This window comes from Streptosporangium sp. NPDC000396 (assembly GCF_042898655.1).
In the GTDB taxonomy this organism is placed as follows: domain Bacteria; phylum Actinomycetota; class Actinomycetes; order Streptosporangiales; family Streptosporangiaceae; genus Streptosporangium.
This window is the reverse complement of the sequence record NZ_JBIAZA010000023.1, coordinates 1-57,671: the sequence shown is the minus strand read 5'-3', so window position 1 is coordinate 57,671 and position 57,671 is coordinate 1. Positions and strand designations below refer to the sequence as shown.

Sequence of the window (57,671 nt, the reverse complement as noted above, 5' to 3'; positions counted from 1 at the left end):
CCTCCTCGGCTCCGGGGAGATTCAGACCGAAGCGGAGGCTGGTGACACCGTCGCGCAGGGCGGTGAGCGCCCTGGTCAGGGCTTCGGAGACGACGTCCGGCAGCGGCTCCTCCCGCACCCGGTCGCCATGCGGTTCCCCGGCTCCGTGAGTGTCGCCGTCCGCCTCGTCTTCGTCTCCGGCCGCGTGGCCGTCCGGGTCGATGAGTCCGGTCTCGTCCAGGGCGGCGGCCGCGTCCGTGCCGGGGACGGGCTCCGGCTCCAGCATGCCTGTTCCGGGCTCTTCGCGCCTCTCAGCGCGAAGAGAAAAAGCGTCGTCACCGGTGTGTGAGGGGATCGCCGCGTCGTCCGGAGACGAAGTGGTGAGGCTCGCGCCGGATTCATGGGTTTCCGCGCCGGATGCCCCTTCGCCTTCGCCGCTTTCCGGTTGAGGAGACGTGACGTCTCCGGGGAAACCGCCGAAGGCCCCGCCCGTGGACGAGGCCGCGCCGCCACTCCCGCGAGAACCCCCGCCCGTCAGAGACGAGATGGTCGCCTCAGCAGCCGCGGCAGCCGCACGAAAAGCAGCCAAAGGATCATCGACGGGCGGAACAGACGCACCCCCGCGGGAAACACCCTCCACACCAGGAGACGAGACAACACCCACGGGAGGAACGGGAGCACCACTGCGGGAGGCGCCCCCGGCATCATCGGAAGGCGGAACGGCAGCGCCCCCGGAAACCCCGTGAGCACCGCCCGTGGACGAGGCCGCGCCGCCACCCCCGCGAGAACCCCCGCCCGTCAGAGACGAGATGGTCGCCTCAGCAGCCGCGGCAGCCGCACGAAAAGCAGCCAAAGGATCATCGACGGGCGGAACAGACGCACCCCCGCCACCCCCGCGAGAACCCCCGCCCGTCAAAGACGAGATGGTCGCCTCAGCAGCCGCGGCAGCCGCACGAAAAGCAGCCAAAGGATCATCCGCGGGCGAGGCGGCGGTGCCACCCGGCTTTTCCCCGCCGGTGCCCGGAGAGCGGAAGCCGCGGGCGCGGATCGACGCTTCGTCATCGTCGGGGCGGATGGCGCCGAAGGCGACCGTCTGCTCGCCCGGGGACTCGGCGTCGTCCGGCGAGGCGTCGTCGGGCGGGTCCTGGGAGGTGCCGGCGAGACGTCGGTCGCGCTCGCTCTGATGGGTGGGCTTGTTCGCAGCCGGCTTCACGGTACTCGCTCCGCTCGAACCATCTCGACCTCCTGCCCGACCTTCACGACATCGCCCACGATCACGATCGCGGGTGGCCGAATCCCAGCCGTGGTCACGCGCTCCGCCACGGTGGCCAACGTGGCGTAAAGAGTTCGCTGGGTGGGAAGAGTACCGTCCTGTACCACCATTACGGGAGTTTCTGGCGAACGTCCGTCTCGTATCAATGTTTCAGCGATCGTGCTGATCCGTTCGACGGCCATCATGAGCACCAGGGTTCCACCGGATTTCGCCAGATTCGGCCAGTCGACGGTGGACTTGGGGTCTCCGGGCGGGACGTGTACGGAGATCACGTGGAACTCCTGGCTGACACCGCGGTGCGTCACCGGCACGTTGGCCGCGGCGGGAACCGCGACCGGGCTGGTGATCCCGGGAACGACGGTGACCGGTATGCCCTCGCGGGCGCAGGCGAGCATCTCCTCTCCGCCCCGGCCGAAGACGAACGGGTCGCCGCCCTTGAGCCGGACCACGAACTTGCCCTGCTTCGCATGTGTGATCAGCAGCTCGTTGATCTTCTCCTGGGCCATGTATCGGCCGTAAGGGATCTTCGCCGCGTCGATCAGCTCGACGTCCGGGGAGAGCTCGTCGAGCAGGGGCTGCGGGGCGAGGCGGTCGGCGATGACCACGTCGGCCTGAGCGAGCAGCTGCCGCCCGCGGACCGTGATCAGGCCCGGATCACCGGGACCGCCACCGACCAGGGCGACGCCGACCGGCTTGGTGCGGTTGCGGCGGGCGTCGACCGTGCCGTCGCGGAGCGCCCCCACGACGGCGTCCCTGATCCCGGCCGCCCGCCGCGGGTCACCGCCCGCGGTGACGGCCACGCTGATCTCATCCACCCGCCCGCTGGCGGGCGTCCAGGCGGCCGAGGCGTCCTTGTCGTCCGCGCGCACGCACCAGATCCGCTTGGCCTCGGCCTCGGCGGCCACCGCGGTGTTCACCGCGCGGTCGTCGGTGCAGGCGTGAACCAGCCAGGCTCCGTCCACATCACCAACCTGGTACGGCCTTGCCTCCCAGGTCACGCGGCCGGTCGCGATGAGATCGTCGAGGGCGTGCGTGACACTCGTCGAAACGATGGTGACCAGGGCACCCGCGTCAAGCAGCGCCGGAACCCGCCGCTGGGCGACGCGTCCCCCACCCACGACGAGCACCCGCCGCCCGGAAAGTTGCAGGCCGAGCAGGTAGGGCGACATGGTGAAAGATCTCCCGTTCACGATTAATTGTGAAGCATGGCGTGTTAAGAGGTAAACCTACCGGCTAGGGACCCGCCGTTTGCTGCACCCGTGTTAACAGCGTAAAGAACGGGCTGACCCCGGTTCCCCACGAGCCCCTCAGCCTTTCGCAGGTCAGGCCTCCTTGTCGGTGACCCCGGCCGAATCGAAGGTCGCCACCTCGTGCATCACCCTGACGGCCGCGCAGACGAGCGGATGAGCGAGCAGGCCGCCGGTGCCCTCTCCGAGACGAAGCTCCAGGTCGACCAGGGGGCGCAGACCGAGGTGGTCGAGTGCGGCCGCGTGGCCGGGTTCGGCCGAACGGTGCCCGGCCACGCAGTGGTCCACCGCGTGGGGGGCCAGCGCGGCCGCCACCAGCGCGGCCGATCCCGCGATGACGCCGTCGAGGATGACCGGCACCTTCAGAGCCGCCCCGCCCAGGATGAATCCGGCGATCGCCGCGTGTTCCAGCCCGCCGACCGCGGCCAGCGTCTCCAGCGCCGATGCCCCGGGGTCGCCTTCACGAACGCCGTCCGGTCCCGGCGTCCCGGTTCTCCCTCCCGACACGCCACCCGAACCCGGCGTCCCGGAGCCGCTCCCCGGCGCCGACGCCAGGCCGTTCACCCGCAGAGCCCGCCGGACGATCTCGACCTTGCGGGCCAAGGTCTCGTCGTCGACCCCGGTCCCCCTGCCGGTCACGCCGGCCGCGTCCTTTCCGGTGAAGGCGCAGATCAGGGCGGCCGAGGCGGTGGTGTTGGCGATGCCCATGTCGCCGGTGATCAGGCAGCGGGCGCCCCGGTCCACGAGTTCGCGGGCCACCGCGATCCCGGTTTCCAGGGCCGCGACCGCCTGTTCGGCGGTCATCGCCGGGCCGATGGACAGGTCGGCCGTGCCGTACGCGATCTTGCTGATCGTCAGGCCCGGCGCGGGGGCGAGGTCGGCGGCCACGCCGACGTCCACGACCGTCACCGACGCGCCGACCTGGGCCGCGAAGGCGTTGGCCACCGCGCCGCCCGCGAGGAAGTTGCCGACCATCTGCAAGGTGACCTCTTGTGGCCACGGGGTCACGCCCTGGGCGTGCACGCCGTGATCGGCCGCGAAAATCGCCAGGGCCGCCGGGGCCGGCAGCGGCGGCGGGCTGACGGCCGCGGCTCCCGCCAGCCGTACCGCCACCTCCTCCAGCGCTCCGAGCGCGCCCCGGGGCTTGGTCAGGCGGTCTTGGTGGGCCCGCGCTTCGGCGAGGGCCACCGGATCGGCGGGCCGGATCGCGGCCACGGTCTGCTCAAGGATGGTCATGCCACCCAGTGTCCCCGGAAACGGCTTCTTTTTGGAAAGGTCACCAGGTGACGCCGCTGAGCGCCTCTTCGTAGCGTTCGACCACCACATCGGCCAGCCCCTCGCAGTCGCCGATGACATCGGCGCAGCGGACGTCCAGGTCGGGGTGGCCCGCGGCGTAGGCCATGGCCTGGGCCCAGACGCGGTCCAGCACGCCGCCGGCGAACAGCAGATAGGGCACGACGATCACGCGCTTGGCGCCGAGACGGCGGCAGCGCTCGATGCCGCCCGGGACACCGGGCGGGGTCAGGGAGACGAAGGCGGTCTCCACGGTCATGTATTCGTGGGCGTGGGTCTCCCAGAACAGGCGGGAGACCCGGTGCACGTCCGCGTTGGCGGCGGGGTCGGTGGAGCCGTCGCCCACCAGGACCACGGCGGTCTCGCCGGTCTCGATGCGCTCGGGCTCGTCGTCCAGCGGCCCGGCGGCCACGGAGACCAGGCGAAGGCTGGCGACCTCTGCGGCGGCGTCCGCCAGGCGCTCGGCGAGCAGCGCCAGGACACGGGGATCCGATCCCAGGGGGCGGCCGTAGTCGCAGGTGAGCATGGGGTGCCGCTCCTGCTCGCGGGCCATCGCGGCGGGGATGTCGGCGCCGAGCCGCATGTCCCCGGTGAGGCTCAGCGGCAGCGCCACCATGCGATGGTGTCCGCGCGCGACCAGCGAGGCGATCGAGTCGCTGAGGCGTGGCCTGGCCTTGGAGATGTATCCGCCGGACACGTCGGCCGCCGTCTGATCCAGACGGCAGCGGAGCCGATGGACGAACCTGCCGAATTCAACGGACCCGTTGTCATCGTGTGAGCCCTGCCCGATGAGCAGCAGCGGCGGCTTCATAGAAACAGGACTCCAATGACCTTGACCTGGGATTACGCAGACGCGACTCGCGAGGATATCCGATAACACCGCAACGTGGACAGGTAACGGATCCGCAAAGTGTGCCAGGTCACGCACGAACGGGGGACGTTGAGGACAGTACCTGAGACGCCGGGGCGATGTGCCCTTCCAGCGTTTTCTCGCCACTGGATTAATTCCCAATATCCCAATGCATCCCTTACGTCACTGGTGTCTCTGATTTTCCCAATCTCCTAGCGCCGTCGGCCTCCCCGATGTCCCCGGCCCCGGACCTCCGATGTCCCTGACATCCCTGCCTCCCGGGTGCCCCGGTCAGCGGACCACCACGACCTCCAGCGTGCGCGGACCGTGCACACCCTCGACGCGGTTCAGCTCGATGTCGCTGGTCGCCGAGGGACCACTGATCCAGGTCAGCGGCTGGGCGGGGTCGAGCCGTCCGAGAGCCTCGGGAACGCTCGCCACGATCTGCCCGGCCCGCACCACGCACAGGTGGTAGTCCGGAACCAGGGTCAGCGCCCGCCGGCCCTGCCCAGGTCCGGCGTCCAGCACGATCGTGCCGGTCTCCGCGATCCCCACCGCGCATCCGGTGATCACCCCGTCTGTCATGTCGAGCTCCACCGCGGTCAGCATCGGGTCGTCGGCGACCGACCCCCGCGGCACCCACTCCGGTGGCAGCCCTTCCGGGACGACCGGCCGGGTGACACCCCGCCGCGCCAGCGCCGCCGCGATCACCTCGGCCACCTCGTCCTCGCTCACCACGTGCACGACGGCCCGGTAGTCGGCCACCCTCTCGGCGAACAGTTCCACCGCGCCGGAGGAGGCCGTCGACGTGCGGTAGGCGCGGGTGATCCCGGTATCCGGCGCCCCCGCCACGGCGCGCCGGATCCTCGACAGGATCAGCTCCCGGCTCCCCGCGGCCGCGTCTGCCCCGGGCCCCTGCGGGGCAGGCCTCGCCGCTCTCGCGCGCGCTCCCGGGTCCGCCCCCGCTCCGTCGCTCATCGGGTTCCTCCGTCGGTACGGTTCCACCAGTCGCGGAAGGACTCGGCGGGGATGTCGGGGATGTCGCGCGTGTCGGTCCAGGCCGACAGCGGGCCGGGCAGGCGTCCGGGGACGAGCCCGCGCAGGCGGCTGCCGAGGCGCTGGGCGCGGGCCAGCCGTACCGGGTGGTCGAGCACCCACCCGGCGACGCGCATCCCCAGGCGCTCGGCGCGCGAGTGACGGGCCTTGGCACGCAGGTGGACCAGGACCTCGGGGATGTCGATCGCCACCGGGCAGGCCTCGAAGCAGGCACCGCAGAGCGTGGAGGCGTAAGGCAGGGAGGCGTCCAGCTCCGAGCTCATGCCACGCAGTTGCGGGGTGAGGATCGCGCCGATCGGCCCGGGGTAGACCGAGCCGTAGGCGTGACCGCCCGCACGCTCGTAGACCGGGCAGACGTTCAGGCAGGCCGAGCAGCGGATGCAGCGCAGCGCCTGGCGGCCGACCTCGTCGGCGAGGACCCGGGTGCGGCCGTTGTCGAGCAGGACCAGGTGGAATTCCTGGCCCTCCACCGAGCCGGTCCAGGTGGAGGTGTAGGGGTTCATCCGCTCCCCCGTGGAGCTCCTGGGCAGCAGCTGGAGGAAGACCTCCAGGTCCCGCCAGGCCGGCAGCAGCTTCTCGATGCCGACCACGCTGATCAGCGTCTCCGGCAGGGTGAGGCACATCCGGCCGTTGCCCTCGGACTCCAGCACGACGAGCGTCCCGGTCTCAGCGATCATGAAGTTGGCACCGGAGATCGCGACCTTGCTGGAAAGGAAGCGTTCTCGCAGGTGAAGCCGGGCGGCCTCGGCCAGGGCGCGAGGCTCGTCGGTCAGCTCTACGGGTGCCGGGCGCCCCCAGTCGGCCATCTTCTCCCGGAAGATCTCCCGGATCTCCGAACGGTTGCGGTGGATCGCGGGGACCAGGATGTGCGAGGGCCAGTCGTCGCCGAGCTGCACGATCAGCTCGGCGAGGTCGGTCTCGTAGGCGGTGATCCCCTGCCGCCGGAGGGCCTCGTTGAGACCGATCTCCTGGGTGGCCATCGACTTGACCTTGACCACGCTGGTCTCGCCGGTCGCCCTGACCAGGTCCGTGACGATCCGGTTGGCCTCTTCGGCGTCGGCCGCCCAGTGGACGTGGCCTCCGGCCGCCGTGACCGCCTCCTCCAGCTGGATCAGGTAGCGGTCCAGGTGGCGCAGGGTGTGGTCCTTGATCTCCCTGCCCGCCGCCCTGAGCTCCGTCCAGTCGGGCAGTTCGGCGACCGCGGCGGCCCGCTTGCCGCGGATCGTGTGCGTGGCCTTGCGGAGGTTGAACCTGAGCTGAGAGTCCTGTACGGCGGCCGCGGCGTTCCGGGGGAACGCGGGCATGCCGAGAAAGGCGCTGTTCCCGCTCAATGCCTGTCTCCTCCCTCGAATGCCGGTGTCTCGCGGTCGCGAGGCACCCGGTGTCCGCGAAACACCGGCGTTCGCGTGGCGCCGGTCATCGGGTGGTCTCCGTGGCGGCGAGGATCTCGGCGAGATGCATGATCCGGACTCCGGTGCGCTGGCGCCTGAGGGCGCCTCCGATGTGCGTCAGGCAGGAGTTGTCGGCGGCGCAGAGCACCTCGGCGCCGGTGGTCATGACGTTGCGCGTCTTGTCGGCGCACATGGCCGCGGAGATCGCCGGATTCTTCACCGCGAAGGTGCCGCCGAACCCGCAGCACTCCTCGGCGGCGGGCAGCGGGACCAGATCCAGGCCCCTGACCTGCCCCAGCAGGCGGACGGGACGCTCGCCCAGGTGGAGAGCGCGCAGGGAGTGGCAGGTCGGGTGGTAGGTCACCCGGTGGGGGAAGTAGGCGCCGACGTCGGTGACGCCGAGGACGTCGACCAGGAACTCGGACAGCTCATGGACCTTCGGGACCGTCTCGGCGACCGCGTCGGCGAAGGAGGCCGCCCCGCCCGCCGGGGCGGCGGCGCGGGCCAGTCTCGGGTACTGCTCGCGAACCGTCGCGGCGCACGACCCCGACGGCGCGACGACCGCGTCGTATCCGGCGAAGACGTTCACGAAGTGCCGCGCCAGCCGCTCGCCCTCCTCGGGATATCCGGTGTTGACGTGCATCTGGCCGCAGCAGGTCTGGGCCCGGGGGAACTCGACGTCGCATCCGAGGCGGCGCAGCAGCGTCACGACCGCCCGCCCGGTGCCGGGGAACAGCGTGTCGTTCACACACGTGACGAACAGGGCGACGCGCACGGCGCTCCTCTCACGATATGGTCAGACCACAGTATGGTCTGACCATATCGCGCCACAAGAGGAGGACCCTTGAGCGGATGGCAGCCGGTCCGGCGCACCCGGGCGTTCGAGGATGTGATCGCCCGGATCGAGGAGCGCATCACGAGTGACGGGCTCACGGTGGGCGACCGCCTGCCCGGCGAACGCCAGCTCGCCGAGCAGCTGCGGGTCAGCCGGTCGTCGGTGCGCGAGGCGATGCGCGTGCTGGAGACGTTGGGCGTGGTCTCGTCCCAGGTCGGGCGGGGTCCCGACGCGGGAGCCGTGCTCACCTCCAGGCCCGCCGGCGCCCTGACCGACCTGCTCCGGCTCCACCTGGGGCTGTCGAGCCTGTCGCTTGAGGAGGTCATCGACGCCCGGCTGATGATCGAGCAGTGGTCCGCCGCGCGCGCCGCCGCCCGCGGGGCCGACCTGTCGGCCCTGACGGACGCCCTGGAGGGGATGGACCGCGCGGCGACGGCCGAGGAGTTCGTCGAGCACGACACCGCCTTTCACGTCGCCATCGCCGAGGCCTCGGGAAATCGCCTGATCGCCGCCATGATGCGTTCCCTGCGCGACTCGGTCCGCCGCTACGCCGTCGAGGCGGTCGAGCGTCTCGGCGAGACGGCCGGGCTGATGGCCGACCACCACCGGATCCACCGGGCCATCACCTCCGGGGATCCGGCGGAGGCGACGGCCGCCGTCGAGACCCACCTCCGGCGCGCCTATCCGGACGCCTCACGAACCCCCCGCGCCGGAAGACCCGGCCGGGTTGGCGAACGAGGGCGGCGGGACGGAGTCGGCTGACCGGCAGGTCGCGCCGGAACAGGCCACCAGGGCGTCGAGCTGCCGGTTGAACTCGGAGATCACCTCGGGCGAAACCCTGGCGGCGAGGTTGTGAAGCTGGTAGGGGTCGGCGGCGTTGTCGTAGAGCTGGTACTCGCCGGTCGCGTAGCGGACGAAGGTGTGCTGGGCGGTTCGCATGCCCTGGTAGGCGGGAACCGGGGTCTGGCGGGCCGAACTCTGGTCGAGCGGTCGGTTGAACTCCATCAGGACGTTCTGGCGCCAGGGGGAGGGAGTCTGGCCGCGCAGGAGCGGGAGCAGGGAGCGGCCCTCGGCGAAGCTCGGCAACTGGGCCCCGCCGAGCTGGGCGAAGGTCGGGGCGAGGTCCACGTTGGCACCCATGGCGCTGATGACGCCCCCGGCCTGGATGCCTGGCCCGCGGGCCACGAGAGGCACTTTGATCGACTCGTCGAACGGGGTCGTCTTGCCCTGGGCGAGCCGGTGCTGCCCCAAGTGGAACCCGTTATCGGAACCAAAGAATATGTAGGTGTTGTCCAGCTTCCCCGAGGCCCTGAGGGTCTCGATCAGAGCACCCACCATGTCGTCCACGCCGAGCATCGCCCGGAGCCGGCGGCGGTAGCGCTCGTCGATGGCCGCGATCTTCTTCTCGCTGAACCTCTCGCGCGAGCTCAGCCAGCGGGGCTCGGCGCTCACGTCCTCCTGGTCGAACGACGGGGGCCGCGGGGCCGTGGCGTCGAGGAACGCCTCGCGATGCCGGGGCGCGCAGTTGGCCGGATTGTGCGGGGCGATCGGGGCGAGGTAGAGGAAGAACGGATCGGTGCCCTGGGAGACGAACGCGTTGGCCTTCTGGCTGAGCACGTCGGCCAGGTAGTCCTCGGGCGCCGAGCCGTAGTCCTTCAGCACGCCGTTCTCGTTGAGCGTGTAGTCGAACTCCTTGTAGAGGTTGCGCACCGGCACGTCCCACTCGTTCCAGCCCGGCGGCACGTAGGTGGGCTCGGCGGCGCCGCCGGGATAGTGGTTGAGGTATTTGCCCATCAGGCCGGTGCGGTAGCCGGCCGCCTGCATCCACGTGCCGACCGTGGAACGTTCCAGGTCGGAGTTGTGGAACTTGGTGAAGCCGCCTTCGGGCGCCGTGTTGGTCAGCACACCGTGACTGTGGACGTATTGGGACCTCAGGATCGACGAGCGCGAGGGACAGCACCAGGAGTTCGTCACGAAGAAGTGGTCGAAACTGGAGCCACCACGGACAAGCTGGTTCCAAATATTCGGAAATTTCTGCAGATCGCCCGATTCTAAATCGTCCGCGAGAATGAATACAATGTTCGGCTGACCGGCCGCTTGTGCAGCAGAAGACACAGCCACCCCCGAGGCACCGAGGCCGAACAGCAGCAGCAGACACAGAAGCTTGCGGACACCGTTTAGCACAAACACACGTTTCCCAGAAGATTGAATATCGACACCTGGCCCTCGACCGACCAAGCTAGAACGTGTTCTAATCACGAGGCGCATATTCGCAGGAGGCCTCCATGAGCACTGATCTCAAGCTTGGTCTGAATCTCGGTTACTGGCAGCGTAACCCCGATGACGCCACCGAACTCGTCCAGATTGCGGAACATCTGGGCTATGAGTCCGTCTGGACCGCGGAAGCCTACGGCAGCGACGCCTTCACCCCGCTGGCCTGGTACGGCGCGCAAACGTCCCGGATCAAGCTGGGCACCTCCGTGGTGCAGATCTCGGCCAGGACCCCGGCGGCGACCGCGATGACCGCGATGACGCTGGACCACCTGACCGGCGGGCGGCTGCTGCTGGGCATCGGCGCGTCCGGGCCCCAGGTGGTCGAGGGCTGGTACGGCAGGCCGTTCCCCAAGCCGCTCGCCCGCACCCGCGAGTATGTCGAGATCATGCGCAAGATCTGGCGCCGCGAGGAGCCGGTGACCAGTGACGGCGAGCACTACCCGCTCCCCTACCCGGGCGGGGCGAACCTCGGCAAACCGCTGAAGCTGATCACCCGTCCGCTGCGCGCGGACATCCCGCTCTATCTGGGCGCCGAGGGTCCCAGAAACGTCGCGCTGGCCGGCGAGATCGCCGACGGCTGGCTGCCGCTGTTCGTGTTCCCGGAGAAGGTGGAGCAGATGTACGGCCCGTCGCTGGCCGGGGCCAAGCCGGGCTTCGACATCGCCGCCATGGTCATGACGCTGATCACCGACGACGTCAGGGCGGCGCTGGACGGCGTGAAGATGATGCTGACCCTCTACATCGGCGGCATGGGAGCCAAAAGCCGCAACTTCCACGCCGACATCATCGGCAGGATGGGCTACGCCGAGGCCGCGGAGAGGATCCAGGCGCTCTATCTGGCCGGGCGCAAGGACGAGGCGTTCAACGCGATCCCCGACGAGCTGGCCGACGGCATCTCCCTGGTCGGCCCGGTGGGCCGGATCCGCGAGCGCCTGGAGCTGTGGCGCAAGAGCCCGGTCACCAGCCTGCTGGTGATGGGCCCCCGCGACGAGGCCTCGCTGCGGACGATCCGCGACCTCGTCCTGGGCTGACCCCGCCTGCGGGAAACACCCGGCCGGGAGGACTGCCCACCGTGGCTCCGGCCCCACGCCGCCTCCGGCGGCCGGGGTTCCCGTCTCCGAAGGTAACGACCCGTCGCCATATTTGCAATATTTCCTACTTGTTTAATATGTATACTCAGTCCGGGCGGGGCGCGAGGTCGGCGGTGACGGAGCGCAGGAGCGGGGCGCTCGCCGCTCCGGCACCGATCACCCCGGCGAAACCAAACGCCACGCAGCCCAGGAGGATGCTCACGCCGGTGACGTTCATCGAGGTGATCACGAACGGGAGCGCGCAGAACATGCCGACCGCGATGGCGCCACCGCCCATGACCGTCAGCGGGATGAGCGTCTCGGCGCGGCGGGCCTTGTTCAGCACCTCCAGCGGGGTGCCCGCCAGGCGGAGCAGGGCGTAGGTCTGCCTGCGGTCCAGGATCGAGGAGGCCGCGGTGATCCCGGCGCTGGCGATCGCGACCAGGAACGAGACCGTGAGCACGGTGACCGTGCCGGTGCGGATGTCGCCGAGGACCTGGATGCCGGAGTACTCCTCGTCGGCGGCCGAGGTGGCGGCTCGCCCCGGGACCAGACCGTCGAGCGCGGTGCGGGCCCGGTCGACGGCCTCGACTCCGCCCTCGTCGACGGAGGCGCTGAGCAGCTTGGTTCCGCCGTCGCCGCTGACTTTGACCTTCACGGGCAGACCCGCCGCGGACAGGCGCTCGCGGGCCTCGGCGGTGACCTCGGCCACCTTCGCCGAGGGGACGGAAAGACGCAGGTCGGTGGCGTTCTCACCGGCGAACAGGCCACTGTCCGGGCTGAGCAGGCCGATGAACCCGGCCACGAACCCCGTCAGGGCGACGCCGCTCACGGTCCGCCAGGCGGCTTTGGGATCGTCCACCAGGCGGCGCCCGGCCAGCAGGCGGGCCGGGCGCCTGGCCGTGCTCGCGACGACCCGGCCGATCATGCCGACCACCCACGGGCCGGCCAGGTTGATGGCCAGGAAGGCCAGGCCCAGGACGACGGCGACCACCCCGGCACTGGCTCCGAGCCCGAGCGCGGGCACCATGGCAAGGGTCGCCAGCAGCGCGGCGACCCGGACGAAGCGCATCGCCGGGGGTGTCTCCCGCTTGGCGACGCCGAGCGGGCTGACCACGACCCGGCGCAGGCCGGCCACCGCCGACAGGCCCACGAGCAGCGGCACGGCCACCAGGACGGCCAGCACGACGAGCACGCCGGGCCACACGTCGGAGGCGAACCAGGGACCACCCGCGATCTCGACCCCGGCGAGCATCGGCGCGGACAGGCCGTAGAGCGCCAGACCCAGCATCGCCCCGCCGAATGCGGTGATCACCGCCTCCGCGACGGTCATCGTGACCACCTGGCCTGGGGTCGCGCCCACCAGCCGGAGCGCGGCCAGACGCTGGTCGCGGCGGGCCACGGTGAGCCTGGCCGCCGCACCGCCGAACACCAGCAGAGGCACGACCATGAGTACGCTGGCGATCAGCCCGAGCGCCTGGTAACCCACCGCGTCGTCCGTCGGATGCCCGGCGAAACCGGAGATCTTCGTGGGCGCGGCACCGGCGCGCGGACCGTTCGACGGCTTGGCGCTCATCGTCGGCGAGTCCGGCGCCTGGCCGCGGACCGCGACGAGCTCCCCGGGGTAGACGAGTGCCTCGTCACCGACCGTTCCGCCGATCTTCTTGGGGAACCGGCCGGCGAGCTGGTCGGCCGGGAGCTTCCGGGCGAGTTCGGCCAGCGCGGGAGACAGCCAGACCTCGCCCGGCGCGGGGAAGCGGTCCAGGCCGGGCGGCGGGGTCGCCCCCGGCTTCAGCGCCGCCACGTCCACGACGGTGATCTCCCGGTCGCGCACGTAGTCCTTGCGGACGGCCTCGACCGCCACGGCCGCCCCCTTGGCCGCGACCGGGTTACGCCACGCCCCCCGGTCGGCCCGGCCCTGGAAGGCGAAGTTGACCGCCACGGCGAAGAGCAGCAGCGCGGTGGAGATCGCCACCGCGCCCGCGGTCAGCCCCGCGCCCAGCAGGCCACGACGGCCGCCGCCGCGCAGCAGCCGCCAGGTCAGGCCCATCAGCCCGCTCATCCGTTCACCCCGGGAAGGATCTGGGTCATCGGCTCCCGGAAGTCGTGACCGGGAGAGGACCCGGGAGAGAACTCGGGAGAGGACTGCGCGCCGTACCGGCCGGGAACGGCCCGCGGGTCGTCTTCGTGAGAGGCGGGAGAAGGCTGCGCGCCGTACCCGCCGGGAATGATCTGGCCGTCGCGGACCTCGACCACGCGGTCGCACCAGCGGGCCACCTGCGGGTCGTGGGTGACGACCACCAGCGAGGCCCCGTTGTGCTTGGTCGCCTCCACCAGCAGCCGCATCGTGTCCTGACCGGTGCTCTGGTCGAGCGCGCCGGTCGGCTCGTCGGCGAAGATCACCGCGGGCCGGATCACCAGCGCGCGGGCGATCGCCACCCGCTGCGCCTGGCCTCCGGAGAGCTCGCCGGGACGGCGGCCCTCCATGCCGCCGAGGCCGAGCGGGCCGAACCACTCGCGGGCCTGCCGTACGGCCTCCGCCCGGGACACGTTGCCGAGCATGAGCGGCAGGGCGACGTTCTCCTCGGCCGGAAGCTCGGGCAGGAGCTGGCCGAACTGGAACACGAACCCGAACCGGGTGCGGCGCAGGGCGCTGCGCCCGCGCTCGCCCATCGCGTCGATGCGCTGGCCGAGCAGGTGCACCTCCCCCGCGTCCGGCTTCATGATCCCGGCGAGGCAGTGCAGCAGGGTCGACTTGCCCGACCCACTCGGTCCCATGATCGCCACGGCCTCGCCGCCCTGCACGGCCAGCCCGACGCCCCCCAGTGCCACGGTCGGACCGAACCGCTTGACCAGGTTGATTCCTTCAAGAACAACGCTCATGACACAGACCCTCCCCCGCGGAGGGGTCACAGGGGATCAGCCGACCGTTCGATTCCCCTGTCATGGCATCGTCCGAAAGTCCGATGGCGCGTGTCGAGCTGGCAGAATCCATCAGGTGACGATTCGGGTGCTCATCGCTGACGATCAGGAACTGGTCCGTACCGGATTCCAGATGATTCTGGACTCCCAGGAGGACATCGAGGTCGTGGCGACCGCCGCGAACGGCGCCGACGCCGTCGAGCACGCGCGGAGACTCCGGCCCGACGTGTGCCTGCTCGACATCCGGATGCCCAAGCTGGACGGACTGGAGGCCACCCGGATCCTGGCCGGGCCGGGGGTGCCCGATCCGATGCGGGTGGTCATCGTCACGACCTTCGACCTCGACGAATACGTCTACGGGGCGCTGCGCGCGGGGGCGACGGGGTTCCTGCTCAAGGACAGTGGGCCGACGCTGCTGATCGAGGCGATCCGGGCGGCGGCGGCCGGAGACGCGCTCGTGTCGCCGTCGGTGACCGTGCGCCTGCTGGAGCATCTGGCCCACCCTCGCAACGACGGCGCCCGGCCGCCCGCCGAGCCGCTCACCGAGCGCGAGCTGGACGTCGTCCGCCTGGTGGCCAGGGGACGGACCAACCAGGAGGTCGCCGCCGAGCTGTTCGTCTCGCTGTCCACGATCAAGACGCATCTGGGAAGCATCCAGTCGAAGCTCGGGGCCAGGAACCGGGTGGAGATCGCGGCCTGGGCCTGGGAGTCCCGGGTGGTCAGCTGATTAGCAAAGGGGCGGACGGGATAGAAGAAGGGCAAGTCATTCAGCGCATGCCGGGGGGAGATATACATGCGCTTTGCCCCACTTCTACAGAAAAAATCATCTTCAGCCGTCTATCTAGCCCTCGCCATTCAGGTGATCGCGACCACCGCCCTGGTGATCTTCGAGCAGGTTCGCGGCCGGCGGCTGGCCCGGGAGATCTCGGCGCTCGGCGGTGATCCCCACTCCCCCGGCGCACAGGCGGTCGTCGGCGCGGTCACCGTCTTCGCCGTCCTGATCATGTTCGTCGCCGCGGCCACGATCGCGGCCGCCGCCGCCTACCTGACCTGGCTGATCCGGGCCTGGCGGAACGTCTCCCCCTTCGCTTCGCCGACGTCCGCGGTCCTGGCCGGATGGTTCGTCCCGGTGGTCAATCTGGTCGTCCCGCCGGTGTTGACGCACCGTCTCTGGCAGGCCTCGCACCCACCGGCGGACCGCCATGGCCGCTGGCCGGCGCTGCTCGGCGCCTGGTGGCTGAGCTGGCTGGCCGTGCTCGCCCTGATCCCGGTGCGGCTGCCGCTCGACACCGCCCCGGGGAACGCGGACCTGACCGGCCTCGGCCCGGTCGAACTGGCCGCCATCGCGATCTCCGCCCTGCTGTGCGCGGCGACCGTCCGGGAGATCACCGAGATCCAGGCCGCGGGTTCCCGCCGCCTCGCCCGGTTCCCGGCGGGCCAGACCACGCCGGAGATCGTCTCGCAGGTCCTCGCGGGGCCGATCCCGTCGCAACAGGCTCGTTCCGCCGAGCGGTGACCGTGTGAATCCACGGCCGCGGATTCCCCGCCGCGGATTCCCCGCCGTGGATTTCCGGCTCCCGGACAGGCGTGCCGCGGCCTCCCCGGAGCGCGCACGCCGGGGACGGCGACCCGGACGGGACGAGACGGGCGGTCACTCCCACGCTCTGACCAGCAGCCAGCCCTCACTTGCGGTGTCGAAGCGAAGCTCGTAGGTGCCGATCCGGCTGCCGGGGTCGGCCTCGACCCGCCAGAAGCGGCGTTCACCCGGATCGCTGTCGGAGGTCTTCCACCACTCTCGCGAGATCACCCAGTGGTCGAGCACTCGGCGGACGGCGTGGAGCCGGTCCCGCCAGACGAACTGGACCGGCCGCCCGTCGCGGGTCCACACATCGATCGGATCACCGTAAAGTCTGCTCACGACGCTTCTCCCCGTGGCCTTCAGATGGTCACCCGGGGGAAGACGGGCCTTGCTTGTCGAACTTACGTTCTCATGGGGTGGAACGCAAGTCCCCCACCTGCCGCACCAGTGGATTGGCGTCCACGGAGTTACGGATGCTGAACGTCACGCTGCCCGCGCGGTAGCGGTCGTCGGACCACTCCACCGGGCGGCCCTCGTGGGTGGTGGTGATCCGGCGCTGGCGCAGCAGCGGGCTGCCTCGCCGTACGGCCAGCAACCGGGCGTCCTCCATCCCGGCCGGGACCGCGTCGATGAGGTGCTCACCGTAGGCGAAGACAAGGCCGACGCTGTCGTAAAGGGCCTGGGTGATCGACTCGCAGTCGGGGGCGATCCGCTCGACGGCGGGGGCGATCCACCCGGCGTAAACGGTCCGTTCCAGCATCACCGGCTCGCCTTCGAGCGAGCGGAGCCGCACGACCGACAGCACGGGCTCTCCCGGCTGGAGCGCCAGCCGTACCGCATCCGTGGCGCTGGCGCCCCGGCGGCGCTGCTCCAGCACCTGCCCGCTGACCCGGTAACCCATCGCCCGCGCCCACTGGGCGAAGCTGTGCAGCTCGGCGAAGCTCTGACTGCGCTCGCGGCCGAGCACGATGCGCCGGGCCCCCTGCCGGGACCCGACCAGACCCTCGGTGGCGAGCACGGCCACCGCCTGGCGGATCGTGCCGCGCGATGCCGCGAAGCGGGCGGCGAGCTCGGCCTCGGAGGGCAGCTGGGCGCCCACGGCGTACTCACCGCGCATGATCTCGTCGCGCAACTCGCCGGCGATCCGCACGTAGCGCGCCGTCATGGACGCCCCCACCCTGACGCTCGCCGGTCGCGCGATCTCGCCTCGCGGCCCGGCCTTGTCCTGCCCCACAAGCATGCCGACATGATCGCACTCATCCGAGCCCGCCGGACGCGCGATCTCGCCCCAGGATCCAAGCCCGCCTCGCTTCTCAAGCTCGCCCTTCGCCCCGGACCGGCCTCCGCCATGTGCGCACTGCGCGCACCGGCGGCCGATCCGTCTACACCCTAAACAAGGATGAACCACTCATGAAGCCCCAGCTCTCGCATTCCGCTGACGTACTCCTGGGGTTAACCGAACGGAAACCAATTACCGATGCACTGGGTCTAGCTTGTTTGTACAAGTTCCTCTACCTTCAGTGCTTATTGCGCACCCCCCTTGGGAGACATCGTGTTCTCATCCCGAGTTCGCTTCGCAGGCATGACCGCGTTCCTCCTGGTGGGAGCCGCTGCGTGTGGAGCGGCCCCGACCACCGCGACCACCTCGGGCGGCGGCTCCTCGGCCGGCGTGGACGCCCGGACCGCCGCCTCCGCGGCCGACTTCGGCGGGCTGGACAAGCTCGTCGAGGCCGCGAAGAAGGAGGGCAAGCTCCACGTCATCGCCCTGCCGCCCGACTGGGCCAACTACGGAAAGATCATCGAAGCGTTCAAGGCGAAGTACGGCATCGAGATCGAGAGCGAGACCCCCGACGCCGCCAGCGCCGACGAGATCAACGCGCTGAAGACCCGCAAGGGCCAGGACCGCGCCCCCGACGTGGTCGACGTCAGCCAGAGCTTCGCCATCAGCGGCGCCGGCGAAGGCCTGTTCGCGCCCTACAAGGTCCAGACGTGGGACAAGATCCCCGCCAATCAGAAGGAGCCCAGCGGCCTCTGGTTCAACGACTACGGCGGCTACGTGTCGATCGGCTGCGACGCCAAGAAGATCGCCAAGTGCCCGGAGAGCTTCGCCGACCTGCTCAAGCCCGAGTACAAGGGCAAGGTCGCGCTGAACGGCAACCCCACCAAGTCCGGTTCGGCGTTCGCGGGCGTGTACGCGGCGTCCCTCGCCAACGGCGGCTCCTTCGACGACGTCCAGCCCGGCCTGGAGTTCTTCAAGAAGCTCAAGGCCGCGGGCAACTTCAACCCGGTGGAGACCACCCCCGCCACCATCGAGAAGGGCGAGACCCAGATCAGCATCGACTGGGACTACAACAACGCCGCCTACGCCCCCAAGATGGCCGAGAAGGGCCTGGACTGGAAGACGGTCATCCCGTCGGACGGCAAATACTTCCAGCTCTACGCGCAGGCCATCAACAAGGACGCCCCGCACCCGGCCGCCGCCCGGCTGTGGCAGGAGTTCCTCTACAGCCCCGAGGGCCAGAACCTCTACCTCGGCGGCTTCGCCCGCCCGGTGCTGCTGCCCGCCATGAAGGCCGACGGCTCGATCGACAAGGCCGCCGAGTCCAACCTGCCCCCGGTCGACGGTGAGCCCACCTTCCCGACCGAGGCACAGGTGAACAAGGCCAAGGAAGCCCTGGCCGCCGGCTGGGACGCAGCCGTCGCGGGCTGATCCATGACGACGATCGACAAGAGTGCGGCCACCCGAGGCGGCGGCCGCACCCGGTCCAAGGGGTGGGCCGCCACCCTGCCCCTGTTCGGTTTCATGGCGCTGACCTTCGGAATCCCGGCGGTCACGCTGCTGATCGGCGCGTTCACGGTCAAGGACCCGCAGACCAAGGTCTCCGCCTTCAGCACCGCCAACGTGACCGCCAGCCTCCAGGGCAACTACCTGGCCACCATCCTGAGCAGCGTGCAACTGTCGGCCGTGGTCGCGGTGCTCGGCGCGGTGCTGGGCGCCTTCCTGGCCCAGGCGGTGGTCACCTCCCGGTTCCGGGTGCTGCGCGAGGCGGTGCTGACCGCCTCGGGCGTGCTGGCGAACTTCGGCGGCGTCCCGCTGGCGTTCATCTGGATCGCCACGCTGGGCAACTCGGGCGTGCTCACCAAGACCCTGGGGCTGGGCGAGGCCGGCTGGAACCTGTACAGCTTCTGGGGCCTGGCCATGGTCTACCTGTACTTCTCGATTCCGCTGATGGTCCTGGTCATGACCCCCGCGCTGGACGGCCTGCGCCCGCAGTGGCGGGAGGCGGCGCAGAACAGCGGCGCCACCTCCTGGCAGTTCTGGCGGCACGTCGGCATCCCGGTGCTGGCCCCCGCGCTGCTCGGCGGGGTGGTGCTGCTGTTCGGCGGCGCGTTCGCCGCCTACGCCACCGCCCGGGCGATGGTCGGCAGCACGGTCCCGCTGGTCACCCTGCAGATCGAGAACGCGCTCACCGGCGACGTGCTGATCGGCCACGAGAACATCGCGCTCGCGCTCAGCCTCGACATGATCGTCATCGCGATCCTGGTGATGGCGGTCTACCTGCCGCTGCAGAAGAGGAGCTCCCGATGGCTGCGGTAGCCGCCGTGCCCGAGATCGCCCCCGCCCCGTCCGCCCGCCCCCGGCGGGTGCGGGCCTGGCGAGGTGCCGTGCTGGGCGTCGCGGCGCTCTACTTCCTCGTTCCGATGGCCGTCTCGTTCTGGTTCACCGTCCACACCGAGACGAAGGGTTTCTCGCTCGACGCCTACGCGCGGATCGTCTCCGCGCCGGGGTTCGTCTCAAGCCTGCTGCTCTCCTTCGGTCTGGCCGCCGCGACGATCGTGACGGTGCTGCTGCTGACGCTGCCGGCGATGCTGGCCGTACGGCTCGGCGCGCCGCGGCTGCGGCCCGCGCTGGAGCTGCTCACCACGCTCCCCCTGGTCGTGCCGCCGATCACCTACGTGGTCGGCATCGGCACGGCGCTGCGCGGCGGCACCGACGCGCTGGCCGCCACGCCGTTCTGGGCGACGCTGATCGCGATCCAGGACGAGAGTTTCCCGATCGTGCTCGTCCTGGCCTACGTGGTGCTCACCCTGCCGTTCGTCTACCGGTCGCTGGACGCCGGGCTGCGGGTGATCGACGTGCGGACCCTGGTGGAGGCGGCCCGCAACCTGGGCGCCTCATGGCCGCACGTGCTGTTCCGGGTGATCATCCCCAACATCCGCTCCGCGATCGCCAGCGCCTCGTTCCTCACCCTCGCGCTGGTGCTCGGCGAGTACACCATCTCCGCCCTGCTCGGCTACCAGACGTTCCCGGTCTGGATCGTGACGATCTCCGGCAACGACGGACAGCTGTCGGTGGCCCTGTCAATCATCAGCCTGCTGCTCATCTGGCTGCTGTTGCTCACCCTCTCGGGAGCAGGAAGGAAGCGCTCATGACAGTCGAGCTCCGGGGGCTGCGTCGCACGTTCGGCCACACGGTCGCCCTGGACGGCCTGGACCTCACCGTCAGGCAGGGCGAGCTGATGGCCCTGCTCGGCCCGTCGGGGTGCGGCAAGACCACGGCCCTGCGCTGCGTGGCCGGTTTCGAGTTCCCCGACTCCGGCGCGGTGCTGGTGGACGGAAAGGACATCACCCGGGTGCCCGCCAACCGGCGGGACGCGGGCATGGTCTTCCAGTCCTACTCGCTGTTCCCCAACCTGAACGCCCGCGACAACGTGGCCTTCGGGCTCCGGGTCCGCAAGGTGGCCGCCGCCAAGCGCCACGCCAGGGCCGCCGAGCTGCTGGAGCTGGTCGGCCTTCCCGCACACGCCGAGCGCTATCCGCACGAGCTCTCCGGTGGCCAGCAGCAGCGTGTCGCGCTGGCCAGGGCGCTGGCCCTGGAGCCCCGGGTGCTGTTGCTGGACGAGCCGCTGTCGGCGCTGGACGCCAAGGTCCGGGTGACGCTGCGGGAGGAGATCCGGCGCCTCCAGCTCGACCTGGGCATCACCACCATCTTCGTGACCCATGATCAGGAGGAGGCGCTGTCCGTCGCCGACCACGTCGCGGTGCTCCGCGACGGGCGGCTGGAGCAGTGCGGCTCCCCCGCCGAGGTCTACGACCGGCCGGCCACGCCGTTCGTGGCGGAGTTCGTCGGCACGATGAACCACGTCCCCGGCCGCCTTTCGGGGAACGAGGTCACGGTCCTGGGCCAGCGGCTGCCCGTCGACGGTGCGCTGCCCGCATCCTCCGACGTGGACGTGCTGATCCGGCCCGAGACCGTGCTCGTCACGCCCGACCCGGAGGGCAAGGCGACGATCGTGGCGTCGTCCTTCCGCGGCGCCTCCGCGCGCCTGCGGGTGCGGCTGGGCGAGCTGGAAGTCCTCAGCGACGTGCCCGGCCACGACGCCGTGCGGCTGGCCCCCGGCACGCAGGTGGCCCTCAGCCTCGTCCAGCGGCCGGTCCTCGTCTCCGAGCGCACCGCCGCCACCACCCTTCCCGCCGAGATGGAGGATCCCGCCGGTGTCAACTGAACCGCGCGCCGTCCTGTTCGACATGGACGGCACGCTCGTGGACACCGAGGGACTGTGGTGGGAGGCGTGCGCGGCGGTGGCCGCGGAGCTCGGCCTGGAACTGACCGAGGCGGACACCGGACACGTGCTCGGCCGCCCGGTCGAGCACACCGCCGCCCATCTCGTACGGCAAGGCCGGATCTCCCCCGTCGAGGCGTCCGTCGAGAGCATCGGCAGGCGGCTCACCGACGCCTTCGCGGAACGGATCGAGGGCGGGGTGACCCCGCTGCCCGGTGCGATCCGGCTGCTGGACGACCTGCGCGCGGCGGGCGTGCCGACGGCTCTGGTCAGCGCCTCCCCCCGGCAGATCGTGGACATGGTGCTCCGCACGGTCGGGGCGGAGCGGTTCCGCCTGGTCGTGGCCGCCGAGGACACCGCGCGCGGCAAGCCGCTGCCGGACCCGTACCTCAAGGCCGCCGCCGAGCTGGGCGTGGATCCCGCCGAGTGCGTGGCCGTGGAGGACAGCCCCACCGGCATCGCGGCGGCACGGGCCGCGGGATGCCGGGTGGTGGCGGTGCCGGGCGGCACCATGGAGGGCACTGCGGGCGGCACTGCGGGCGGCGCTGCGGGCGGCGCTGTGGGCGACGCCGCGGTGCCGTACGGCGTGCTGGTGGTGGACAGCCTGGAGGATGTGAACCTGATGCTGCTGCGGCTGCTGGCCGCCGGGGAGATCTCGGTAAGCTAGGCCGCTCATATGACGGCACATGCGGTTAGGTATGACGGTGAACAACCTCAGTCCGGGTGATCCTCTCCAGATCGGGCGATACCGCGTGCTCGGCCAGCTGGGCCGGGGCGGAATGGGCACGGTCCACCTCGGTGAATCCCCCGAGGGGCAGCGCGTCGCCATCAAGGTGATCAATCCGGAATACAGCCAGCACGAGCAGTTCCGGATGCGCTTCCGCCGGGAGGCGGAGGCGGCCCAGCGGGTCCGCCGGTTCTGCACCGCCGCGGTGCTCGAGGCCGCGCTCGACGGCGACCAGCTCTACGTGGTCACCGAATACGTGCCCGGTCCGAACCTGGAGGAGGCCGTGCGGTCGCAGGGGCCGCTCCGCGGCTCCAGCCTCGACGCGCTGGCGGTCGGCGTGGCGACCGCGCTCACCGCGATCCACGGTGCCGGGGTCGTGCACCGCGACCTCAAGCCGTCCAACGTGCTGCTCTCCCCGGTCGGCCCCCGGGTGATCGACTTCGGCATCGCCCGCGCCCTGGACACGCTCAGCGGGATCACCGGGACCGGCGAGATCATCGGCACGCCCCGCTACATGGCGCCCGAGGTGCTGCGCGGCGAGCCGGTCTCCCCGGCCTGCGACGTGTTCTCCTGGGGCTGCCTGGTGGCCTTCGCGGCGAGCGGCCACGCGCCGTTCGGCGGGGAGGCGCTGCCCGCGGTGCTCTATCAGGTGCTCAACACCGAGCCGTCGCTGGAGGGCATGGAGCCGTCGCTGCGCGAGCTGGTGGCGTACGCCATCGCCAAGGACCCGAGAAACCGGCCCACCTCCCAGCAGGTCCTCGACCACCTGGTCGGCCGGGCGGCCGCGCCCGAGCAGGCCGCGTCCTCGGTCCAGACGGCCTGGCAGCAGAGCCCGCCCGCGACGACCGCGACCGCCCAGTGGCAGGCCGGGCCGACGGAGCGGCACACCGGTCCGGGCACGATCACGGCTCCGGCCGCCGGGCAGCCGGCCAGGCGCAAGAAGCTGATCGCCGGAGCGGCGGTGGCGGCCGTGGTCGCGACGGCCGGCGGGGTCGGCCTGTATCTCGCGCTCTCCGCCGGTGGGCCGCCCAGCGACCTCCGCCTGGTCTACCAGGACGACTTCACCCAGAGCGGGAACGGCTGGAGCGGCGGCACCTACGAGGGCGACAGCAGGTACGGCTACGCCCCCGAGGGCTACTACGCCATGGACGTGGACGGCTCCAACTCCGTCCTGCGGGAGGAGGCGCCGGTCCCCTTCGTGACCGCCCCGCCCGCCACCCCCGACCCCTCGGCCAGTCCCACGCCGGTCATTCCCGGCCGGTTGCTGCTCGGCGTCGACATCAAGATCCGCAGCAGTACCGGCGGCACGGGCGAGTACGGCCTGTTCTGCCGGGGTGACGACGGCACCCGGGCGACCCGGTACGAGTTCCTGCTCGACACCGCGGGCAACGCCCGCATCCGTAAAAGCGTCAACAGCGCCGGTGGCGACCTCGCCAAGGCCACCCCGGTCACCCTGGAGAAGGGCGAGTCCGTCCACCTGCAGGCCGAGTGCTCGGGCAGCTCCCAGGGCGTGCAGCTCGCCATGTGGGTCAACGGTGACCGGGTCCAGTCGATCCTGGACTCCAGTCCGCTGCCCCCCGGGAATGTCGGCATGGTCGCCCGGGTCGGCGAGAACAGCAAATCCTCGCTCAAAACCTCCTTCGACAACTTCACCATGCACGGCGCCGTACAGGGCTCCTCTTCCTCCAAAAGCCAATAATCGGGAACAACGTGTGATCGGCACGGAGTTGAGGATGGTCAAGGCACACAACTGAGCGAAGGAAGCTGCATATGCGCGCCATAGTCGTCTCCGCCACCGGCGGGCCCGAGGTTCTCACCTACACCGACCACCCGGATCCCGTGCCGAACCCCGGCGAGGTGGCGGTCGACGTCGCCGCCAGCGGCGTGAACTTCATCGACGTCTACCACCGGATGGGCCGCTACCCGCTCCCCCTGCCGTTCGTCCCCGGCAACGAGGGCGCGGGCACCGTCACGGCGGTCGGCGAGGACGTCACGGGGGTCTCCGTCGGCGACACCGTGGCCTGGAGCGGCGTGATGGGCAGCTACGCGGAGAAGGCCGTGGTGCCCGCCTCCCAGCTGCTCGCCGTGCCCGAGGGGGTCACGGCGGAGGTCGCGGCCGCCGTCACGCTCCAGGGACTGACCGCGCACTATCTGACCCACTCCACCTACGAGGTGAAACCCGGCGACGACGTGCTGGTGCACGCCGCAGCCGGGGGGATGGGCCTGCTGCTCACCCAGATCGCCAAGCTGCGCGGCGCCCGGGTGATCGGCACGGTCTCCACCGAGGAGAAGGAGAAGCTGGCCCGCCAGGCGGGCGCCGACGAGGTCCTCCGCTACAGCGGCTTCGCCGACGCGGTCCGCGACCTCACCGGTTCCGGCGTGCACGTCGTCTACGACGGAGTGGGCGCGACCACTTTCGACGAGAGTCTCTCCTCGCTGCGCCCGCGCGGCATGATGGCCCTGTACGGCCAGGCCAGCGGCCCGGTCCCGCCCGTCGACCCGCAGCTTCTCAACCAGCGCGGCTCCCTGTTCCTGACCCGGCCCACGCTCACCCACTACATCGCCACCCGTGAGGAGCTGGCCTGGCGGGCCTCCGACATCTTCGGCTGGGTGGCCTCGGGGCGGCTCAAGGTGCACATCTCCCACCGCTACCCCATGGCCGAGGCCGCCAGGGCCCACGAGGACCTTGAGGCCCGCCGTACGACCGGTAAGGTCCTGCTCCTCCCCTGACCCGGAGAGCCCTCCGGGGCCCTCCGGGAACCCTGGGATCCTCCGGGGCCCTCCGGGAACCCTGGGATCCTCCGGGGACTCCGGGATCCTCCGGGAGGGAGCGGGGTCAGCCCCGCAGGGCCCGCCACAGCACGGCCGGGCGCATGAGCGCCGCGGGCGGATCGAGCAGGCCGCTCACCCGGGTGAAGGCGACCGCGACCCGCGGGTCACGCGCGGCGACCCGCTGCAGCCTGCCGATGTAGGCGTTGAGCATGCGGGCCATCGGGGTTCGTGCCGCCTCGGCCTGGCGGAGGGCCAGGTCGGCGCCGCTGGAGAGCTGCCAGGCGGGGTCGAGGGCCTTGGCGGCGGCGGCGAAGTAGCGGCGGGCGAGGTCGCCGGTGCCGTCGCGCAGGCAGTCGCGCATGGCGATCGCGTACAGCCCGCCGACCGCCATCCCCTGACCGTAGACCGGGTTGAAGCTGCAGATCGCGTCGCCGGTGACGAGCAGCCCCTCGGGAAAACGGCTCAGCCGTTCGTATCTGCGCCGCGTGCTGGTCGGGATCCTGGCCGTGCCGATCTCGCCGAGGGGTTCGGCCGCGCGCACCGCGGCCGACACGTCGGCCGGGGCCGCCTCGTCGAGCCAGGCGAAGAACCCCTCGGGGTCGGTGGGCGGGCGCATCCCGTCGTGGCCGCCCAGCGTCACCAGCCAGCGATCGCCCTCCACCGCGCAGAGCGCGGCGCCCTTGGGCTGACCGGGGTAGGTCCCCAGGATGATCATGCGATCCTTGTCCAGGGCTCCCTTGGGGAGCCTGAGGTACCACGTCGCGTAGGCGATCTCGACCTTGATGGTCTCCTCCTCCGGCCGGTCGAATCCCATCGACTCCAGCCAGGCGAGCGTCCGCCCTCCCCGGCCCATCGCGTCGACGACGAGATCGGCGGGCAGTTCCCTCTCTCCGTCGTCATCGGCGATCCGCGCGCCCACGACCCTGCCGTCCCGCGTCATGAGCCCGCTGACCTGGCTGCGGTCCGCCGTCACCACGTTCCGCAGCTCCCGCACCCGCCGCAGGATGTGGCTTTCCAGGAACGGCCGGGTCGAGGACACCCCCACCTCGCCCGTCGGCATCCTCGCGAACTCGTGCCCGCCGAAGATCATCCGAAGGTGCACGATCATCTCGTACGGCACGGCCCCCTCGGCCACCATCTCCTCGGTGAGCCCGGGGAACAACTCCTCCAGGATCTGCAGGCCACGCGGCAGCAGCGAGTGCGCGTGAAACCCCTGGGGCACGCCCTTGCGTGGGCCTCCCGCTCCCAGCGCGTCGCGTTCGACGAGGGTCACCCGGTCATAGAAGTCCGCCAGCACCCGCGCGGCGAGCAGCCCGCTGACCCCCGCCCCCAGAACGATCGCGTGTTCTCCGACTCTGCGGGTCATCGACACCTCCACATGGTCGCGGCGGCGTTTTACGGTCCTTACGGTCCGCCGCGAAGAAATCGTGATATCGGTACGTATTGATCAACAATGATCATCCACCACGCGGGGCCGTTGCAGAACGAGCGGTCTATCGTGAGGCCATGAGCGTGCCTATGGTGAGGTCATGAGCGTGCATACGGCCTTCGTGCTCGGCGGCGGAGGCGTGCTCGGCGCCCACGAGGTGGGCATGCTGCGGGCACTGGACGAGGCGGGCATCAAACCGGATGTGATCGTCGGCACGTCGGTGGGCGCGCTGAACGGCGTCATGCTCGCGGCCGACCCCGGCGACGCGGTCGCCGGCCTGACCGCGCTGTGGCGCTCCGACGTGGTCCGGACGGCTTTCGCCGGATCATGGATGACCCGGTTGTCCACCCTCGCGAAAACCGGCACCCACCTGCACTCCCCCGGCCCGCTGCGCGGCCTGCTGGCCAGGACGCTGCCGGTCTCCCGCATCGAGGACCTGCCGGTGCCGTTCCAGTGCGTGGCGGCCTCCGTCGAGCGCGCCGCCGCCCACTGGTTCACCGAAGGCCCCCTGGTCGAGGCGGTCCTCGCCTCCTGCGCCGTCCCCGGGCTGCTCCCGCCCATCCGCATCGGCGACGAGCACTTCCTCGACGGCGGCCTGGTCCACAGCATCCCCGTCGGCCGTGCCGTCGCCCTCGGCGCCCGCCGCGTGTACGTCCTGCATGTCGGCCGGATCGAACGGCCCCTGGTCGTCCCGCGCCGGCCGTGGGAGGTCGGCCTGACCGCCTTCGAGATCGCCCGCCGCCACCGCTTCGCCGAGGAGATGGCGGCCCTTCCCGCCGACATCGAGGTCCATGTCATGCCCGCTGGCAGCGACACCCGCCCCGGGGTGGATTTTTCCCAGCTGCGCTACCGGGATTCATCGCATATATCTGGATATATCGAGCGTGCTTACCGCGCCTCGTCCCGCTACCTGGCTCAGCAGTCGGCCACCTGAGCCCGCCGTACAGGCAGGAGGCCACCGTGCTCCCTCCTCGCATCCTGCGCCGCCTGATCCTCGCCCCTCTCGTCATCGTGCTCACCGTGATCGCGGTGGTCACGCTTCCGATCTGGCTGCCGGTGATGGCCGTGGCCTCGCTCCGTCTGCCGCCACCGCAGCGGCGCGGCATCCGGCTGGTCTGGTTCGCGGTAGCGTGGCTGACCCTGGAGTCGATGGCGCTGATCGCCTGCCTGGGCCTCTGGGTGGCCGGCGGGTTCGGCGGGCGGCTCCACCGGGACGAGTATCAGGAGCGGCACTACACCCTGATCCGGTGGTTCCTGGCCAAGGTGTACGGGATGGCCGTACGGATCTTCCGCCTGAGCGTCGAGATCGACGAGCCGCCGCCCACCTCTGACGAGCTCTCCCGCCGCCTCACCCGTCCGATCATCGTCCTGTCCCGCCACGCGGGCCCCGGCGACTCCTTCCTGCTGGTCCACCACCTTCTCACCCTGTACGGCAGGCGCCCCAGGATCGTGATGAAGGCGGCCCTGCAGTTCGACCCGTCCCTGGACGTGGTGATCAACCGCCTCCCCAACGCCTTCGTCCCCCGCAAGGTCACCTCGGAGGCCATCCTCGCCGAGATCCGCCGCCTGGCCTCCGGCATGGACGCCGACGACGCCCTCGTGATCTTCCCTGAGGGGGGCAACTTCACCCCCAGGCGCCGCTGGCGCGCCATCCTCCGGCTGGAGGAGAAGGGCCTGGCCGAAGAGGCCGTCCGGGCCCGTGGGCTCGAGCACCTCCTGGCCCCTCGCCCGAACGGCGCCATCACCGCCATCGAGGCCTGCCCCACCGCGGACGTGATCTTCGTCGCCCACACCGGCCTCGACGACCTCATCACCCTCGGCGACGTCTGGCGCAAGCTGCCCATGCGCGCCGAGATCAAGGCCAAGTGGTGGCGCGTCCAGTCGGCCGACGTCCCCCGTGACCGCGAGACCCAGATCCGCTGGCTCTTCGACCAGTGGGAGCAGATCGACGCCTGGATCACCGAGAATCGGCCCGCCCCCGCCGCCAGGGCCTGATCGTGGGCACATGACTACAGACGCATGATCACAGGCGCCTGATCCTCGCCGTCGGGTGGAGCAGGTCCGTGTTCCGCAGCTTCTGATTGCGGTCGACGGTGATGACCAGGTGAGACTTTCCTTCGAGGGGCGCCACGTCGATCGTGTGGGCCAGTCCCCGCAGATCGACCCGCTGGAGCTTCTCCAGCGGCTCCAGAGGCGAGAGATCATGGATCTTCACGCAGCCTCTGATGTCGATCTCCCGTAACTCCCGGCATCCGGAGAGCGGTGCGAGATCGACGAGGTCGCGGCAGAACGGCAGGCTGACCGCTTCGAGGGCGAGCGACGCCAGGGGAGCGAGGTCTTCGAGCCGGGGTGCTCGCTGAATTCGGATCCGCCTGACGTTCGCGCAGTTGTCGACAAGCCGGGCGAGCTCTCCGTCGTCGAAACGGATGCTCTCCAGCTCGATCTCCGTCAGGCGGGGAAGCGAGTCGAATATCCCGGGGTCGGGAAGCCTCAGGCAGTCCCACAGGTGCAGCGCCCTCAACCCCGGCAGCGAGGCCAGCACAGTGAAGTCCGTCACCTTGCGGAGCTGGTCCAGAGTGAGGTCTTCGACGGACCGGAAACGATCGAGAAACCCGAGATCGGACACCAGATCGTTCCGCAGGATGGCCGCTGTCCTGAGGGAGGGCGGCATGGCCGGCCACGGCGAGTCGACCGGATTCTCCCTGAACCGGACCCACAGCCGGTCCAGGCCGGGATGCTGGTCCAGCACGTCGAGCGAGCCCGGCGTGACGAGTTGGAAGACGCTCAGCGAGCGCAGGGGACGGACGTCCCTGAGGAATCCCAGATCCTCACCGGGGAAGGCGACGCGCAGTTCCTCCAGATTGCGCAGGTGTTTGAGATGCGGGAAAATCTTTGGATTCTCCACATCCGCATATCCGCGCATCACACGGCGAACCGTGCCGTGAGGGGAGAACGAACCAGCGATCATGCTGACGTGGAGGGGCGAGTCGGCCATCACCCGCCGGGCGTACTCTCCGGGGTCGAAGTAGTTCCATCCCGTGATCAGCTCGTTCTGCACTTCGAGACGGGAGTCGGCGGAGTAGCGGGAGAGCTTCTCCAGCGCGTCCTGGCCGTTGATCAGCCAGCAGGTCCGCACCGTCGCCGCCGCCCGCGCCGGGGAGAGCCCCGACACGTCGTCCGGCAGCCTCCGGAGCACCTCCTCCCCCGCCGCCGCCAGCGCTCCGGCCTCGTTCATGTTCCTGGGCGGGATCACTTCGGCGAGACACTTCTCGACGTCGTCGGCGAGATCACGCGGCAGTTCCTGGATCGTCTCCAGGCAACCGGCCATCAGAAGGCGCAGCCGCCGTGCATGCCTGCCTCCCTGACCCGCGCGGTCGAGCAGCCCCCTCAGCAGTTCCCGGCGCAGGGGCGCGTTGGCATGACCCGCGGCCATCACCACGGTCTCGCGCCACTGGTCGAGGTGAGCCCGGTCGACCAGTGGCTCGACGTCCGCGTCGTCGGCCGCCTGCTTGGCCGCCAGATACTCCTGCACGGTCCGGTGCACGAAGTCGATCCGGCCGGGAACCGGTTCCCGGATGACACCGCTGCGCTGGAGCAGGTGGTCCAGTACGGCCTCGGCCGTGAAGTCCACTCGCGGCATGGTCCGGATCTTCTCCTCCACCCGCCTCAGCGCCGTGGTCCTCGACAGCTCCGACCGCCCCCACACCGCGAGCTGCCACGCCAGGTCCTGCAGGACCCGCACCTTCTGCTCGGCCTCCAGCGTGACCTCCGAGGCGATTCCCCTCTCGAGGTCGCGGCGCTGGAGGAGGAGTTCCAGCGCCGCCGCGTACAGCCCCATCCGGTCACGTGGCAGTTGCTTGCCCCGGTCCAGGTTGAGCGCGCACAACATCGCCGCGAGCAGCGGGGTCGAGGCGAGCATCTGCAGGTGCGGGCCGCTCTCGAACCTGGCCAGCAGCGCGCCTTCGTATTCGTCCAGCTTTTCGGGCGCGCACGGCAGGCTCTTGGAACCGCGCATCGCCACATGCCACTGCCTCACCAGCTCGCGCAGGTCGGCCGGGGTCATCGGCTCCAGCGTCACCGACGAGAAGCCCTCTTCTCCGAGCCAGCGCGCGTCGGCCGCCGCCGGGCGGGAGGTGACGACGGTCCGGGTTCCGGGATAGGCGGCCAGCAGGCCGCCCAGCCACTGCCGCACCGCCGGGCGATGCCGTACGGCCAGCTCGTCCACCCCGTCGACCAGCAGCAGCGCCCGTCCCGAGTCGAGCACCCGGTGCGCCCAGCCGTCCGGCATCCGCCCCGCCACCGGCCCCGCGACGTCCGCGAGGAAGTCTTCCGGACCGGGAAGGTCCCCGGAAGGATGGCTGCGGAGTTTGACGATGAACGGGACGGAGCCGTTCCACTCGGCGAGATCGCCGGAGAAGCCGCCACGGGCGGCCGTCACCGACAGCCACCGCAGCAGCGTGCTCTTGCCCGTCCCGGCCTCGCCCCTGAGCAGAACGCGCGGGGACCGGCCGAGCGCGCTCTCGACCCGCAGCGTACCGGCCTCCTCATGGGCCGTGGCCTCGGTCAGCTCGGCGAAACACGCCCGCGTGGAAGGCTGGTACCGGTCCAGCGTCTCGGCGGAGACGCTGAGGCTGATGTAGGCGACGCTCAGCGTGGCGCGGGGACGGTAGTTCTCCACGCGGACGCCGAACAGCTCGACCTCGTCGAGGGTGAGGCTGAGGTGTTCGAGGTAGCGGCGTTCGAACTCGTCGTCGTCCTGGGTGCCGGAGGGCGCGTCGAGCGAGCGGGCGGGGAGGCGGGCGAGTGCCGAGGAGATCTGCTGTCCGAGAGCGGCCACCTGTTCCTCGACGGACGACATGCGGCCGAGGACCTCGGTGGCGGCCCGGGGCAGATACTGCGGGAGCTGCTGGAGAATCCGGACGAAGCAGTCGAGACACTCGTCCAGCAGCACGTCGTACAGCCGCGCCCCCGCCTCGCCGAGCTGCCTGGCGGGATCGGGCAGTCCGGCCCGGAGGCCCTTCGCGATCTTGATCGCGTCCATGTCGGCGGCCAGGACGGCCCTGTCGGAGAGGTCGGCTGCCTTGAGGGCCGCCACGACCTCGTGGAGAACCGCCGCCCGGTCGTTCTCGGCGAGCCCGCCGTACTCCTTCTCCACGAGCACCGTGAGCCGCCGCTCCACCCCGTCGGCGATGGCGTCCAGCTGCCGTTCGAGGCTGCGCCGTACGAAGCGGTCGGGAAAGCCGCTCTGGATCAGCGTCGCGAGCTCCGCGCCCCGCTCGGCCCTGGCCGCCCGGGTGGCGAGTCCCTCCCGCATGGCACGTTCCGCGACGGCCTTTCCGGCGGCGGCGACGATGGCTTCCAGTCCGGACATCCTGCTCCTCGCGCGCGGTGAAGTTCACCCTCAAGGATCACCCAAAAAGCGGCGAGGTGCCGAAAAATCCGATCATCGGCGGGCGGCCCGCCTCGCCCCGGACCCGCGAGGCCGGGACCGAGGCGACGGCGTGTCTCCTACCAGTCTTGGGAAAGGCCGGACATGCGGCGGAAGTATTCGTCCTCGTCGATCTCACCGGCCGCGTAGCGGCGCTTGAGGATCTCACGGGGGTTTTCGAGGACGGGATTGCGCGCCTTGGACGCGCGGCGCATCAGGGCCAGGCCGAGAACGACCGCGGCGATCAGGGCCAGGATGAAGAGGATCAACAAGATCCGGATCATCGTTCACCTCCCACGCCTCTATTGTGCGAGAAATCCGGTGCCTCGTGGAGAACCTCGCCCGGTGGCAGAACGGGCAGGCTCCGCGGCGCGCCCCCCTCCAGGAGCCGGGACAGGGCCTCGGTGTCCACATGCCGTTCCACCAGATCCCCCAGGACGTCCAGCCGCTCCTGCCGCAGGGCGGCGAAGGAGACGTCCGGGGCGGGGACGAAGTCGCGGCCGGAGACCGCCGCCACGTCGGCGAGGAAAGCGCGGCGGAAATCGTCGTTCTCCAGGGCCCCGTGCCAGGTGGTGCCCCAGACCGGCCCGACCCGGCAGCCGTCGAGGAAGGGGTCGCCGCCTTCGGCCGTCACGACGCCGTGGTGGATCTCGTAGGCCGCGACGCGGCAGCCGTACGCGGTGCCGACCGGGCGGCCCAGCGTCTTACCGGCCGCGAACTCCACGGTCGCGGGCAGCAGCCCGAGCCCCTCGACCCGGCCCGCCCCGGACTCGACGTCGTCATGGATGGTCCGGGCCAGCATCTGGTAGCCGCCGCAGATGCCCAGCACGGCCCGGCCCTCGCCCAGCACCCGGTCGCGCAGGGCCTCGGCCAGGCCTCCGGCGCGCAGCCAGGCCAGGTCGGAGATCGTGGCGCGGGAACCCGGCAGCACCACCAGGTCGGCGTCGTCCAGCTCGGCCGGGGAGGTCACGAAACGGACCACCACACCGGGCTCGGAGGCCAGGGCGTCCACGTCGGTGAAGTTGGAGATGCGCGGCAGCCTGACCACCGCGACCCGCAGGGTCTGCCTGCCGTACGGCGTGCGTGCCCCGATCGCGGGCCGGTTGTCCAGGGCGAGGGAGTCCTCGACGTCCAGCCACAGGCCGTCCGCCCAGGGCAGCACGCCGTACACCTCCCGGCCGGTCAGCTTCCTGATCATGTCGAGGCCGGGTTCGAGGAGCTCACGCGCCCCCCGGAACTTGTTGATCACGAAACCGGCGACGAGCGCCTGGTCGGCGGGTTCCAGCAGGGCCACCGTCCCGTACAGCGAGGCGAAGACCCCGCCCCGGTCGATGTCGCCCACCACGATGACCGGCAGGTCTGCGGCCCGGGCCAGGCCCATGTTGGCGATGTCGCCCCTGCGCAGGTTGATCTCCGCCGGGCTGCCCGCCCCCTCGCAGATCACCACGTCGTAGGAGCCCCGCAGCCGCTCCAGCGCGTCCACGGCGACCTGGCGGAGCCGGTCCTTGACGTCCCAGTACTCCATCGCGTCGACATCGGCCAGCGGCCTGCCCATGACCACGACCTGGCTGCGCCGGTCGCTTCCCGGCTTGAGCAGGATCGGGTTCATGTCCGCGGTCGGCTCCAGGCCACACGCGGCGGCCTGCATCGCCTGCGCCCTGCCGATCTCCGCGCCGTCGGCGGTGACGAAGGAGTTCAGCGACATGTTCTGCGCCTTGTACGGCGCGACCTTCACGCCCTGCCGGGCCAGCCAGCGGCAGATCCCGGCGGTGACGACACTCTTACCCGCGTCGGAGGTGGTCCCGGCGACCAGCAGGGAGCCTCTCATGCGTCCATCCGAGGGACCTGGTGCGTGACGCCGGTAGCGGCACCGGTGACAACTTGACCAGTTTTGCCCGTTTGGTCCATGACACGGGGACCGGCCGGGATCACGAGCGGCTCCTCAAGTGGATCGAAAATCATGGTGACCAGCATGACGCGCGGCCTGCCGCGCCGCTCACCCAGGTCGCCCGCATCCACAGCCCCGCCGGAGCGGCTCCCCTCCGCTCGGAGCGGGCCACGGCCGGTCGGCGGGACTACCTTCGCGAACCCCGGAAGGCCGCGAGGACGGCCAGGCCCGCGGCGGTGAGACCCACCGCCCGTGCCAGCCGTACGGACCTGCGGATGTCCTTGACCGACGGCTTGGGCCCGTCACCCATCTCGGGCCGGTGCTCCACCCGGTCGCCGTAGACGTTGGCGCCGCCGAGCGTGACGTCCAGCGCCCCGGCGAAGGCCGCCTCGCACCGGCCCGCGTTGGGACTAGGATGACGGTGGCCGTCTCTTCCCAGCATGGCCGCCGACCGGCGGACCGAGCCGCCGACCACGGGGGCGTTGAGAGCCGTGAGCAACCCGGTGATCCGCGCCGGGACGAAGTTGGCCACGTCGTCGAGCCGCGCCGCGGCCCACCCGAAACGCTCATAACGGGCGTTGCGGTGACCGACCATCGCGTCCAGCGTGTTGATCGCCCGGTAGGCCAGCAGCCCCGGAACCCCCGCCACCGCACCCCAGAACAGCGGCGCCACGACGGCGTCGGACGTGTTCTCCGCGATCGACTCGACGGTCGCCCTGGCCAGCTCGGGCTCCTCAAGCAGCGAGGGGTCACGCCCGCACAGGTGCGACAACCTCGCGCGCGCCGAGGCGAGGTCACCGGCCTCCAGAAGCTCCGCCATGGCCACGCCCTCGCGCCCCAGAGTCGTGCCGCCCAGCACCGACCAGGTCGCCACGGCGCTCAACGCGCCCCGCATCACCGGGTTCCCCACCCGGGTCGTGACAAACCCCAGCAAGGCCGCCGGGGCGACGCACAACCCCACGTAGAGGACCCCGTTGGGCCGGGCGTCGCCGTACACCCGCTTCTCCAGCGCGGCGGCGGCCCGTCCGAACAGCGCCACCGGATGCCCGCGCTGCGGGTCGGCGAGCACGGCGTCGAGCGCGACCCCCGCGAGCATCCCCAGCGCCTCAGCCCGCCTGGAGGAGACTCGGTCAGCCTTGACCCGCCCGGAGAAGGATCGGTCAGCCTTGGCCCGCCTGGGCGAGGATCGGTCAGATGAGATGGGCATGAAGCTCGTCCTGGTTGTTTTCGAGCCACGCGCAGGCCCGCCGGATGCGCTCCCCCGCGCCTCCCGCCCACATGCGGGCCCAGCCGCCGCCGACGGTGACTGCCTTGGCGCGCATGGCGTGATAGGAGCGGTCGAAGCGGAGCCTGGCGAGGTCGAGGAGGCGGCGGCGATCCCGTGGCGCCAGGCCGTACGCGTCGCAGAACAGGCGCAGCCGAGGGCCGATCTCCAGGGAACGCTGGAGCGGCTCCAGATCGACGGGATCGGCGATCGGGCCCCAGTGCCGCAGGGTGGTCACCACGTCGAACAGCCGGGTCGTCGGCCGGGCCATGTCGAAGTCGATCAGCGCCGAGGGGGTCCCATCGCGGAAGATCACGTTGTCGAGGGTGATGTCGCAGTGGCCGATCAGCTCCGGCGCCGCGTCGTCATTGGACCCGGCCTCCCAGACAGCGTGCGGCGGCGGGACGAAACTCGCCGAGGCGTCATGGAAACGCCGTAACAGAGTCGCCAGGGCGGCCAGCGACTCGCCGGTGACCGCATAGGCCGGCAGCGGCCTGGCCGCGGAGTCACCGTCGACATAGGTCAGGATCTCCCTGCCCAGGTCGTCCAGGCCCACCACCCGAGGCGCCCCGTCGAACCCGACCGCCTCAAGATGCCGCAGCAACGCGTGCACCGAACGCGTGGAAGACCGGGTGGGCCTGCGGACGGTGTCACCGACCCGAACCACCCCGTCGGTCACATCACCGCCCAGCAGGGGAATCTCCTCTTGGAGCGTGGCGGCGAACATGCCACCCGAGCCTAGACCGGTCCGACCAGTGGGGGAAACGCGTTTGATGAACCGGCTGCGCCTGGAGGGACGGCTGATGCAACCGAACATCTCTCCACATGCTCGAATTTCTCATGATTTCCACGACTTCATGCACCTTGCGTGACTCACACAACTCGCATGACCGGACGTGCTGGAGGCGCGGCTAACCGTCCGCGGGGTGCACTCGCGGTTCGAGTACGACGGATCCAGCGCGGTCGAGGCCCAGCTGTACGAAGAACTACCGAGGCTCTCACCGAGGACGGGTTCCCGCCGTACTACCGCATCGACACCGGGGAGGCTCCACCGCAAGTCGCCGCTACGGCCATCATCGACCGCATCCGTCGACTATCGTCACGCGGGCAACGCTCGCACCACCAGGAGGCCCACTATGGCAGAGCGGTATCAGGTCACCGTCGATGTCCACGTGATCCTGCAGCGCGGCGATCAGATCCTGCTGTGCCTGCGTGAGGGCACCGGGTATCGCGACGGCTGGTATTGCCTGCCGTCCGGCCATCTGGAGGAGGGCGAGACCGTGGTGGAGTGCGCCATCCGCGAGGCTCACGAAGAGGTCGGCGTCGTCATCAACCCGGCCGATCTGCAGCCAGCGACTGTCGTCCACCATCTGCCACCCGAAGGCAAGCCCCGGGTGGGGATGTTCTTCGCTGCGTCAAGATGGGACGGCGAGGTGGTGAACGCCGAACCGCACAAGTGCGGCAGGGTCGACTGGGTGCCGGCGGATCGGCTGCCGGACAACACGGTGCCGTACACCGCGGCGGGCATCGCAGCCTACCTCGGCGGCGTCGGGATCGACGTGCACGGCTGGCCGGAGCTCGCCACCAGGTAGATGAACAGCACGGCGCCCCTGCCCCGTCCAGGTGGGGGCGTCTCCGTGTCCGCCTGCGGACGATCACACGGCTCGGCGGGCATGAGCGGCATGGACGATCTGATGGCGTTCCTTCGCGCTCGCTGAGACGAGGAGGAAGCTGACGCCCGACTCGCGGCCACCACCCTGTACGGACGTCGCTGGTGTAGCGCAGTCCGGCCAGGCCGGAGACACGGATATCGATCCACCCGCTCGGGCATGGAATGATGCTCTAGGTACGCGCAGGACAGGTACCCCGTCTGCGTGCAGGAGATGATCGTGCTGTTGGGCCGATTAGCAGATTCCCGGACGAGAGCCTAGGAAGCAAGTAGGACCAGCAGCCACGGTGATCTATCCTGTTTCCGGGTGGCGGCGTGAGCGGATCCTATGCTCTACCCTTAGCGTGCGTCTGCCGTTCGCTAGCTCTCAGTCGGCGAAACCGCATGTCAAACAACTAAATCAGGCGCCCTTAGCTCAGCTGGATAGAGCACCGGACTTCTAATCCGACGGTCGCAGGTTCGAATCCTGCAGGGCGCGCAACCAGGACCAGGTCATCTGCACTCTGACCTGGTCTTTCTCATGTTCCGGGATGGACGCCCCCATGCAGTCGGAGGCAGCCGTGAGCAGCCGCACGCCACTGGTCGCGGAACATACACGGAATGCTCTGCAGCCCGTTCCCCCAGGTCGGCAAGCGGATCCGGAGTGACGGGGGACGGATTCCGTCCCCCCGCCGAAAGGGTCCTGGGAGACCGAGGCCCTTGATCCGACCCGACACCGCATTCCGTGATCACACTGCCGACGCGCCCCCTTCGGTATCCGCCTCCCACTACCCGTCGATGCACTCGATGTGGGGCCGCAACATCGCGTCCGAGCCCTAACCGGCCCGCTCAGCGGCCTATGGCTGGAGCGGCAGCGAACGGACAAGTCGGCGGCCTCACGCCATACGGCTTGAAGAGGGAGTAGATGATCAGACACAACGGTGGCGGCTGCCTGCCGTGCGGTACGGTCTGCTCTGTAACGATCACGGTGAAACGCGAAGGAAGAGTCGTCATGGACGGTGACCGGCTGCCGGACGAGGTCGTGTTGAGCATGGTCGCCCGGCATTTGTCCGATGCCACAAACAAGCCCTGGCACGTCACGGATGGCATGGTCAAAGAATCCGGCTCGGTCGCCATCGTTCTCGGCAAGGATCACACTGGCAATCCCGGCCGCCTCGATCTCGATTTCGTTCTCAATGTCGACCGGCCCGAGGACACCACGATCAGCGACTGCGTCGCGGGATACGGCGGCACCCCCGAAGAGGCTGTGAACCGCGCGATCCAGCTCTGGCTTGGCACCACCGGCAGCGCTCTTCTCGAACTTCTCAGCCAGGACGGCTCCTTCGCCGGGCACTTCGCCTCCGATGCGCCCGACGGATTCCCCGGCTGGCATGCCATCCACGGCGGTGTCATCGGATGGGGTACCGGTGACGACTTTCTGGCCGTCCAGCACTGGGCGGTGAACAATCCGCTTCTGTCCCGCCTGGCCCCGGTGCTGGAGGGCACGTTCGATCGCGACCACCTGATCGGCATCAAGGCGTTCTTCGGCGGCAGCAAGGACACCGAGACCGCCGAGATCCGGGTCAACGGCGTCCGCCACGAGGCGGCCTCGGAGATGCTGACCGATCTGGACTGGCCCCGGCCGGCCGAAGGCCTGTCCTACGCTCGGACGTTCCTGCTGCTCGTGCACAACGAGACCATGTGAAAGCGAGACACCGCAGTTCTCGAAAGATCCACACTCCGGAAAGCCAACGGAACGGGTGAAATACCCCACGACTCATTTCGCAGTTGGGCAAGCGGTTCCGGAGCGCTGAAGGCAGACTCCGCACCCGGACCAAAGGACCCCGGGGAGACCGAGGCCCTTGGTCCGGTTCGATGCTGGAACCCGTGATCACACCGTCAACGCATCCTCTATCCGGCGGTTGGCCACCTCACGCTGTCCGTCGATGCACTTCGCGTAGACCCTCAGCATCACGTCCACCCCGTGGCCAGCGCGTTCAGCCGCCTCAGTCAGAACAAAGGAGAACTCCCGACCGGACTCGAACAAGACCACCTGCGCCTCTACCCGAACCGCCGCAGCCCTCGCCGCATCCTCTTCATCCATGTCCCGGCCAATCGCCAGCGCCAACCGGGCGTACTCCCCCGTCTGCAACAACGCCGGGATCATCGCCGACTGAAACGACACCACCCGGCGAGCCGACCGCAGCCGGGCAGCATTCGCCGCCTCCCGGCCCGCAAGCCCACCTCTGAGGCGGGAGACCTCATCGCGCAGCCGCACGAGTAGGGTGTCCAATTTCCCGCGGGTTGCTTCGTCCAGGCCCAGCGCCTCAACGAGCCGATCCACCGTTTCCGGAACCGGAAGCAGCCGCCCGGTCTCAATCCGAGAGATCGTCGGCTGCGCCACCCCGGCCCGCACCGCCAGATCCTTACCGGTCAGCCCGGCATCCTTGCGCAGTTGCCGAAACAGCTCACCCAGCGCCCGCAGGCGATCCCGACGATCCTCCACACCCAGCGTTCTACCAGCCGCCCACACACCGAGCGCCGCTCATCCCGGATCACTGCCGAATTGTTCTCATGGGTATCAAGGCGGCGGCGCGGCGCGCCGCCGTACCCGGCCCGCCGCCTGCCCGTCGCCCGGGCGTGCGGCGTGGGCGCCGGTCTCGAACGGCGGCAGCTCGGGCCGCACCGCCGACCACCGCACCCGCCGTACTGAGCGAACTCACCGACGCCGGCGTCGCACCGCCGCACATATGCAGCCCTACGATCGCCTGACGATGGCTGGTCTCCGTTCGTGGTCCGGGGCGATCGACGATCCGGCGCTTCGTTCCTCAGCACCGGCTCACCGGATAGCGGGGTCCTCAAATCGCGTGGCCAGGCACGCGAGCGTTGACTCGGTCATAGAAAGGCAGCGGCTGGAGGATCAATCTCGCGAGAGCCCAGAATCCTTGACTCTCGTCCCAGGAAGCGATCCCAACTACGGTGGAATCATGAGGGTAAATCGCCGGTTCTCCTGGCGGATCGGCGCAATGCATGTGCTCGGCCTCATGATCGCGCTGACCAGTTGCTCGCACACCGTCAATTGCAAGCCTTGCCCCGGCTACTACTTCTATGCTGACGCTTCCCGCGCGCTGGCTAATCGCGCTCAGACCCTGGATGTTTGCTCGAAAGGACATCCGTGCGTGACCCTTCCCTTGGACGATCCCGCCTACTCCACGCCAACGTACGAGGGCGCGCTCGCAATGCTGGGTATCAGCGGTGTTGAGGTTCATGAGGGCACCGTAGACCTGGTACTCAAGGACAAATCAGGCAATGTCATTGGACATGGCACTGGGGCATACCAGTATCCCGATCGCAGTACATGTCAATGCCGAACGATTCACATAAAAGTCGAGTAGCTGCTCCGCCACGAAGGATCAGGACCAGCCAGGCCGCCTGGGTTGCAGTTCGGGTTACAATACGAGGCCGTTCACAGGCGTTCAGGATGGACCACCCACGCCCTCTGACCTGCATTGGACTATCTAGAACGACTCGAAGTGGATCTTTTAATCCGAAGGTCTGGATTCGGATCCAGCATGTTTCATCTGCGGATGGGCTGGCAAAGGTGGGTGATTAGGCTGAGCCACCCGAGTCTCGCGGAGACTCCGACGCTCTCGGACTCCACTCGTCTGGCACCGCGACTACGGTGAGGGCATGGACGAAGCCTGGGTGAGCGCAGAGAAGTGGCGTGAACAGGTTCGGGGCCGAGGTTCCATCGAGCAGGACCGTAAGGCGCTAGCCCGGTTGATCGAGCATGACCGTGATCCGTTCGAAGTCGAGCTCTACGAGTACGCCTCAGCCCCGCAGGCGCGGCTCATCGACAGAGCTGAGAGGTCATACGCCGGTCAGTACGACCGCCGCCCACGTCGGCTGCGAGAGCGCGCCCGGCGCGCCGAGCTCGATCGATAGCCGCTGCGGGATATATGCGGGATGATCTTCTGCGGTTGAGATCTAGGAAGAGACTTCCGCCCAGGTCAGAGATCCTGTCAGCATCTGGAACACAGCCCTCTGTAAAACCGTCGGCAGTAGGCTGACCGCGTGGACGAGATCATTCTCCGACTGGATCGGGAGACCGCAGCAGTCCTGCGCGACCACATCTACATGGTCGGTGAACACTTCGCGGCCGGCACGCCCGTCGAGCAGTTCCCGCAGGAAGACGCGGAACGACTCGCCAGGGTCATGTGTGATCTGGACAGGGCACTCGGTGGTCCTGGATGCATGGCATGTGCCATGAGCGGCCGCTCGCACCACTAAGGGCTCGCCGCTAAATAACCCGCAGGTTCACATGCTTCTGAACTGGGCGGATGACCTGTGAATCAACGATTTATTCCTCGGCGAGCCCTAACCCTCCGGGGTCAGAAGCAAGATCCGGAACATGTGCGGAATACCCACCCCTCCCCTGCAAGATCACACGGATTGACAGCAGTTCATCGCGCTACCAAGCCAAGAAACGGCGATCCACTTCTAATCCGACGGTCGCAGACATCCGATCTGCCTAAGACGTCAAGCCGTAGCCGCCATATGAATGAGATTTGAACCCGCGGCTTCCTCTGTCGAGCGGGTTTCCGAGCGTGCCGGCTGGTGTCTCCGCCCTCCATATGATCGTTTCTATGTACAAGATGATCTTCCGGTCATCAGCCCGGGTGCTGCTGATCGACCACCTCGATCGGATTCTGCTCTACCGCGGCTTATTGCTGCAGGTGGAGAACCCTTTCTACGCATGGTTCACGCCGGGAGGCGCTATCGATCCCGGGGAAACCCCGCAGCAGGCGGCCGCCAGAGAACTACGGGAGGAGCTTGGTCATGTTGCAGCCCCCGAGGCTCTTGGAGCGGTCGTGGCAACGTGTGCAGGAACATGGTCCATGCACGGCGAGGTCTTTTCCGGGCACGACTCCTACTTCGTGCTGCGCGTGCACGGACTGAAGGTGGATACCTCCGGTATGGACGAGGAAGAGCGCGCAGTGACCGATCGTTTCCACTGGTGGACGCCATCTGAGCTCGCCTCGGCAACTGAACTGGTCGTGCCAGCGGGACTTGCTCCATTGATGGAACGTCTCATCGGCGGAGACCTCCCGGCAGAGCCGGTTGTCTTGCCATGGCACCTGCTGGACAATCAGCGCTCTTGACCTGATTGTCCGCACCCGAGGCGTCAGGCTATGACGTTCCGGCGAACTGGAAACGCCGATGATTCTTCGTACTCCTTGCGTTTCTGCAGGCAGTGGAACAGGCAGCCGAGCATCCGGTTGAAGGTGTTGCGCAGCGCGCTGGAGTGCCGGTCGCCGTCATCTCGCCGGCGGTCGTAGTGCGCTCGGGGACCTGCGGCTCTCAAAGAGGCGAAGGCCCACACGTACCCGGCGGCCGCCAGGCGCTGGTTCTTCACCTTGCGGTGGTGGACGACCAGGCTCTTGCCGGAGGCACGGGTGATGGGCGCCGCGCCGGCGTAAGCCTTCAGCGCGCGGGCATCGGCGAAGCGGGTGCGGTCGTCGCCGATCCCGGCCAGCACGCGGGCACCGGTCAGGTCCGCCAGACCCGGAAAGCTGGTGATGATCTCAGCGTCGGGATGCTGATGGAAGGCCTCGCTGGTGGCCTCGGCCAGATCGTCGACGGCGCGGCAGGCCGCGTCCAACTGCAGCAGCAGGGCCTGGGCCTGGCGGCCGAGCGCCTCCTCCACCAACGGGAGCCGGCGAAGGTGTTCTTCACGAAACAGCGCCTGCAGCCGGTCGGCCCAGGTCTCGATGTTGCGCTGCCGACCGGAGGCGCGCAGCAGGGCGTGCAATCGGCGGGCGGTGAGCTTGGCGGCCGCGGTGGGCGTAGGTGCCGCCTGCAGGACGGCACGAGCCTCACGGGAGGTCAGGCCGATGTTCTTGACGTGGAAGGCCTTCAACGTCGCGGGAAAGTACTCCCGCAGCAGCGAGCGCAGCTGGTTGGCCAGCTGCTGGCGGTTCCACACCGCGTCCTGCTGCGCGCGAGCCAGCACCGCGATCGCCTGCACCAGCTCGGAGTCCTGTGGCAGTGGCCGGTGGTGGTCGGCGTCGACGCGCAGGATGTTGGTCAAGGTTATGGCGTCGGCGTGGTCGGACTTGGCGCGGGCGACGGTGTGGCGTTCGCGGTAGCGGGCCACGGCCAGCGGGTTGATCGCATACACCTTGCGGCCGGTGGCGCGCAGGCAGGACACCAGCAGCCCACGGCTGGTCTCGATCGCCACCGGGATCTGCTCATCGGGGTGGTCACCGTGTTCGGCCAGCAGCTCGACCAGCGTCCGCCAGCCGCGGGCGTCGTCGCTGATGCGTCGTTTGGCCACCAGCCTGCCGGCCTGGTCGACCAGGGCGACGTCGTGGTGCTTTTCCGCCCAGTCGATCCCACATGTCACCGTCAACAGCATCTCCTTCGTCGGTCGTAGCGGCAGGTGAGCCGCGCAGGGGCACGCCACGCCCTAATGAGAGAGCTCGACGGCTCGACATCCGATAAGCAGTTCGTGGCCCCAGCCGGCCGCAGGCCCGCACGCTGCGCAAGGGCTCGAAGGCCCCGGTAGACAAAAGCGGTGTCTCCTGCGGCTGGCTCACGCCACGATCATGGCGAAAAGGGGCCGAAAGGCGGGCGGTGATCGAGAGGGACCGAGGCGCACTGCCTTAGCAGAGGGCTCCGGGCCCGGTACCGACTCAGGCGTTTACTCGGTCCCCATCGACCACCACCCGCCAGACCTCCTCGCCCCATCGCGCACGGCCTGCGGTAAGGAGTCACGCTCCGGTTCGAATCGAGGCATCAGGGGCGAGTGCCCGAGTCGGTGAACTCGGGGGCGTACGGAGTCATTAGGTTCGAATCCCGCAGGGCGCGCCACCAAGACCAGGTCATCTAGCTGTTGACCTGGTCTTTTGCATGTGTGCGGCCTGCACGGCTCACGCAGCCGCAGGCGGTCAGATGCAACCGTATGCCAGTGGTCGCGGAACATACGCGGAATGCTCTTGGACGCATTTCCCCAGGTGGAGCCGAGGGTTTCGGAGGTCCGCGGGATGGTTTCGAGTCCTTCGGGGCACGCCGCGGAGTGGTCCGCGATGTCGAGGTATGGCACCATGCGGTCCATGACGACCCGAAAGGCCGATGCCGCGTAGACGGCCGAGCGCCCTGCGTGCGCACCTGTGGGCGGCCTTCCCAAGCCATCGTTCACCCATCCAGATCCCCGGTGTCTCCGGCCGGACCTGTGCAGCCATCGCACGAATCGAACGCCAGCACCGGCACTTAGGACCCGGAGGCGTTGCTGCGGCCTTCGCCGAATACAAGGGGTTCCTACGGCAGCCCGGCCGCTACCTCTACGTACTCGAAGCGGCTTGCCCGTGCTGCGATCCGATCCAAGCCCGTGACACCCTGGAATACGCGCTCCGGCGTCTTAGCCGATCGGCGAGGCGAGACCTCTCACGGATCGTGTCGAGGCTGGATGACGAGTTCTATCGCCGAACTCTCCCCGATCCCCGACCACGTCGCTACCCGCAGTACTCCGACGGATGGTGGCATCGTCGCCTTCACAGAGGATGATCACCACCAAGCACCGCGAAGGGTCCCGGTGCGATCCGAGACCCTTCGTGTACTCGGTGTTCTTACGATGTCTCACGCGGCGAGAGCATCCAGGATCCGCTGGCTGGCCACGTCACGTTGGCCGTCGATGTACTTGGCGTAGACCTTCAGCATTACATTACTCCCGAGCACTCGACCGCATCCGCCCACGTCCCTGCTGGCCTGCTGCTCGACCACCACTGCTGCCAACGGCAGCAGGACATTCACAATCTCAGAGTCACACCATGATCATCTTTCCGCACCACGCACAGAGCGTCACCACCACTTCGCGCCAGAGCCGTTCTTCTTAGAGTCCCGCATGCTGCTGTAGACCTTGGACTCACTGCCCGGATAGGTGCACGATCTGAAGGCCGCCCGGACCTGGGGCATCATGCGCGGCCTGAAGGACTCAGGGCTGATCACTCCCGCCGGCAAGGGCTACATCAGTGCCGATGAGTACGTGCGCGTGCCATACAAGGGCCACAAAAGCCGGCCTCACAGAAGACCACCAACGCCGCCCACGCCAAACTCCGCGGACCGGGCTAACGCTCTAACGCACAGTTGAAGGCCTTGTGTATTCTGCGCAAACTCCACCGCTGCCCACTTCTCGCAGGTCAGCTCGTCAAGGCGATCCTCGCACTCTCAATACCTGCTTCATCACGAATTAGGCTCCAAAAGTACTTTCGACGACTCGAATCGCGCGCACAGCAGGATCATCAATTATCTTTCGGAGCAAACTGCTGGGAAACGAGTAGCCGACGGCAGCAAATATTTGTCATCTGGATGCTGCTAGCTTGAGAGAATTCAAGTCCAGGCTAAGTAGGCCTAGTTTGCCCCGTTCAGCCTCTCCCAGCTGGGCAGCCCAGCGATGATAAAGAGCGACGGCGGAACTCCGCCTGCACAGCTCCTCAGAAACAACACACGGACGCTAATAAACAAGCCCATCCCTCTTACTTGACAGTGGCGAAAGAAAGAGGTAGACCGCGTCGGAACTCAGAGCATCTCGCCCCACTATTTCTCCCAAGCGATCCTCACTTATCGGCGCCACAAACTCGACGATGACTGAACTGAACGCGCCTTCTGGAAGTTTCTTAATTGTCTGGCTGCCTCCATTTTGTTTTGCCTGGCAACATCGACTGCACGCATCGAATCAAGGCGTCCGCTCATGCAAGTGGAGGGAAGATTGGCTGCCGACAATCCTCCGAATATACCCAAATCGAGACTACCACCAATCGGCGCACGCGTGTGCATAACAGGCGGGTATAGCGAATTCGCATTGAAGGGCAAACTCATTTCAAACGCCGAAAGCGATAATCGGTGACCCGTCCAACGGTAATTAGATATTCAGGATGAGCTATCTGCATTGCAGGTTCATATATCTCTACCAAGGCAGCCGATTGATGCTTCAGCTTATAGAACCCGCCTAGCGCGCCAGCGATTGTAGCAAATACACGCAGCCGGCACAAAAAAAATCCATCGACCGTAAACTCGTCTTGCCGAACCAGCCATACTTCAAGCCTCACATATATTAACGTTGATCTAGACAGGTGGACACATAACTCACGTGCCCATCTGTCTAGATCCCCCTAACCCGTTGGACAGTTAGAGAACATAAGGCCATACAGTTTTGGCCCACATGTGGCTTGGCCACATAGCGATCGTCTTGGGACGGTACTTGCACTGGTCAGGTTTTGTAGCGCCCTTGGAGCAGTCCACCAGAACGCCCAATTGGGCCGTTACAGAATATTTCGCCCTAACGAATCCTAGACAAAGAATATTACCGCACGTGGTAGAGAACTTGATTGGCTCAGGGATCATTTGCTTAACCCCGGCCGGCGGCGACGGCCATGAAATCCCAGCGCTTTCCCCGCCCTCTGTAGGACTGAGCGCCGGAGGCCAAGAAATAGATGGAGACACTCCAAGGGTCGTTAATGCGAGGTTGGCCGAAAGCCCAAGTTGCAGGTTCTTGAGGATAAGCTTATCGACCTTGCTCTTTCCGAACGATCCAGTGGGCTTGGCCCACGTCCACGCGGAGAACTCATGCACGTTGAAGGGGAAATAGCTCTGACGGTCCTGATAATCCCATCGAAGAACTCCGCCTGCCTCGAAAGTGATTCCCTTCGTAAGGTCGTTCCAGCCGAACAGCTCATACCTGCAGGCCCCGTCAGCACATGTCTTTTCGTCCTTCCACCCCTCCGGAGATCTGGGGCCAGAGGCGCCGCCAGCGGACGTCTTGCCCTTGTCGTTCGCATCAGTGGGATCTTCATACAGGTCATTCGGAACCTGAATGATGCTGACATCACCGCATCGATCAAAAACGAATACGTCGATAGTCGGGCTACTCGGCTCGATCTGTCCAGCGCTCTTCGACACCGCAGAGGCACTAACAGTATTTGATGGCACTCTCTCCGTGTCCCACGTACGGGAGACCCTTGCGGTCACGCTGACCGCGCCATCAGAGCCCGCGCTCACAACTACGTTGTCCAGCGCGACTTGAGAGTTTACGCGCCTTTCGCCTGCTTGCTCCAGGGCATTACGCGCAGCGACCAACCGTGTGTTCAGGAGAGAAAGCTTCGCGGTGCTCGGTGCGTCAGCGGTCACGCCTGGCGCCTCCCAGATGGTGTCCGCACGCCCTTCCAGAACAGCGTCCTGCGCCTGGTAGTAGGCCCTGACCCGATCACTGTACGCCTGAGCACCCGACTCGGCAGCATTCAGGCCTGTTGAGCTTGAACGGAAATCGGGCGACGTGCATGGTATCCCGCCCCCGCTGCCACCCTTAATGGGAGGCGGAGGTATAACCTGGGTGGCGACGGGAGCCGATACCCATTCGCCCATGCCGAACGCCGTCTTAGCCCGCACCTTCACGGTGTACGTATTGCCATTGGCTAGGCCCGGAATAGTAGCGTAAGGCTCCTTGACCTCCAAGGTTTTGACTACGCCGCCGTCCTGGCGGACGACCTCGACGTCGTAACCATCCAGCAGAGCGATACTGCCATTGCTCTCTGGCAAGCCCCAACTAGCATTCGCGCTGGCGTCTCCTCCCTGAGTGACCAGGTTGAGCACCTTACTGGGAGAACCGGGAGGCATGTAGGTGAGCGCTAAGGACGGTTGATCGGCCGCTCCGTTGCCGAAGGTGATGACCTCGTCCTTATTGGATGTCAGCAACAGCCATTGATACTCGCTGCCTGCAATGTCGACTTGGGGATCGCTGAGTTGTAGCGAAAACGGCGTAGTGTTCGCGTCCGCGTCGCCAGCCAGGTCGGGTCCCTTTGTCTCACCCGTAACAGCGCTCTTCAAAGGCGTTGCCGTGATGACCGCCTCCGTCGGACACGTCCCCGCTGAGCAAGTCGGCGTGCCAAGTTTGAGAATGCCTTCAGACACACCAGAGCCGTCAGGAAGTTCGTCCAGCTTGAACCCGAGCACCGTCGCCATCTTGTCGATGCCGGTGCCGCCGATCTGCATGGTGGTCGAGTCTGTCACCATGCAGGGGGCGCCGTTGCAGGCGGCGGGGTCTGTCTTGGCGGTCTTGATGACGAAGCTATCCTTGCCCAGCGTCAGAGTCTGAACGTTCTCGACAGGGTCTGGCGGCGGCGTGCCTGGCGTGGTGAAGGAGACCGCGGGAGTCTTGGACGTGCAGACTTCCTCCGTCTCACCCTCGGTCGTGGCAGCTAGGGGCGTCTTACCTGGCACTTCGATGGTTGTCGGTGCGCGAAGGCCGGACAGTGGAACGAGCTGTAGGTAGTCCATCCCCAGCTCTGCGCTGTTGACCAGCGAGACGGCAACCGTGCTGGGCCTGCTCCCGGTCTGAATGTCGATATCGGTCCATGTGGTGGCAGTGGGCAGATCGACGGGGTACTTCGTACCACCGTTGATGGACAACTCTACGGAACTGGGACCGGCGGGACTGATGTACCGAAGTCGCAACCGGACGCCGTAGGTGTCCCAATTCACGGCCCAGGTGATGCTGGAATTTGCGCTGCTACTGCGAACCGCTGTGCCGGACGTTCCTGCAGGCAGTTGGGCCAATGGCGTGAACCCGGTCAGCTGTGCCGACTCGGCCTCATAGCGGTTCGGGACGGGTGTCGGAGTCGGGGTTGGCGTAGGGGTCGGCGTGGGAGTGGGGGTCGGCGTAGGAGTTGATGTGGGTGTTGGTGTGGGAGTGGGGGTCGGCGTGGGCTGGGGACCGGGCTCTGTTCCGCCGCCTTGACCGACAGCGCAGGCCACCATCTGCCACGTGTACGTGCTTCCAGGTTGAACAGTGCCTGCCGGTATCTGGAAGGAGGCGCGCTCGCCGCCGTTGACGGCGCGTGTACCGAGTGGAGCGGCTCCGACCGGGGCGCCTGCCGCGTTGTACAGGTAGTACTTGGCGGTCACTGGCCCGCCGGAAGGACGATTGACCATCCCGGACAGAATCGGCTGGGTAGGGTCAGCCATGCCGGTTTCGGTGTCCGTCGGGAGCATCGGCGCGTCCGAGGTGAGCCGGTAGGCCGGGCTCTCATTGCAGCTAGGCGGAGTGACACCGCTACGGCAGGCGCGCACGACGAACTTGAGGCTGGCCGGGTTGTGCAGTTGGAAAGTCTGATCGATCACCTGCCCGGAGGGCTTGGCGTTGTAGCTGGTCGCGGCTACCTCGCCGTAGAGGTCCTTGACCTCCTTGGCGGTCAGGGCGCGCTGGTAGACCCGCATGTCATCGACGGCGCCCTGCAGGTAGTCGATGTCGTTCAACTGGTGACCGATGACGAAGGGGCCGGCCGCATCGGTGCTCGTCTGGTAGTCGCCTTCGGCGGCAAGGACGCCGTCGACGTAGAGGCGGAGCTTGCCCGCGCTGGCGTCGTACATGCCGACCACGTGGGTCCAGGTTCCGCCCTTGGCCTGCTTGTTGGAGTCGATGAACACCCCATAGCCGGGCGTGCTGGTGTTGTTCCCCGCGTACAGGCGCCATTTTTGCCAGCTGCCGCCAACGTATTCGAGCTGGAAGCCCTTCTTGCTCGGGGCGTCCTGGCTGGCGATGCTCTGGAAGTGTTCGGCGTTCTCGTTGATGCGGACCCACGTGCTGACGGTGTAGCTGGCGTTGGTTCGCAGTACGGCATTGCCGGTCGCCGCATAGGTGTCGGCAGTACCGCTGCCGTTCAGCTCCGTTGCTCCAGCAACTCGCCCGGTGACAGCCGCGTGTTTCGCACCCTGGTAGGTGGCGGTGAAGCCGTTACCGCTCGCATCCGCCGCGGCGGTGGCGTTGGAGGCCTCGTCGAACTTCCAGTGGGCCACGTGCCCGCTCGGGTAGTTGGGCGGCGGCGTCATCGTGGAGTCGTTGACGGTCACGGTGTAGTCCAGCGGCCTGTTCTCGGGCACGCTGGACTTGAAGCCGACCTTCACGTTCTGGCTGCGAGCGATCGCGTCATTGCCAGTCATGGAGTCGATGGACTCAGCCGTGACCGTCGGGATCTCCGGCGGCAGGAAGTAGGAGGCAGTGAGTTTAGGAGCCGTACCGCCGGTCTTCTCCGCGGAGTGGAAGTAGACGTCGAACCCGCTGCCGGTGGGGCGGTTCTCGAACTCGGTGTAGGCCGACAGCTGCAAGCCCTCGTTCGCCTGGCCGGTGGCCCAGGCGTTGGCCATCGCGGTGATGTCCCACGTGAAGTTCATGGGGATCCACTGGTCGTTCTCATCCAGCTCCGGCGCGTTCGGGCACAGCTGTACCGACGACCCGAAGTGGGTCGCTGCCGGACGGTCAGCCCACGTCACGCCCGTGGACGACCACGGCGAGGTGATGCGTTTGACCTCGACACCGCCTGGGCCGAACCAACGGCAGGCGACCCGCTGATTGGAGTAGACGTCCAAGCGGGCGCTGCCGACCGACCGGCCGGTGAGCCCGCTGGTGTCGAATTTGAGCAGCGAGTGGCTGTAGCTCAGCTCGGTGTCCCCGATTCCCTTGCCCATGCCGACTCTGAGATATTGCGCCGCCGGCGAGGTGTCCGCGTCGGGCCGCTGGCTCACCACCAGGTCGCTCTGCAAGGTCAATGAGGTGGTCGGATCCAGGGTGAGCGGGTATCGCGTTTGGGGATCTTGGAGGAACGCCGGATCCGGGGTCAGGACGAGCAGTTGCCGCCCTTTCTCCTTCACGACCTGAACGTCGATCTTTCCGGCTTTCGGGGGTGTCGCCTTTCCGGTCTTCGTCTCAGCCGGCGTGGGGCCGGCATCGATGATCACCGGCTCCGGGGCCGACGCCACCTGCTTGCCCTTCCGGTCGGTAAGGGTGAGGCCCCGTCCCCTCTTGCCTTCGGCGAGAGTCAGGCCTTCGGCCTCGACCGGGATCCGGACTTCTAGTGACCCCGTCGGCCGTTCACGCAGTACCACGTCGTGCCGGAATCCGGTCGGTAGCGCGGTGACGACCAGGTCCGTCCCAGGACCGGCGGCGTCGCTGTATCGGGCGACGTTGCCAGTGACTTCGGGTCGCGGCAGGTCACGCAGCCACGAGAGTGCGAGCCGCTGTCCCTTGTCGCGTTCCATAGACGCGAAAGGGCCATCACCGCCGAGTGAGAACTCGATGGAGGCCTTGGCCAGTTTGGGCTTGAGAACACCATTTTGCTCGACCAGGTTGGTGTCGATCCATCCCCACGTGCCGTCGGACTGCTTCAGCTGAGACGGTCCTGCGTACGACTGCAGTGTCAGATGCCCATCGGGATACGCCCAGGTGCGAGAGGATTCGGTGTATGCCGTCTCGACCGCGACGGGCTTGTTCTGTTCCTTCGCCTTTTGGATGGCGGCCCGTAAGGATGCGTCCGGGTCTTCCGGGCGGGGGAAGGTGGTTACGACCGGGGCGGATGTGCTCGGGTCAGCGGTCGGCTCAGGCTCGGCGTCGGCCGCTTGTGTACCCGCTATCAGCAGCGATGCTGTCACCGTTAGCACCGTTGCCAGCGCGACTTGCCGCCTCGATCGCGATCGGGCCCCCGCTGATCTGCGCAACTTGCTCACACACACCTCAGTCATAGAGAGCAAAACAACTGGTGAGCATTAGATGAGTCCCCTTCTTTTCGGCGTGTGATCGCGTTTCGACGCAGGAACTGATGGTCTGCCTACGGCGCGCGATCAGGGCAAGTCGGCTGCACGATGCAGAAAACGGAATTTTTCTACATCGAGGCCTTTTCGCGCCGAGAATAGGGGCGGCGTCACCCTGGTGACATGGTGAGTGCGGTGAACGGGTGCGTTCGGCTGCCCAACGGGAGCAGGTGTCAGATAGACAGGCCGAGGGCGGCGCGTAGGCGGTCTCTGTAGGCGCGCCCGGAGATGAGCGTCTGGCCATCGGCCAGGGTGAGGCGGAGCTCGCCGTGACGCAGAATCTCCACCTCACAGACCCGGTCGAGCCGGACGATGAGGGAGCGGTGAATGCGCAGGAAGTCCGCCGGGTCCAAGGACTGGTGCAGCTGAGCGAGGCTGACCCGGGTCAGGAAGGTCCGCGAGCCGGCGTGGATGCGAAGGTAGCCGTTGTCGGCGCGGACAAAGTCGATCTCCTCGACCTCGATCAGGCGAATGCGTCCAGCAGTCTCGATGGGGATGCGCTTCAAAGGACGGACCGAGCGTTCCTTCCGCGTATTCAAGAAGGAGCGCACCCGGGCCACGCTGGTGGCCAGCCGATCCCGGTCACAAGGCTTAAGCAGATAGTCGACTGCCTCGATGTCGAAAGCTTGCGCGGCATACTCGCTGAAGGCCGTGACAAAGACGACGGCGGGAACCTGCGACTCGCAGAGCCGGTTGAATATCTCAAAGCCGTTGCCCTCGGGCATCTGAATGTCAAGAAAGATCAGATCGGGTTGGTATTGCTCGACGGCGGAGACGGCCGCTTGTATCGACTCACAGCTGGCCGCCACCTCGATGTCGTCATGCGCCGTCAGCAGGTGGCACAGGCGGCGGCGCGCTAAGGGCTCGTCATCGACCACCAGGGTAGAGATCACAACGCCTCCATCCGTAAAGGCAGGTGGATCGTGACCATCACGCCACCTTCGTGCCGAGGGAGCACCTCGAACGTGTGAGCAGAGCCGTAGAGGTGAGCGAGTCGTGCGCGTACGTTGGCCAGGCCGATTCCCGCGGACGGCTGTGCGGGCATGCCGACGCCGTCGTCGCAAACGCTCAGATGAAGCCGGTCCTGGTGGGGCCGGGCGCTGATGCACACCTCGCCTGGAGCCAGGCGGGGCATCAGGCCATGGCGGATGGCGTTCTCCGCCAGGGGCTGCAGCAGCAGCGGCGGGATCAGCGCGTTCAGCACCGCTGGATCGATGTCCCAGCGCACCGATAGCCGGTCTTCGAAACGAACCGTTTCTATCTCCAGATAGGCCCGTAGGGTCTGCAGGTCGGTGCTCAGCGGCACCTCTTGCGCGTGGTCGCTGTCCAGCGAGCGGCGGAGCAGCGTGCTCAGCCGTATGATCATCTGCTCGGCGCGCAGGGGGTCTTCGTGTATCAGAGCTACGATGGCGTTCAGCGCGTTGAACAGGAAATGCGGCTGGATCTGCGAGCGCAGCGCGGCGAGCTCGGCGCGGGTCAGCTCCTGCTGGGCGCGGGCGAGTTGCGCCTGTCTTTCCTGATGCAGGGCGTAGTAGCGGACCGCGTGCGCGGTGCCCAGCCAGGTGAGGTAGATGGTCAGATTCGCCAGCAGGTAGTCGGTGAACTTGGCCTGGAAATCGATCGGTGAGGGCGACCAGGCCATGAGATCGTTCAACACTACGGTCCGGCCGGCCAGCGCCGCCATCGCGGCCAGAAAGGCGCCCAGGTGAACCAGAAGCGACACCACCAGCCCCGAGCGCTGGATCGGGAAACGGAATGTCAGCCACAACACCGCGATGTCCACCAGTACCCAGGGCAGCGATGAGGCCAAGCTCTGTGCCAGGGCCTGGAGGAGGCTGCCGGTGGTGGCCGCGTACCGGGGAGTCCACGCGGCCGCGTCGACCAGCTCCAGCAGTGTCACCGCGATCGCCCACCAGCCGATCAGCCTTCCCGTGCCCCGTGGCGACTGCACTCGAGCGCCCCTGCCCTTCCACCGCTAGACGGCCGCAGTAGGGTTCACGGCCTGGCTCGGCCCTACCCGCCAGGGCCACTGGCGGGCTTGATGGCGGCCGGTCACCTGGCTGTTGACCCAGGGGGCGCACCACGACCTGGCGGGCTGCCCAGGGTAATACTCCGGCAATGGGGCACTATTCTCACCAGGGCGCGAAAAGGGGTCAATGCCACAGGCAGGTTAGGACTGTTCCGAACGCCGGCCGGGTTCATCGCCGTCGCCGGCGTTACCTTCCAGCTCGGTCGCGACCCTGCCGGACAGCGCCTCGCCGTGCGGCTGGACGGTCATTAGATGCACGCCGTCAGCCATGCACGCTGGTAGCCTGTACGGCTCTGCTGGTTAATTCGTTTCAGGCGGTAAGGGCTGGTTCGAGTCGGACCAGGTGGCTGGTGCGTTTCCGTTCCAGATGGTGGCCGTTCCACCAGGAGTTCAGCCGGATGAGGTTGACGGTGATGGCGGAGGCGATGTGTTCGAGGTGGACTTTCTTGATGCCTCGGTAGCGGGCGCGGCGCAGGCCGGTGACCCTGACGGCTTGATGGACGGTCGCCTCGATGCCGCACCGGATGACGTATCGGTCGCGCCAGGCGGGGCGGGTTTGTTCGGCGCGGGCCGTGTCGAGGGTTTCCTGGATCGCTCGTGGGTGCAGGGTGAGGTGGTGGCCTGTCCGGTGCAAAAACTCGCTCATAGCGCTGGCCTGCGGTTTCACACGGTGTCAAGCGGCTCTGCGATACTCGTGGATCAGGCCGCAGACAGCGCTCCGTCGCTTTATTCGAGCCGTGAGATCGACCACTTCGGCCGGGTCGTGCGTGGGTTTATGTAGTGACAGGGTCTGATGCGGCCTGTGCCAGTTGTAGTGGCGCTCATAATCGGCCAGTACTCGTCGCAGATGCCGCTCACCGTGAACCAGAAGGTGATCGAGGCATTCGCGCCGGAGCGTGCCGACGAACCGCTCGGCGAACGCGTTCGCCTGCGGTGAGCGGGGCGGCCCTTTGAGGACCCGCACACCTGCACCGGCGAACATCGTGTCAAAGCCTCCGGTGAACTTGGCGTCCCGGTCGCGGATCAGAAACCGAAATCGATCGGCTCGTGCGCCCAGCTCCATCAGTAGGTTGCGCGCCTGCTGCGCCGTCCAGGCACCGGTTGGATGAGCCGTGACACCGAGAATATATACGCGCCGCGTTTCGATCTCCATGATGAACAACACGTACAGGCGTTTGAGAAACACCGTATCGACGTGGAGAAAGTCGCATGCGAGGATGCCGGAGGCTTGAGCGATGAGGAACTGACGCCAGGTCGGTGAAGCCTGGCGCGGCGCGGGCCCAAGCCCCGCCGCCGCCAACACCTGGCGGATCGTCCCCTCCCCCGCCCGGTACCCAAGACCGAGGAGCCCGCCCTGGATACGCCGATGCCCCCAGCGTGGATTCTCCCGCGCCAACCGGACGATCAGATCGCGGATCTCCTCAGAGATTGGGGGCCGGCCATGCTTGGCGGGGTAGGTCCATTTCTTCTTGACCAGCCTGCGGTGCCAGGAGAGCAGCGTGCCAGGCGTCACGATGCGATGTAGCCGAAGGTCAGCGGGTAACAGCCTGGCCAGCAACGCCCGATCAGCCCAGTCCGGCCTGGGCTGGACGACCTGGCGACGCAGCACCGCGACCTCATGCCGCAACACCAAGATCTCCACCTCTTTGGACGCGCCGCCCCGAGCGAGCAGCACCAGCCAGCCGAACACCCGACCCACCAGCAAATACAGAAGACGGAATAGCACGAGTGCCGAGCCTAGAAGACCAGGTCAACCGCCCTGCCCCGTTCTGGCATCGCATAGGCAAGAACGGCTGGATGAGGTGATCGTGGCCAGCTTCCAGGCCTCGGCCGGCACCTACGGATCCCCACGAATCACCCGTGACATGCATCAGCAGGGGTGGCGGATCTCGGTCAACACGGTGGCTGCCCGGATGGCCGAGCTTGGTCTGGTCGTACGCCGGCGCCGCGAGCCCCGGTGGTTGACCAGAGCCGGGAAACGGCAGGCCGCGCCTGATCTGGTGTACCGGCAGTTCACGGCCGCTCGGACGGCCAGCAGAGCGAAGGCCCAGCAGGCCACCGCCTCGGCGACCTCCTACATGAATACGCCCAGGTCGCATGAGGAGACACGATATTCGGCACCCCCACCCTGCGGTACCGGAATATAAGGCTGGCTGTAGGGCCGGGTCTGGTAGGGCGGCGCATAGTGCGGGCCGGTCTGCGCGTATGACACGGGATAGTAGCCGCCTGGCTGGCCGTACAAGTGCGGGCCTGTCTCTGGTTGCACGGGTGGCCATAGGGCTGCTGCTGCCCGTACGGGTCCTGCGGTGGCGGATAGCCCATGGCGTGGCTGCTGAGACGACTGGGGGTTTGTTGGACGCCTCACTCATCCACCCGGTTCACACACCTTCATCCGGCGTGGAGATCCCATGTTCGCGCTGCCGCTGAGGACGATCAAGCGGGTGGCGCTCCCATTGTCCTGAGCAACGGTCTGCGGGCGCTGCTATTGTCGCGGCCCTTTGCGTATGGCCGCCTCAAGCCGCAACGCCATGCCAATCAGTGCGGTGACGAGGCAGATCAGGGTCACTCGGAGGGGTGGCTCTCCATTCTCGGCCATGAGCGCGATAAAGGCGATCGAGAGTGCTCCCGCAATGATCACGGCGCCCAATATGACGAGATCGCCACTGTCTGATTCATCAGGCGTCGATGCGTGCTTGAGCGTTTTCGGCTCGGGTGTCTCTTCAGTCATGCAGGTGGCCCTTTCTCGCTGAGATCAAGTTCGGATTGCGGCTGGATCTCCCTTGCCGGGGGTCTCGGCCGCGGGGCCTGCAGCGTTCATTCTCGGATCGATCGTGACCCGCAGGTACTTGGCAAACTCCAGATTCGACAAGCCCTGGGCGAACATATCAGCCGTCTACGTGCGAATCGCCGCACGAAAACTGAGCGGTCAGTAGTCAGCCATGTGATATGGCGACTGGCAAATTTGCTCCAGCTTATCGAGTCGCTCAACAGCGGCATTCACGACCCCAGCCGGCAGCTAAAGAAGAGCAAGTCAACCTTACACCGCCCCGGAATTGGCGCCGTATGTGTGCGGTGTTTCGTGATCCAGCGGATTCCACCAGGCGAGATCCTTCGCTTGCGACCGCTTCGGGAAATTGCACCTTCCTCTGTGATCTCCGTCACACTCCTTTCTGGATCTGCTGGCCTGGAACGCATGTGAGCTGCCCGAATCCTCGAAGTGGTTCCCGCCGAACGTCTCCTGTTTTACCTCCCAGAGGGTTGTCAAGGTCTAGTTCTGGCTTGCCTGTTCTGTGTATATCTGTGGCGTTCTTTACACGGAGCTTACGGGGATGCGACTGAGGCCATTGGGTCGTCTCGGTCTACGAGAGAGTGGGCGTGGCCATGCGGCGTGCTCGCACGGGTGCCAGTGTGTTGGGTCGGAGTCGGTTCGGGCTCGGAAGCAATGGGCCATCGAGATGGGTGAGCCGCGTCGTCTTGGCCGCGACTGTGGCTCTCACTCCGAGTTTTCTCGCGATGGAGGTACAGGCGGTCACCGTAGATCCGTCTCCTACTCAGCTTGCGATCCCCGATTCTCCATCTTCAGGTTCTGTCGACAAGGTTCCCGTTCAGAATTCCGGGTCCGCGGAAAAACTGCCGCACCTCGTCGACGCAGCCGTCACTCAGCCGCAAAGCAAGGGAAAACCCGATGACAACGGCAAGCGGCCCAAGGGTGCGCTTCCGCTGGAGACACCCCGTGAGGTGGTGGACAAGCCGGCCTCGAAGGGGCTGAACACGCCGCCACCGCTGACCTGGGAATCGTCCTCGACCGTCAACGGATCAGCGCAGGCGGCGAACGACAGACGGCTCAACGGTGTTCGCACAGAGGGCGCTGGTATCCGAAAGAGTTCTCCGCGGGCGCTTAACGGCCATGAGAGCACGGAGCAGGCCTCCGTCCCCTGGACGCAGGCCGTGTCGGCTGTCACGGCTGGCGCACTTCCGGTGGTGTCGGAAGTGTCGGCGTCTCCGGGGCAGTCGGTGTCCGGGCTGTGGACACTGCCCTCGACCCAGCCGTCGTTCTCGGCTTATGGCGGGGATGCGGAGTCGCGGCCGCTGCGGCTGGAGGCGCAGGTCGAACACGACCCGGCGAAGACCGACCAGGGCACGGGGCTGATCTGGTCCGGCACCGGCGAGGTCTCGTCGAGCGGCTGCTACACCACCAGCAGGTGCTGGCTGCAGACCCCCACGGTCACCCCCGACAAACTCAAGGACGGCTGGCTGATCCGCTGGCGGGTGCGGGTGCTGACCTCTTCCGGCGTGGCGGGCGCGTGGTCGGCATGGCAGGCCACGAGGGTGGACACCTCCAAGCCGGTGGTCTCCGACCTGTCGGCCTCTCCGGGGCAGTCGGTGTCCGGGCTGTGGACGCTGGCATCCACTCAACCCTACTTCGCCGCCTACGGCGGGGATCCTGAGTCCCGGCCGCTGCGCCTGGAGGCACAGGTCGAACACGACCCGGCCAAGACCGACCAGGGCACGGGGC

At 67.9% G+C, this 57,671-nt stretch carries 47 protein-coding genes, 1 tRNA gene and 1 pseudogene (1 of these 49 running past the window's edge); 22 read left to right on the top strand and 27 right to left on the bottom strand.

All coding sequences use genetic code 11. From position 1 onward, the window contains the following. From ACFY2X_RS32050 to ACFY2X_RS32020, 7 genes are all read right to left on the bottom strand, one after another. A protein-coding gene (locus ACFY2X_RS32050) for a GTPase (protein WP_389945680.1) crosses the window boundary here: on the bottom strand, positions 1-265 show its 5' end (the start). The gene continues 1,580 nt to the left of window position 1, outside the view; 265 of the gene's 1,845 nt are visible here — the first part of the coding sequence; the start codon lies at positions 263-265; its stop codon lies beyond the left edge, outside the window. A gap of 923 nt (positions 266-1,188) precedes the next feature. Next, positions 1,189-2,421 carry a uroporphyrinogen-III C-methyltransferase gene (gene cobA, locus ACFY2X_RS32045; RefSeq protein ID WP_389945930.1) on the bottom strand — a complete coding sequence of 411 codons (1,233 nt, stop codon included), beginning with the start codon at positions 2,419-2,421 and terminating at the stop codon, positions 1,189-1,191. 153 nt (positions 2,422-2,574) lie between these two features. Then, complete coding sequence (locus tag ACFY2X_RS32040; RefSeq protein WP_389945677.1) at positions 2,575-3,735, bottom strand: nicotinate-nucleotide--dimethylbenzimidazole phosphoribosyltransferase; 1,161 nt, start codon at positions 3,733-3,735, stop codon at positions 2,575-2,577. A 40-nt stretch (positions 3,736-3,775) separates the two neighbouring features. Then, on the bottom strand, positions 3,776-4,603 hold the full coding sequence (locus ACFY2X_RS32035) for a sirohydrochlorin chelatase (protein ID WP_389945674.1): 828 nt from the start codon (positions 4,601-4,603) through the stop codon (positions 3,776-3,778). Positions 4,604-4,933: 330 nt separating this feature from the next. Continuing rightward, complete coding sequence (locus ACFY2X_RS32030; protein WP_389945671.1) at positions 4,934-5,620, bottom strand: lactate utilization protein C; 687 nt, start codon at positions 5,618-5,620, stop codon at positions 4,934-4,936. After that, positions 5,617-7,002, bottom strand: a complete 1,386-nt coding sequence (locus tag ACFY2X_RS32025; protein WP_389945927.1) for a lactate utilization protein B — start codon at positions 7,000-7,002, stop codon at positions 5,617-5,619. Before ACFY2X_RS32025 ends, ACFY2X_RS32030 begins: the two co-directional genes overlap by 4 nt. A gap of 112 nt (positions 7,003-7,114) precedes the next feature. After that, on the bottom strand, positions 7,115-7,864 hold the full coding sequence (locus ACFY2X_RS32020; RefSeq protein WP_389945668.1) for a (Fe-S)-binding protein: 750 nt from the start codon (positions 7,862-7,864) through the stop codon (positions 7,115-7,117). Positions 7,865-7,933: 69 nt separating this feature from the next. Here ACFY2X_RS32020 and ACFY2X_RS32015 point away from each other — a divergent pair, with 69 nt between their 5' ends. After that, positions 7,934-8,686 (top strand): FadR/GntR family transcriptional regulator, encoded by a 753-nt coding sequence (locus tag ACFY2X_RS32015; RefSeq protein WP_389945665.1) that lies wholly within the window; start codon positions 7,934-7,936, stop codon positions 8,684-8,686. On the opposite strand, the gene ACFY2X_RS32010 is transcribed toward ACFY2X_RS32015, so the two are convergent. Next, on the bottom strand, positions 8,618-10,108 hold the full coding sequence (locus ACFY2X_RS32010; protein ID WP_389945662.1) for a sulfatase: 1,491 nt from the start codon (positions 10,106-10,108) through the stop codon (positions 8,618-8,620). The genes ACFY2X_RS32015 and ACFY2X_RS32010 overlap by 69 nt on opposite strands. Positions 10,109-10,209: 101 nt before the next feature. Between ACFY2X_RS32010 and ACFY2X_RS32005 the strand changes: the two genes are divergently transcribed. Continuing rightward, positions 10,210-11,229, top strand: a complete 1,020-nt coding sequence (locus tag ACFY2X_RS32005; protein WP_389945659.1) for an LLM class F420-dependent oxidoreductase — start codon at positions 10,210-10,212, stop codon at positions 11,227-11,229. A gap of 145 nt (positions 11,230-11,374) precedes the next feature. On the opposite strand, the gene ACFY2X_RS32000 is transcribed toward ACFY2X_RS32005, so the two are convergent. Continuing rightward, the gene (locus tag ACFY2X_RS32000; protein WP_389945656.1) at positions 11,375-13,330 is read right to left on the bottom strand and encodes an FtsX-like permease family protein; all 1,956 of its coding nucleotides are present in this window, start codon (positions 13,328-13,330) and stop codon (positions 11,375-11,377) included. Between the two features lie 167 nt (positions 13,331-13,497). After that, positions 13,498-14,151, bottom strand: a pseudogene (locus tag ACFY2X_RS31995) (ABC transporter ATP-binding protein); the annotation flags it as partial. Positions 14,152-14,266: 115 nt separating this feature from the next. On the opposite strand from ACFY2X_RS31995, the gene ACFY2X_RS31990 reads away from it, so the two are divergent. Together ACFY2X_RS31990 and ACFY2X_RS31985 are read left to right on the top strand one after the other, a co-directional pair. Further along, complete coding sequence (locus ACFY2X_RS31990) at positions 14,267-14,917, top strand: response regulator (protein WP_389945653.1); 651 nt, start codon at positions 14,267-14,269, stop codon at positions 14,915-14,917. Between the two features lie 132 nt (positions 14,918-15,049). Next, the gene (locus ACFY2X_RS31985) at positions 15,050-15,706 is read left to right on the top strand and encodes a DUF4328 domain-containing protein (protein ID WP_389945650.1); all 657 of its coding nucleotides are present in this window, start codon (positions 15,050-15,052) and stop codon (positions 15,704-15,706) included. 135 nt (positions 15,707-15,841) lie between these two features. Here ACFY2X_RS31985 and ACFY2X_RS31980 read toward each other — a convergent pair whose 3' ends face one another. Together ACFY2X_RS31980 and ACFY2X_RS31975 are read right to left on the bottom strand one after the other, a co-directional pair. Continuing rightward, positions 15,842-16,108, bottom strand: coding sequence for a DUF6504 family protein (locus ACFY2X_RS31980; protein ID WP_389945647.1), 267 nt, complete (start codon positions 16,106-16,108; stop codon positions 15,842-15,844). 70 nt (positions 16,109-16,178) lie between these two features. Further along, complete coding sequence (locus ACFY2X_RS31975) at positions 16,179-17,009, bottom strand: GntR family transcriptional regulator (protein WP_389945644.1); 831 nt, start codon at positions 17,007-17,009, stop codon at positions 16,179-16,181. A 342-nt stretch (positions 17,010-17,351) separates the two neighbouring features. On the opposite strand from ACFY2X_RS31975, the gene ACFY2X_RS31970 reads away from it, so the two are divergent. The 7 genes from ACFY2X_RS31970 to ACFY2X_RS31940 all read left to right on the top strand — a co-directional run bounded on the left by ACFY2X_RS31970 (position 17,352) and on the right by ACFY2X_RS31940 (position 24,790). Continuing rightward, the gene (locus ACFY2X_RS31970; protein WP_389945642.1) at positions 17,352-18,479 is read left to right on the top strand and encodes an ABC transporter substrate-binding protein; all 1,128 of its coding nucleotides are present in this window, start codon (positions 17,352-17,354) and stop codon (positions 18,477-18,479) included. A gap of 3 nt (positions 18,480-18,482) precedes the next feature. Further along, entirely contained in the window at positions 18,483-19,367 is an 885-nt protein-coding gene (locus ACFY2X_RS31965) for an ABC transporter permease (RefSeq protein ID WP_389945640.1), read from the top strand. After that, positions 19,355-20,203: an ABC transporter permease gene (locus ACFY2X_RS31960; protein WP_389945637.1), complete on the top strand. Its 849-nt coding sequence runs from the start codon at positions 19,355-19,357 to the stop codon at positions 20,201-20,203. Before ACFY2X_RS31965 ends, ACFY2X_RS31960 begins: the two co-directional genes overlap by 13 nt. After that, entirely contained in the window at positions 20,200-21,276 is a 1,077-nt protein-coding gene (locus tag ACFY2X_RS31955) for an ABC transporter ATP-binding protein (protein ID WP_389945634.1), read from the top strand. Before ACFY2X_RS31960 ends, ACFY2X_RS31955 begins: the two co-directional genes overlap by 4 nt. Next, positions 21,266-22,000 (top strand): HAD family hydrolase, encoded by a 735-nt coding sequence (locus tag ACFY2X_RS31950; protein WP_389945631.1) that lies wholly within the window; start codon positions 21,266-21,268, stop codon positions 21,998-22,000. The genes ACFY2X_RS31955 and ACFY2X_RS31950 overlap by 11 nt, the downstream gene beginning before the upstream one ends. A gap of 31 nt (positions 22,001-22,031) precedes the next feature. Then, entirely contained in the window at positions 22,032-23,759 is a 1,728-nt protein-coding gene (locus tag ACFY2X_RS31945; protein WP_389945628.1) for a serine/threonine-protein kinase, read from the top strand. A 71-nt stretch (positions 23,760-23,830) separates the two neighbouring features. After that, entirely contained in the window at positions 23,831-24,790 is a 960-nt protein-coding gene (locus ACFY2X_RS31940) for a quinone oxidoreductase family protein (protein WP_389945625.1), read from the top strand. 106 nt (positions 24,791-24,896) lie between these two features. Here ACFY2X_RS31940 and ACFY2X_RS31935 read toward each other — a convergent pair whose 3' ends face one another. Next, positions 24,897-26,198 (bottom strand): FAD-dependent oxidoreductase, encoded by a 1,302-nt coding sequence (locus ACFY2X_RS31935; RefSeq protein WP_389945622.1) that lies wholly within the window; start codon positions 26,196-26,198, stop codon positions 24,897-24,899. Between the two features lie 163 nt (positions 26,199-26,361). On the opposite strand from ACFY2X_RS31935, the gene ACFY2X_RS31930 reads away from it, so the two are divergent. Beyond that, positions 26,362-27,195 (top strand): patatin-like phospholipase family protein, encoded by an 834-nt coding sequence (locus ACFY2X_RS31930; protein WP_389945619.1) that lies wholly within the window; start codon positions 26,362-26,364, stop codon positions 27,193-27,195. A gap of 26 nt (positions 27,196-27,221) precedes the next feature. After that, positions 27,222-28,256: a 1-acyl-sn-glycerol-3-phosphate acyltransferase gene (locus ACFY2X_RS31925; protein WP_389945617.1), complete on the top strand. Its 1,035-nt coding sequence runs from the start codon at positions 27,222-27,224 to the stop codon at positions 28,254-28,256. A gap of 28 nt (positions 28,257-28,284) precedes the next feature. On the opposite strand, the gene ACFY2X_RS31920 is transcribed toward ACFY2X_RS31925, so the two are convergent. From ACFY2X_RS31920 to ACFY2X_RS31900, 5 genes are all read right to left on the bottom strand, one after another. Beyond that, complete coding sequence (locus tag ACFY2X_RS31920; protein WP_389945614.1) at positions 28,285-31,632, bottom strand: NACHT domain-containing protein; 3,348 nt, start codon at positions 31,630-31,632, stop codon at positions 28,285-28,287. A gap of 137 nt (positions 31,633-31,769) precedes the next feature. Then, positions 31,770-31,973, bottom strand: coding sequence for an SHOCT domain-containing protein (locus tag ACFY2X_RS31915; RefSeq protein ID WP_389945611.1), 204 nt, complete (start codon positions 31,971-31,973; stop codon positions 31,770-31,772). Next, on the bottom strand, positions 31,970-33,517 hold the full coding sequence (locus ACFY2X_RS31910) for a cobyric acid synthase (protein ID WP_389945608.1): 1,548 nt from the start codon (positions 33,515-33,517) through the stop codon (positions 31,970-31,972). Before ACFY2X_RS31910 ends, ACFY2X_RS31915 begins: the two co-directional genes overlap by 4 nt. A gap of 247 nt (positions 33,518-33,764) precedes the next feature. Beyond that, positions 33,765-34,784: a cobalamin biosynthesis protein gene (locus tag ACFY2X_RS31905; protein WP_389945604.1), complete on the bottom strand. Its 1,020-nt coding sequence runs from the start codon at positions 34,782-34,784 to the stop codon at positions 33,765-33,767. Continuing rightward, a complete protein-coding gene (locus ACFY2X_RS31900) occupies positions 34,768-35,568 on the bottom strand; it encodes a phosphotransferase enzyme family protein (protein ID WP_389945601.1) in 801 nt (266 codons plus the stop codon). Before ACFY2X_RS31900 ends, ACFY2X_RS31905 begins: the two co-directional genes overlap by 17 nt. Before the next feature lie 409 nt (positions 35,569-35,977). Here ACFY2X_RS31900 and ACFY2X_RS31895 point away from each other — a divergent pair, with 409 nt between their 5' ends. From ACFY2X_RS31895 to ACFY2X_RS31885, 3 genes are all read left to right on the top strand, one after another. Next, positions 35,978-36,433, top strand: a complete 456-nt coding sequence (locus ACFY2X_RS31895; RefSeq protein WP_389945599.1) for an NUDIX domain-containing protein — start codon at positions 35,978-35,980, stop codon at positions 36,431-36,433. A gap of 481 nt (positions 36,434-36,914) precedes the next feature. Continuing rightward, positions 36,915-36,988: transfer RNA gene (locus ACFY2X_RS31890), tRNA-Arg, on the top strand. Positions 36,989-37,501: 513 nt separating this feature from the next. Next, positions 37,502-38,194 carry a DUF6348 family protein gene (locus tag ACFY2X_RS31885; RefSeq protein ID WP_389945596.1) on the top strand — a complete coding sequence of 231 codons (693 nt, stop codon included), beginning with the start codon at positions 37,502-37,504 and terminating at the stop codon, positions 38,192-38,194. A 186-nt stretch (positions 38,195-38,380) separates the two neighbouring features. Here ACFY2X_RS31885 and ACFY2X_RS31880 read toward each other — a convergent pair whose 3' ends face one another. After that, complete coding sequence (locus ACFY2X_RS31880; RefSeq protein ID WP_389945593.1) at positions 38,381-38,995, bottom strand: Scr1 family TA system antitoxin-like transcriptional regulator; 615 nt, start codon at positions 38,993-38,995, stop codon at positions 38,381-38,383. Positions 38,996-39,476: 481 nt separating this feature from the next. Between ACFY2X_RS31880 and ACFY2X_RS31875 the strand changes: the two genes are divergently transcribed. The 4 genes from ACFY2X_RS31875 (at position 39,477) to ACFY2X_RS31860 (ending at position 41,651) form a co-directional block, all read left to right on the top strand. Continuing rightward, complete coding sequence (locus ACFY2X_RS31875) at positions 39,477-39,884, top strand: hypothetical protein (RefSeq protein WP_389945590.1); 408 nt, start codon at positions 39,477-39,479, stop codon at positions 39,882-39,884. Positions 39,885-40,179: 295 nt separating this feature from the next. Next, positions 40,180-40,434 (top strand): hypothetical protein, encoded by a 255-nt coding sequence (locus ACFY2X_RS31870; protein WP_389945588.1) that lies wholly within the window; start codon positions 40,180-40,182, stop codon positions 40,432-40,434. A 129-nt stretch (positions 40,435-40,563) separates the two neighbouring features. Then, entirely contained in the window at positions 40,564-40,779 is a 216-nt protein-coding gene (locus tag ACFY2X_RS31865) for a hypothetical protein (RefSeq protein WP_389945585.1), read from the top strand. Positions 40,780-41,135: 356 nt separating this feature from the next. Continuing rightward, complete coding sequence (locus tag ACFY2X_RS31860; RefSeq protein ID WP_389945582.1) at positions 41,136-41,651, top strand: NUDIX hydrolase; 516 nt, start codon at positions 41,136-41,138, stop codon at positions 41,649-41,651. 23 nt (positions 41,652-41,674) lie between these two features. Here the strand turns inward: ACFY2X_RS31860 and ACFY2X_RS31855 are convergent, their stop codons facing one another. The 7 genes from ACFY2X_RS31855 to ACFY2X_RS31825 form a co-directional block, all read right to left on the bottom strand. Next, on the bottom strand, positions 41,675-42,901 hold the full coding sequence (locus ACFY2X_RS31855; RefSeq protein ID WP_389945578.1) for an IS110 family transposase: 1,227 nt from the start codon (positions 42,899-42,901) through the stop codon (positions 41,675-41,677). Between the two features lie 1,226 nt (positions 42,902-44,127). Continuing rightward, positions 44,128-44,283, bottom strand: a complete 156-nt coding sequence (locus ACFY2X_RS31850) for a hypothetical protein (protein ID WP_389945575.1) — start codon at positions 44,281-44,283, stop codon at positions 44,128-44,130. A 1,392-nt stretch (positions 44,284-45,675) separates the two neighbouring features. Next, positions 45,676-50,967: a LamG-like jellyroll fold domain-containing protein gene (locus ACFY2X_RS31845; RefSeq protein ID WP_389945573.1), complete on the bottom strand. Its 5,292-nt coding sequence runs from the start codon at positions 50,965-50,967 to the stop codon at positions 45,676-45,678. 332 nt (positions 50,968-51,299) lie between these two features. After that, the gene (locus tag ACFY2X_RS31840) at positions 51,300-52,019 is read right to left on the bottom strand and encodes a LytR/AlgR family response regulator transcription factor (protein ID WP_389945570.1); all 720 of its coding nucleotides are present in this window, start codon (positions 52,017-52,019) and stop codon (positions 51,300-51,302) included. Then, positions 52,016-53,077, bottom strand: a complete 1,062-nt coding sequence (locus tag ACFY2X_RS31835; protein WP_389945567.1) for a sensor histidine kinase — start codon at positions 53,075-53,077, stop codon at positions 52,016-52,018. The genes ACFY2X_RS31840 and ACFY2X_RS31835 overlap by 4 nt, the downstream gene beginning before the upstream one ends. Before the next feature lie 388 nt (positions 53,078-53,465). After that, the gene (locus tag ACFY2X_RS31830) at positions 53,466-53,801 is read right to left on the bottom strand and encodes a transposase (RefSeq protein ID WP_389945564.1); all 336 of its coding nucleotides are present in this window, start codon (positions 53,799-53,801) and stop codon (positions 53,466-53,468) included. A gap of 27 nt (positions 53,802-53,828) precedes the next feature. Next, positions 53,829-54,881 (bottom strand): integrase core domain-containing protein, encoded by a 1,053-nt coding sequence (locus ACFY2X_RS31825; protein ID WP_389945561.1) that lies wholly within the window; start codon positions 54,879-54,881, stop codon positions 53,829-53,831. On the opposite strand from ACFY2X_RS31825, the gene ACFY2X_RS31820 reads away from it, so the two are divergent. Then, positions 54,802-55,302: an IS3 family transposase gene (locus tag ACFY2X_RS31820; RefSeq protein ID WP_389945558.1), complete on the top strand. Its 501-nt coding sequence runs from the start codon at positions 54,802-54,804 to the stop codon at positions 55,300-55,302. The genes ACFY2X_RS31825 and ACFY2X_RS31820 overlap by 80 nt on opposite strands. Positions 55,303-55,637: 335 nt before the next feature. Here ACFY2X_RS31820 and ACFY2X_RS31815 read toward each other — a convergent pair whose 3' ends face one another. After that, positions 55,638-55,883 carry a hypothetical protein gene (locus tag ACFY2X_RS31815; RefSeq protein WP_389945555.1) on the bottom strand — a complete coding sequence of 82 codons (246 nt, stop codon included), beginning with the start codon at positions 55,881-55,883 and terminating at the stop codon, positions 55,638-55,640. Positions 55,884-57,145: 1,262 nt separating this feature from the next. Between ACFY2X_RS31815 and ACFY2X_RS31810 the strand changes: the two genes are divergently transcribed. After that, positions 57,146-57,671, top strand: a 526-nt coding sequence (locus tag ACFY2X_RS31810) for a hypothetical protein (RefSeq protein WP_389945552.1), incomplete at its 3' end; no start/stop codon positions are given.

Coding starts and splice junctions, on each gene's coding strand:
- cobA (WP_389945930.1), bottom strand. CDS start 2,421: ATGTCGCCCTACCTGCTCGGCCTGCAACTTTCCGGGCGGCGGGTGCTC.
- ACFY2X_RS32040 (WP_389945677.1), bottom strand. CDS start 3,735: ATGACCATCCTTGAGCAGACCGTGGCCGCGATCCGGCCCGCCGATCCG.
- ACFY2X_RS32035 (WP_389945674.1), bottom strand. CDS start 4,603: ATGAAGCCGCCGCTGCTGCTCATCGGGCAGGGCTCACACGATGACAAC.
- ACFY2X_RS32030 (WP_389945671.1), bottom strand. CDS start 5,620: ATGAGCGACGGAGCGGGGGCGGACCCGGGAGCGCGCGCGAGAGCGGCG.
- ACFY2X_RS32025 (WP_389945927.1), bottom strand. CDS start 7,002: ATGCCCGCGTTCCCCCGGAACGCCGCGGCCGCCGTACAGGACTCTCAG.
- ACFY2X_RS32005 (WP_389945659.1), top strand. CDS start 10,210: ATGAGCACTGATCTCAAGCTTGGTCTGAATCTCGGTTACTGGCAGCGT.
- ACFY2X_RS32000 (WP_389945656.1), bottom strand. CDS start 13,330: ATGAGCGGGCTGATGGGCCTGACCTGGCGGCTGCTGCGCGGCGGCGGC.
- ACFY2X_RS31975 (WP_389945644.1), bottom strand. CDS start 17,009: ATGCTTGTGGGGCAGGACAAGGCCGGGCCGCGAGGCGAGATCGCGCGA.
- ACFY2X_RS31970 (WP_389945642.1), top strand. CDS start 17,352: ATGACCGCGTTCCTCCTGGTGGGAGCCGCTGCGTGTGGAGCGGCCCCG.
- ACFY2X_RS31965 (WP_389945640.1), top strand. CDS start 18,483: ATGACGACGATCGACAAGAGTGCGGCCACCCGAGGCGGCGGCCGCACC.
- ACFY2X_RS31960 (WP_389945637.1), top strand. CDS start 19,355: ATGGCTGCGGTAGCCGCCGTGCCCGAGATCGCCCCCGCCCCGTCCGCC.
- ACFY2X_RS31955 (WP_389945634.1), top strand. CDS start 20,200: ATGACAGTCGAGCTCCGGGGGCTGCGTCGCACGTTCGGCCACACGGTC.
- ACFY2X_RS31945 (WP_389945628.1), top strand. CDS start 22,032: ATGACGGTGAACAACCTCAGTCCGGGTGATCCTCTCCAGATCGGGCGA.
- ACFY2X_RS31940 (WP_389945625.1), top strand. CDS start 23,831: ATGCGCGCCATAGTCGTCTCCGCCACCGGCGGGCCCGAGGTTCTCACC.
- ACFY2X_RS31935 (WP_389945622.1), bottom strand. CDS start 26,198: ATGACCCGCAGAGTCGGAGAACACGCGATCGTTCTGGGGGCGGGGGTC.
- ACFY2X_RS31930 (WP_389945619.1), top strand. CDS start 26,362: ATGAGCGTGCATACGGCCTTCGTGCTCGGCGGCGGAGGCGTGCTCGGC.
- ACFY2X_RS31920 (WP_389945614.1), bottom strand. CDS start 31,632: ATGTCCGGACTGGAAGCCATCGTCGCCGCCGCCGGAAAGGCCGTCGCG.
- ACFY2X_RS31915 (WP_389945611.1), bottom strand. CDS start 31,973: ATGATCCGGATCTTGTTGATCCTCTTCATCCTGGCCCTGATCGCCGCG.
- ACFY2X_RS31910 (WP_389945608.1), bottom strand. CDS start 33,517: ATGAGAGGCTCCCTGCTGGTCGCCGGGACCACCTCCGACGCGGGTAAG.
- ACFY2X_RS31905 (WP_389945604.1), bottom strand. CDS start 34,784: ATGCCCATCTCATCTGACCGATCCTCGCCCAGGCGGGCCAAGGCTGAC.
- ACFY2X_RS31900 (WP_389945601.1), bottom strand. CDS start 35,568: ATGTTCGCCGCCACGCTCCAAGAGGAGATTCCCCTGCTGGGCGGTGAT.
- ACFY2X_RS31895 (WP_389945599.1), top strand. CDS start 35,978: ATGGCAGAGCGGTATCAGGTCACCGTCGATGTCCACGTGATCCTGCAG.
- ACFY2X_RS31885 (WP_389945596.1), top strand. CDS start 37,502: ATGGACGGTGACCGGCTGCCGGACGAGGTCGTGTTGAGCATGGTCGCC.
- ACFY2X_RS31875 (WP_389945590.1), top strand. CDS start 39,477: ATGAGGGTAAATCGCCGGTTCTCCTGGCGGATCGGCGCAATGCATGTG.
- ACFY2X_RS31870 (WP_389945588.1), top strand. CDS start 40,180: ATGGACGAAGCCTGGGTGAGCGCAGAGAAGTGGCGTGAACAGGTTCGG.
- ACFY2X_RS31860 (WP_389945582.1), top strand. CDS start 41,136: ATGTACAAGATGATCTTCCGGTCATCAGCCCGGGTGCTGCTGATCGAC.
- ACFY2X_RS31830 (WP_389945564.1), bottom strand. CDS start 53,801: ATGAGCGAGTTTTTGCACCGGACAGGCCACCACCTCACCCTGCACCCA.
- ACFY2X_RS31815 (WP_389945555.1), bottom strand. CDS start 55,883: ATGACTGAAGAGACACCCGAGCCGAAAACGCTCAAGCACGCATCGACG.